Consider the following 56142-nt stretch of genomic DNA (forward strand, 5'->3'; position numbering starts at 1 on the left):
CCACGCTCAGGTCGCCGGACAGCCCGTCGACGCTGCGCAGAACATGGGAGGTGCGCTCCGATGAGCGTGTTGAATGCAGAACGCATCAAGCTGACGACCACGAAGTCTCCGATGTGGTGCAGCCTCATCGCGGTCGTCGTCAGTGTCGGGTTCGCGGCCATCATGGGCACGGCGTACAAGTCGCTGGTCTCGTCGGGCGACACGTCGATGGGCGAGTTCACGGTCGCGTACACGCAGGCCGGCGCTGCCCAGTTCGGCGCCATGCTGGTGATGATCATGGCGGCGCTCGCGGTCACCACCGAGTACCGCTTCGGTGTCATACGCACCACGTTCCAGGCGATCCCGAACCGGACGCAGGTGATCGGTGGCAAGGCGCTGCTGCTGGCGATCGTCGCCGCGGTACTGGGTCTGATCATCTCGCTGGTGTCGTTCTACCTGGGACAGGCGACCTCGGGCGTGAGCCTGTCGATCGGCTCGGGTGACAACGCCCGCGAACTGTTCGGCATCCCGATCTACTACGCACTGTTGGCGGTGCTCGCGGTCGGCGTGGGCACATTGATCCGTCAGTCGGCGGGTGCCATCTCGCTGCTGCTGCTGTGGCCGCTGGTGATCGAGAGCCTCGCGACCATGATCCCCAAGGTCGGCAAGTACATCGGCGAGTTCGGCCCGTTCAACAACATCTCCTACTTCCTCGGAAGCGGTGGCAACTTCGACTTCCACTGGGGTCCGTGGGGTGCACTGCTCTACTTCGCGGCGTTCGTCGCGATCGTGTTCGGCGCGGCCCTGTTCCTGGTGAACAAGCGCGACGCCTGACCGTTCCCGCCTACGATGAGGGTCCCGCACCGATACCGGTGCGGGACCCTCCTCGCGTTCAGCGGCACGGGGCTGCCGCGGCGGTTACGCTTCGCCGCATGCGAATGAGGGCGGCGTTCGTGACGGGCCTGGCCGGTGTGCTGATGCTGTCGGGGTGCAGCGATCCCGACGACCTGAGCCCTCCGATCGACGGCCCCGGGCTGGCGGCAGCGATCGACACCGACGCGGTGATCGGCGACCTCGAACAGCTCGAGATCATCGCCACCGAGAACGGCGGCAACCGCGCGGCCGGCACACCCGGCTACGACGCGAGCGTCGACTACGTGGTGGGGCAGCTCGAGCAGGCCGGATTAGATGTGGAGACACCGGAATTCGACGTCGACATCTTTCAGGTGACCACGCAGACACTGCAGGTGTCGGGCCGGGACGTGCCGGTGAAGGCGCTGACGTACTCGCCGGCCACCCCGCCCGGGGGACTGCAGGCCCGGCTGGTGCCGGTGCCGTCGGACGACACCCCGGGCTGTGAGGCCACCGACTACGACGGCCTCGATGTCACGGGCGCGGTGGCGCTGGTGGATCGCGGGTCGTGCCCGTTCGCGCAGAAGCAGCAGGTGGCGGCCGATCGGGGTGCGGCGGCGATCCTGGTGGTCAACAATGAGGACGGCCCGCTGACCGGTGGCACGTTGGGCGACAAGGACGCCGCGCGGATCCCCGCCGGTGGCATCGGCAAGGCCGACGGGGCGGCACTGCGTCAGGGCGGCGACGCGACGCTGACGATCGACGCCACCGTCGAATCCTCCAAGTCCCGCAACGTGATTGCGCAGACGAAGACCGGCGCCGACGACAACGTCGTCATGGTGGGGGCGCACCTGGACAGCGTCCGGGAGGGGCCGGGTGTCAACGACAACGGTTCGGGCGTCGCGGCGCTGCTCGAGACGGCGCGGCAGCTCGGCGCGACGCCGAACGTCGACAACGCGGTGCGGTTCGCGTTCTGGGGCGGTGAGGAGATCGGACTGCTCGGCTCGGAGGCGTACGTGAACGGTCTCGACGCCGCCGCACGCGGCGACATCGCGATGTACTTGAACTTCGACATGGTCGGCTCGCACAATGCCGGCTACCTCGCGTACGACGGCGACAACTCCGACAAGGCGGGCGAGGGCCCGGGGCCGGAGGGGTCGGCGGGCATCGAGCGCACGTTCGACGCGATCCTGCTGCAACTGGGCATCTCGCCGGACGGCACCGACTTCGACGGCCGCTCCGACTACGGGCCGTTCATCGCTGTCGGAATCCCGGCGGGCGGGTTGTTCACCGGCGCCGACGAGAACAAGACCACAGCTCAGGCCGAGAAGTGGGGCGGTGAGGCCGACACTATGTTCGACCCGAACTACCACACGTCACAGGACACGCTCGCGAACGTCGATCGTCGGGCGCTGGCCCTCAACGCCGAGGCCGTGGGGTACGGCGTCGGGCACTACGCACAGTCGATCGACGGTCCGAACGGGGTGCCGGCGGCCGGTGACGCGCGGACGGCGGCCCGTGCCGATGCCGGGAAGTAGGCGCCGAAAGCGGCGTCACGCGGCAGTTCTGCGAGATGACCGGCCCGCGATTATTCTTGCCGGGGTGAGTGACGACCCGCAGGGAGACGGCGCCACACCGGAACCGGTCGAGACCGATTCCGGCGCCGTGAGTGGGCATGCCAAGGTGACGGGCTCGGTCGCGAAATGGGTCCGTGACGCCGACCGGCAGCCCCAGCTGGTCGATGCCGTCCGGCGGATCCGGCAGGCGCTTCCCGGGGATCCCGCGTTCGGTGATCCGCTGTCGACGGCCGGTCCGGGCGGGGCCCGGGCGGCGGCCCGCATGATCGACACCGGGCCGGGTGCGTCCCGCGAGGTAAGCATGGCGGCACTCCAGGTGCTGCAGGCGATGCTCGAGAAGGCATGGGGCGGTCCGGCGAACGGCGAGGTCACGATCGTCTTCACGGATCTGGTGGGGTTCTCGAGCTGGTCGCTGGGCGCCGGTGACGGCGCCACCCTGGGTCTGCTGCGGGAAGTGGCGGCCACGGTGGAGCCGCCGATGATCGAACGCGGCGGCCAGGTGGTCAAGCGGCTCGGCGACGGGCTGATGGTGGTGTTCGACCATCCGGACAAGGCGATGGAGGCGGTGTTCGCGGCCCGCGCGGCGCTCGCGACGCTGGACCACCACGGTTACCGCCCGCGCATGCGCGTCGGCCTGCACACCGGGCTGCCGCAGCCCATCGGCGCGGACTGGTTCGGCGTGGACGTCAATGTCGCAGCCCGGATGATGGAGCTCGGCGGCAACGGGAACGTCGTGATGTCCGGCAACACCTACGACGCGATCGGGGAGGAGCGGCTCGCCGAGCTGGGCCTGGTGGCCAAGCGGTACCGCCGCGGTCTTCTGGCGGCGCCGCAGCGTGGGGTGCCGGAGGACCTGCGGGTGTTCGTGCTGCGACCGGCGCCCGCACCGCGGTGACGCCGCAGCCGGACGATTCCGACGAGTTCGGGAAACGGTTGCCGCCCCCGTCACCCGGCGCGCACACTGAGGACGTGGCCGAGTCCGAGCATCCACAGCGAACACCCTTCTACGGGGTGCTGATGATCATCGCGGCGTTAGCGGCGGCGATCGCGGTGAGCTATTACGGGCCCACGTGGTTCCGGATTACCGTCTACATCCTCGCGGTGCCGGTGGTGGCGGTCGGTTTCGTCATGACTTTGCGCGACTATTCGCGCTGATCAGGCGTTTTCTGGATCCAGTCGCCACAGCGGCGAGACCGGACCGTGTCCGGCGCCGAGGTCGTACGACGCCTCGAGGCACTTGGTGACCCACTCCTTGCCGAATGCGACCGCGTCGGGCATCGCGTAGCCGTTGGCGAGCGCGCACGCGACGGCCGCGGCGAGGGTGTCGCCGCCACCGTGGTCGTTGCCGGTGTCGATCCGCGGGCTGGTGAACTCGTGGAAGGTGTCGCCGTCGAACAGCAGGTCGGTGCTCGACGTCGACGAGCGCAGGTGCCCGCCCTTGACCATCGACCACTGCGCGCCGAGTGCGTGCAGGGCCTCGGCGGCGCGGCGGGCGCTGGCGTCGTCGACCACCTCGATGCCGGTGATGAGGCGCACCTCGTCGAGATTCGGTGTCACGAGCGACGCGATGGGGATGAGGGTGTTGCGGACGGCGTCGAGCGCCTCGGCGTGCAGCAGCGGATCGCCGTGCATGGACGCGCACACCGGGTCCACCACCAGCGGGATGGAGCCGTCGCGGCCGATGCCGACCTCGGCGCACACCTGCGCGACGGCCTCGATGATCGCGGTGGACGCGAGCATGCCGGTCTTGGCGGCGGAGACGCCGATGTCCTCGACGACGCAGCGCACCTGCGCGGCCACCGTCTCGGGCGGGATCTCGTGAAATCCGCTGACGCCCACCGAGTTCTGCACCGTGACCGCGGCGACCGCGACGCACGCGTGTACCCCGCACATCGCCATGGTGCGCGAATCGGCCTGGATGCCCGCGCCGCCGCCGGAGTCGGTGCCGGCGATGGTGAGGGCGCGGATCGGGGTCTGGCCGGTCGGCGTCAAGGGCAGGTAGTTCACGGCCTCGAGCCTACCCATGTGACCGGGTGCGACGGACGGTGGTGTGAGGGGCGCGGTGAAGCTCGAGTGCTGGGACGTCCACGACGTGACTCGTCCCGGTGCCGGAGGGATGCCGGCACCGGGACGAGGTCAGCGGTGGATCAAGATGATGCGGGTGGATCAGGGTTCGACCAGCTCCCAGCCGGCCACGTTGTAGACGGCGCTCGTGGTGGACAGGGAGTTGCCCGTACCAGCGGAGGGCAGACCCGCCCGCAGGTTGACGGCCCAGTTCAGCGAGCCGAGCGGTCCGCAACCGGTGGCGCCGGGAACGGCGAAGTCGGTGATGGTTTCGGCGGGGATTTGGGGTCGCTCGGGTCAGGCTCAAAAATGAACTGCAGTACAACTATTGGAGCGGATCGGCATACGTGTGTGCCCGGGCGAATCGGTCCGTGCCGGCCACGGCCAGGTCTGTCATGCCCGGATCGCCGGAGAAGTGGCCGGCCTCGTCCACGAGATGCAACTCGGCATCGGGCCACGCTGCGGCCAGCGCGCGGACGCTGTCCGCGGGGCAGCTGATATCGCGCATGCCGTGCACCAGGACGCCGGGGATGCCGTGCAGTCGGTGCGCGTCGCGCAGGATCTGCCCGTCGGGGAGGAAAGCCGCATTGCTCCAGTAGTGGGTGACCAGGCGCGCGAAGCACATTCGGAACGTCGGGTCGTCGTAGCGCGGATCGGCGCGGTGCTCGGGACGCACCCGCACATGGGCATCCTCCCACGCGCACCAGTCCCGTGCCGCCTGCTCGCGCACGGCCGGATCGGAGCTCTCGAGCAGCCGGCTGTAGGCGGCGGCGAGGTCGCTGTCACGCCACTCGGCGGGCACGCCGTCGCGATAGCGCGCCCACTGCTCCGGAAAGTGCACGCCTACACCGCGGGTGACCCATTCGACCTCCGTGTGCGAGGTGGTGGCGACGGCACCGAGGACGATCCCACGGACATGTCCGGGGTGACTCTGGGCGTACGTCAATCCCAGCGTCGAACCCCACGACCAGCCGAACACCAGCCAGCGGTCGATGCCGAGGTGTGTCCGCAACCGCTCGATATCGGCGATCAGATGCTGGGTCGTGTTGCCGTGCAGACTCGTTGCGGGGTCGCTCGCGTGCGGAAGACTGCGGCCGCAACCTCGCTGGTCGAACAACACGATCCGGTAGGCCGACGGATCGAAGAAGCGCCGCCACCCCGGTGCACATCCCGAACCGGGGCCGCCGTGCAGGACCACCGCCGGAATGCCGTCCGGATTGCCGCAGCACTCCCAGTAGATCCGGTTGCCGTCACCGACCTCGAGCATGCCGTGCACGTACGGTTCGATCCGTGGATACAGGGCCGTCATGCCTCTGAAGGTACAGGGCCACTGCGTGTTCGGGACTCCGTGTTTCTTCAGGCGCCGTAGAGGGCACGCTCGAGAGCCGTGGTCGCGAGTAGCAGTGCGGTCCGCGCGGCGTGGGTGTCGGCGAGGGCGTTGAGCATCATGAAGTCGTGGATCATCCCCTGGAACCGCACCGCGGTCACCGGGACGCCCGCGGCGCGTAGCTTGTTCGCGTACGCCTCGCCCTCGTCGCGCAGCACGTCGGCCTCGCCGTTGATCACCAGAGCCGGGGGCAGCCCCGCCAACTGCTCGGTGGTGGCCCGCAGCGGCGAGCAGGTGATCTCGGCCCGATGCGCCGGGTCGGTGGTGTACTGATCCCAGAACCAGCGCATCGCCTCCACGGTGAGGAAGTAGCCGTGCGCGAACTGGCGGTACGAGTCGGTGTCGAACTCGGCGTTGGTGACCGGATAGAACAGCACCTGGTGGCGGAACTGCGGGCCGCCGCGCTGCTTGGCCAGCAGCGTCAGCGCGATCGTCATGTTCCCACCCACGCTGTCGCCGGCCACCGCGATCCGCGTCGGATCCAGGTCGGCGTCCGTGCCGTGGTCCGCGATCCAGATCGAGGTGGCGTAGAGCTCCTCGATCGCCGTCGGATACTTCGCCTCCGGTGAGCGGGTGAAGCTCGGAAACGCCACGGCCGCATTGGATCCCACGGCCAGCTCGCGGATCAGCCGGTCGTAGATGTCGGCATCGCCGAACACCCACCCGGCCCCGTGGTTGTACTGGATCACCGGCAGCGGGCCGGCCGCGGCGCGCGGGCGCACGATCCGGATCGGGATCTGCCCGGACGGACCGCCGTCCACCACCCGGTCCTCGATCTCCACGGACGGCTTGGCGATGTCGCCGGACTGCACCTCGTCGAACTGGGCCCGGCCCTCCTCGACCGGGAGCTCGTACAGGAACGGGGGTTCGGCGGTGGCGTCGGCGAACTCCTGCGCGGCGGGTTCGAGGACCGGTTCGAGCGGCATCGGAACATCCCTTCCGGCGTGCAACGCGGTGTCCCTCGATTGTCTGCCCGGGCGCACCGGCGGCCAACGGCATTTGCCGGGAATCCGATCGCAAAACATTCGGTCAAACGCCTGACAGGTGGGCCCGGCCGCCTGTACTAATAGTGGCGTGGATCACATTATTGCACCGAAAGCGTCCCGAGGAGGTGTCGTGTTCGCGGATTCGCCCCGTGCCGACGTGACCGACAATGCCGACCAGAACCGTTTCGAGCTGTGGCTCAACGGGGATCTGGTGGGAATCGTCGGCTACTACGACACCTCGCCGGTCGCCAAGAAACGCGCCGGCGGACGCCGCGCCGTCTCCCCGGTCGTGTCGTTCATGCACACCGTCGTCGTGGAGGACTTCGGTCACCGCGGCCTCGCCGCCGTCATGGTCCGGCGCGCGCTCGACCAGGCGCGGAACTACGGCTGGCAGGTCCGGCCGGTGTGCACGTACGTGCAGAGGTTCGTCGAGGCCAACCCCGAGTATCGGGACCTCATGGTTCCGCTCGACTCGATCTCCCTCAACTGATCGACCTCCGGCCACGGCGCGGTCAAGGAACTGCATCGAACCGCCGCACTCGTCCCGAAACGGACCCGGTGCCGGCGGTTCGGCCGGTTTCATGGGGAACGTGAACACCGAATCCCCACGAACTGCGGGTGCCGTCGCCGACGCCGTCCGCATCGTCGACAGCCCGCCACACGAGCGCTACGAGCTGTGGGTGCGCGACGACCTCGTCGGCATCCTCGGCTATCACCGCGACAGTGCCGGGCCGTCCGGTGACGTGCTCACCCTGCTGCACACCGTCGTCCGAGAGGATCGAAGCGGTCGCGGCTGGGCGGCGGTACTGGTGCGGGCCGTGCTCGACCGGGCCCGCAGTGAGGGCACCCGGATCCGACCGGTGTGCACCTACGTCACGCGGTTCCTCGGCACCCACACCGAGTACCTGGACCTGCTCGACGAGCGGCCAGCCTGATCAGTCCAGGTCGACCACGACCGGCGCGTGATCGCTCGCGCCCTTGCCCTTGCGCTCGTCCCGATCGATGTGCGCGCCGGTGACCCGCGCCGCGAACGCCGGCGAACCCAGCACGTAGTCGATGCGCATGCCCTGACGCTTCGGGAACCGCAACTGCGTGTAATCCCAGTACGTGTAGACGCCCGGACCGGGCGCGTGCGGGCGCACCACATCCGCGAACCCGGCCTCGGCGAACGCGTCGAACGCGTCCCGCTCCGGCTGCGACGTGTGCGTCTTGCCCTCGAAGAACGCCGGGTCCCACACGTCCTCGTCGGTGGGCGCGACATTCCAGTCGCCGACCAGGGCGATCTGCGCGTCCGGGTTGCCGGCCAGCCAGCCTTCCGCGTCCGCGCGCAGCTTTGCCAGCCACTCCAGCTTGTAGACGTAGTGCGGATCCGTCAGCTCACGGCCGTTGGGCACGTACAGGCTCCACACCCGCACCCCGCCCACCGTCGCACCGATCGCGCGCGCCTCCTGCGCGGCCTCCGCCTCCGGATCCTTGTTGAACCCGGGCTGGTCCGCGAACCCGATCTGCACGTCCTCGAGCCCGATGCGCGACGCGATCGCCACGCCGTTCCACTGGCTCAACCCGACGTGCGCCACCTCGTAGCCGGCTTCGGTGAACCGTTCGTACGGGAACTGCTCGTCCTTGCACTTGGTTTCCTGCATCGCCAACACGTCGGTGTCGGTGCGGGCCAGCCAGTCCACGATCCGGTCGGTTCGGGCACGGACCGAGTTCACATTCCACGTCGCGAGTCGCACACCCGTGAGGGTAGTCAGCTGCCCCGACAGTCGTCGGACCCGGTCCCGGACCGGCGCACCGGCTTGGGGCCGAGGGCCTTCAGGCGCACCACATCGCCCCGATCCACCTCGACGACCCGGTCGTCGGCGGTGCGGACCACCACCGTCGGCTCGAGCTGCTCGAGGGTGCCGATCACGTCGGTGAGCGGGTGGGTGCCACCGGGTGGCAGGCGATACCGCACCACCACCCGGCCTCCGAGCGTCGGCTGACCCTGAGGAGGGTCAGTCCTCGTCATCGTCCTCGTCGTGACCGAACGGGTCGTCCACCGTGCCCGGCGTCCAGCTCAGGTCCGGCACACCCCAGCCCGCGCGCTTGATCGTCTTCTTCGCGGCCCGGGCGTTGCGGCCGATCAGCACGTCCACGTACAGGAAGCCGTCCAGGTGTCCGGTCTCGTGCTGCAGCATGCGCGCGAAGAAACCGTGGCCCTCGATCTCGATAGGGTTGCCCTCGGCGTCCGTGCCGGTGACCTTCGCCCAGTCGGCGCGGCCCGTCGGGAACTGCTCGCCGGGCACCGACAGACAGCCCTCGACGTCGTCGTCCTCGTCCGGCATGGTCTCCGGAATCTCCGACGTCTCGAGCACCGGGTTGATCACCTCGCCGCGGCGGCGGATCGCCTTGCCGGTCGCGTCGACGTCGGGGCAGTCGTAGACGAACAGGCGCAGCGGCACACCCACCTGGTTCGCGGCCAGGCCGACGCCGTTGGCGGCGTCCATCGTGTCGTACATGTCGCCGATGAGTTCGGCGAGTTCGGCCGGCGACTGGGTCACCGGCTTGGTCGGCTCGTGCAGTACCGGGTCGCCGACGATCCGGATCGGAAGAATTGCCATGGTCACCAAGGATAATGGGCGTGCGAATAGCGGCGCGCCCCGGCGGAACCCGGCCGCCGCCGCCGCGATCGTGGTTCAATGACCAGGAAGAACATCGGTGTAATTCGTGATCGGGGGGTCGTTCGGCCGAGCGCCCGAACACGACGTTCGGCCTGATCCGATCGGGCCCACCAGGGGGCACGAGGTTCGCCGAGGCCGGGCGAGACAGCAGTCGAGGAGTGAGATGGACGGCGCAGCAGCCCGGAACCAGTCTGAACGCAGCGACGGCGCGTCGAGCAACGAGGTCGGCGAGGACGGCCTCACCCGACGCGAGCACGACATTCTCTCCTTCGAGCGGCAGTGGTGGAAGTACGCCGGCGCCAAAGAAGAAGCCATCAAGGAGCTCTTCTCCATGTCGGCCACTCGCTACTACCAGGTGCTCAACGCGCTCGTCGATCGTCCCGAGGCTCTCGCGGCCGACCCGATGCTGGTCAAGCGCCTGCGTCGCCTGCGGGCCAGCCGACAGAAGGCCCGCGCCGCCCGCCGCCTGGGCTTCGACATCTCTACGTAAGCCGCCATTCAACCCCCGGTCGTCGTCACCTCGTTACGAGAACAGTCCGACGTGCCGATTAAGGTCGGAACAGTGACCACCCCGAACCCAGAGTCGTCAGGCCCCCCGCTGCGAGCCCTCGCGATGGTGCTGATCGCCCTCGCGATCCTCTTCGCCGGGCTGGGCGCCGCCTCCCTGGGTGGCTCGGACTCCGACGAGGCCGCACCCGAGACCGCGGCCACCACGACCTCTGCGCCCGCCGCGGCCCCCGCCGCCGCGCGCACCACCACCGCCGCGCCCGCCACCACCTCGGCGGCCGAGACCACGACGACGACGGCCACCAGTTCCGCGCCGTCCGGGTCCGCCACCACCTCCGCATCCGCCATCACGTCCGCCCGCGTCGACAAGTCGATTCCGGTGCGGGTGTTCAACAACAGCACCGTCTCCGGTCTCGCCGGCCAGACCGCGAGCGAACTCACGTCGAGCGGCTGGAACGTCTCCGAGACCGGCAACTACAGCTACGGCCTGATCCAGAACACCACCGTCTACTACGGCGACACCGCCGCCGAGAAGCAGGCCGCACAGGCCATCGCGGCGGAACTGGGCGTCACCGCGGAACCGCGTTTCGCCGGCATCTCCAGCGCCTCGCCCGGCGTGATCGTGATCGTCACCTCCAACTAGCCCGCGAAAACCCGCTGGTTATGATCATCGGCAGATTTCAACCATCTCGAAGGAGCGGTTCGATGGCCTCGCATTCCACCCGTCGCAAGTCCTGGCGCGTCGTGACCCCGTTGGTCGCGATCGCCGCTCTGGGGCTGACCGCGTGCTCCAACAACGAGGAGCCCACCGACGTCCCCGGCACCACCCCGCCGGTGTGGACCGGTTCCGCTGCCCCCAGCGGCTCGCACGCCGAGAGCGGCTCCGAGAACACCTCCGGCCCCGCCGTGTCCGACACCGTCTCGGTGCAGCTCAAGGACGCGAAGGGCACCTCGGTCGGCACCGCCACCCTCGCGGAGACCGCCGGCTACGTCGAGATCACCGTCAACGCGCAGGGCCTCGAGCCCGGCTTCCACGGCCTGCACGTGCACTCGGTCGGCAAGTGCGAGCCCAACTCCGTCGCCCCCACCGGCGGCGAGCCCGGCAACTTCCTGTCCGCCGGCGGCCACTTCCAGGTCGAGGGCCACACCGGGCACCCGGCCAGCGGCGATCTCACCTCCCTCGAGGTCCGCGAGGACGGCAAGGGCTACCTCGTCACCACCACCAACGCCTTCACTCTCGCGGACCTGAAGAACGGCGGCAAGGGCACCGCGCTGATGATCCACGCGGGCGCCGACAACTTCGCCAACATCCCGACCCGCTACACGCTGCCCGACAACGCTCCGGTGCCGGACCAGGCCACCCTGGCGACCGGCGACGCCGGCGGCCGCGTCGCCTGCGGCGTCATCGGCGGCTGATCACGTCCGACCGACGCGAGAACTGACAACGGCGGGGCCATCACGGCCCCGCCGTTTCGCGTCCTGCGGGCGCTCGGACGCTGTGGTTGGATCGGTGATGTGGGAGTCCCTTTCGCCGGTTCGCCGCGTCCGACCCTCGGGGTGGAATGGGAAATCGCGCTGGTCGACCGGACCACTCGCGATCTGTCCAACACCGCCGCAGCCGTCCTCGACGGCGTCGGTGAACTCGCCGAGAAACCTCGGGTCACCAAGGAGTTGCTGCGCAACACCGTCGAGTTCGTGACCGGTATCTGCGACAACGTCGGCGAGGCCATGGACGACCTGTCCGAGACCATGTCGCTGGTGCGCCGGGCCGCTGATCCGCTCGGGGTCGACCTGATGTGCGCAGGCACCCATCCGTTCGCACAGTGGTCCACGCAGTTGCTCACCCGCACCCCCCACTACGACGAGCTGATCGAACGCACGCAGTGGTGGGGCCGGCAGATGCTCATCTGGGGTGTGCACGTGCACGTCGGGATCTCGACGAAGGAGAAGGTTTTCCCCATTCTCAACGCGCTGCTGCTGAAATATCCTCACCTGCTTGCTCTTTCGTCGTCGTCGCCGATGTGGACCGGCGTCGACACCGGCTACGCCAGCAACCGCGCGCTGATGTTCCAGCAGCTGCCCACCGCCGGCCTGCCGTTCCAGTTCGACGACTGGACGCAGTTCGAGGGCTACGTCCACGACCAGCTCACCACCGGCGTCATCGAGAACCTCGGCGGCCTGCACTGGGACATCCGGCCCGCGCCGCGCTGGGGCACCATCGAGGTCCGCGTGTGCGACGGCGTCTCCTCCCGCACCGAACTGAGCGCCCTCGTCGCGCTCATCCACTGCCTCATCGTCGACCTCGACACCCGGCTCGAGGCGGGGGAGACGCTGCCGTCCATGCCGCCGTGGCACGTGCAGGAGAACAAGTGGCGCGCAGCCCGATACGGCCTCGACGCCGAAGTGATCCTCGGCGCCGACAACCGTGAACGGCTCGTCACCGACGACCTCGACGACCTGCTCGAGCAACTCACCCCCACCGCGGTGAGGCTCGGCTGTGCCGACGAACTGGCCCGCGTCGCCGACATCCCGCGCCGCGGGGCGTCGTACCAGCGGCAGCGCAAGGTGGCCGCCGCGACCGGTGGCGACCTGCGCGCCGTGGTCCGCTCGCTCGTCGAGGAACTGGACACGTAAGCGCGAATTCACCCGCCGTTTACTATGAACGGCGTGTTAGTGGACGGTGGCGCGCGGACGGAGCCGAGACGGCTCGACGGACGAACCCGAAGTCTCCTGCTCGGCGGCGTCGTTGCGGCAGGTCTCGCCATCCTGATCGCGCTGCAGATCTTCGCTTTGTCACGCGGCTTCGAGGGGCCGCTGACGAGCCTCTTCAACGATTTTGCGGGCACCCCCAAGTCGGCGTCCGTGCCGTGGGCCGGGCTCGCCCTCGCGATGGTGGGGCTGACCAACCGGCAGCGGGTGCTGGCGCTGTCGAGCGCCGTGGCTCTCGACGTCGTGATCGCCGCGATCCGCTACCTCGCCGGCGGGCCCCTCACCGTCGGCAACGGTGCGGTGATCGTGCTGACCGCGATCGGCGTGTACGCCGGCGCGAAGTGGCAGGGCGAACAGCGCCGCAGCGCTCTCATGGGCGTCGGCCTCGGCGCACTGCTGATCGTCGCCACCAAGTTCGGCGACGTGTGGCTGCACATCACCATCCTCGCCGGACCGCAGGTCCTCGACCAGTACGTCCAGCTCGCCGACCACGCCCTCGGCAACCCGTCCTGGGTGATGGGTGAGGTGGTCGACGCCCTCGGCTCCGTCGGCTACGGCGTCCTGCACTGGGTGTACATCGAACTGCCCGTCGCCGCGATCGTCGTCGCGCTGTACCAGCTGCGCAAGGGCTGGCCGTCACACCACCTGGTCCGGACGTTCCTGCTGATCGGACTCGTCGGGCCGGTCTTCTACATCCTGTTCCCCGTCGTCGGACCGATCTTCGCGTTCGGCGCCGACGGCAACGGCTTCCAGGTCGGCGATTTCTGGCCGTCCGTCGTCCCGTTCGACCTGACGCCGTCGGCGATGCCGTTCGACGACGCCACCCCGCGCAACTGCATGCCCAGCCTGCACACCGCGTGGGCGCTCGCCATCTTCCTGCACTCCCGGCAGGGCCCGTGGTGGCTGCGCTGGGGCGGCATGTTCTGGCTGCTGTGCACCCTCACCGCGACCCTCGGCTTCGGCTACCACTACGGCGTCGACCTCATCGCCGGCGCCGTCCTGACCCTCACCCTCGAATCCGCGCTGCGCGCCCCCGAACGCGGCTGGGGCTGGTTCCGGCTGCGGCTCGTCGCGTCCGGCGCCGTCCTGATTGCCGCCCTGCTGCTCAGCTACCGATTCCTGGCCGTGGAGATCGCGGAGTACCCGGCCGTCTCGGCGCCGCTGCTCCTCGGCGTCCCCGCGCTCTTCGCCTACGGCTACTGGCGCACGTTCTACCGGGACCTCTCCTCCCCGCGTTCTGCGCACTTGTCGCTGTCGGAGGACGGCCCGTCCGCGCGATAAGTGCGCAAAACGCGAGCTAGCGGAAGGTGCCCGGATCCTCGTCGCGGTTGATCAGCAGCCCGTCGCGCCCGCGCTGTTCGCGGTAGGCGACACGGCCGACACTGTGCGCGATCACCGGGGCCGTCAGCAGCGTGAACAGGCCGATGAGCACGAGCATCCAGATGTCGACGTTGCCGTGCAGCCGGATCACCGCGCCGACGAGCACCAGCACCAGGCCGACGACCTGCGGTTTGGTGGCCGCGTGCATGCGGGAGAGGGTGTCGGGGAATCGGACGATGCCGATCGCGGCGGTGAGCGCCAGGAACGATCCGGTGAGGATGCAGATCGCCGCGAGGACGTCGAGGAAGGTGTTCACGAGTCGTCACTCACCCGGAATCGGGCCACGCTGACCGAGCCGACGAAGCCGACCAGGGCGAGCGCGACGATGGCGGGCACGATCGTGGTGTCGCCGCTGTAGGCCGCCCACACCGACAGCCCGCAGATCGCGGTGGCGATGAGGGTGTCCATCGCGACCAGGCGGTCGAGGCTGCCGGGCCCGGCGAGCAGTCGGTAGGTGGTGAGCAACGCCGCCACCACCAGCATCACTCCGGCGATGATCATCACGGCTGTCATGCTCGATCCTCCCTGCCCTCTTCGTGGTACTCGTAGTCCCGCAGGTGCCACGGAGCCGGCTGCCATTCCGAATCACGCTCGAACGACGCGATGAACAACCGCTCGAGCTCCCGCACCGATCGGTAGAACTGGTCGACGGCCTTGGTGGTGCCGACGTCGAGCACGTGCACGTACACCGCGCGCCGGGCCTGGTCCACCTCGAGCACCATCGTGCCGGGGATCAGGTTGAGCACGTCGACGCACAGCGTCAGCACCAGGTCGGACTTGATGCCGAGCTTGCAGCGCAGCACGCCGGTCACCGGCGGCGGCCCCGGCCGGATCGCCAGCCATGCCACCTGCGCGCTCGACTGCGCGGCATAGAAGATGATCATCCAGACCAGCTTGATCATCGACAGCAGATGCACCCGGCCCTCGACGGGTACCCGGGGAAGCGGCAGCAGCCACATGATCAGCAGCCCCACCACGAGCCCGCCGAGCACGTTCGCGATGCTGAACGTGCCCCACAGCAGGATCCACACCACCGTCAGCCACGCGAGGACGCCGACGCGGAGTACGCGTTCGCGGGTCATCGGTCACCTCCCTCGCCCAGTACGGCGGTGATGTAGACATCCCGATTCTGCAGGTCCTGCGCCGCGCGGTCACTGATCCCGATCATCGGGCCGGCGAAGAGCGTCAGCGCCAGACCGACGCAGACCAGTCCGATCGTCGGCACCAGCATGAACACCGGCATCCGGCCCACGTCCTCGCGGTCGACGAACGCGATGTCCTCCTCGGACTCGTCGATCAGTGCCGACGGGCTCACGTCGGCGAGCTCGCCCTCGGGGGCGTCGGCGCGGGCCCGCCAGAACGCCTTGGTCCACACGCGGCCCACGACGTACAGCGTCAGGAGGCTGGTGACCGTGCCACCGGCGACCAGCAGCCACGACAGCACACTCGGGTGCGCGACACCGGCCTGCAGCAGCGCGATCTTGCCGATGAACCCGGAGAACGGCGGGATGCCGCCGAGGTTCAGCGCCGGCACCAGGAACACGATCGCGAGCACCGGGCTGGCGGCGGCGAGACCGCCGAGGCGGCGCAGCGACGACGACCCGGCCTGTCGTTCGATCAGACCCACCACCAGGAACAGCGTGGTCTGCACGATGATGTGGTGCGCCACGTAGTACACCGCCCCGGACAGACCCGACTGGGTGGACAGCGCGACACCGAAGATCATGTAACCGATGTGGCTGACCAGGGTGAACGAGAGCAGACGTTTGATGTCGCTCTGCGCGATGGCGCCGAGGATGCCGACGATCATCGTCAACAGGCCGCACACCATCAGGACCTTGTCGAGCTCGCCCTGCGGGAACAGCAGCGTGTGCGCGCGGATGATCGCGTACACACCGACCTTGGTGAGCAGGCCCGCGAACACCGCGGTGACCGGGGCCGGGGCGGTGGGGTAGGAGTCGGGCAGCCACGTCGACAGCGGGAACACCGCCGCCTTGATGCCGAACGCCACCAGCAGCACACCGAAGATCGCCATCCGGGTGCCGGCGGGGATGTCGTCGAACCGCAACGCCATCTGCGCGAGGTTGAGGGTGCCCGTCGCGGCGTACGCGAACGCGATACCGCACAGGAAGATCAGCGACGACACCATCGACACCATGACGTACGAGACGCCCGCCCGGACGCGGTCGGCGCTGGCACCGAGCGTCAGCAGCACGAAACTCGCGGCCAGCAGCACCTCGAATCCGACGTACAGATTGAACAGGTCGCCCGCGAGGAACGCGTTGCACACACCGGCCGTCAGCGCCAGGTACGTGGGCAGGAAGATCGACACCGGCTGGTGTTCGTGCCCGTCCCGGATGCCCTGACCGATCGAATAGATCATGACGGCGAGCAGCACGATCGACGACACCAGCAGCATCAGCGCCGACAACCGGTCCACGACCAGCGTGATACCGATCGGGGTGTCCCAGCCGCCCACCTGGATCGCGGTGGTGCCGTGCCGGTCGGCGAGATACAGCAGCATCGCCGAGACGCCGGTGACCGCGGTGAGCGCGGCCAGGGTGACCCAGCGCTGCGCGGTGGGCCGGCGGCCGAGGATGAGCGTGACCGCCGCGGCGATCATCGGGATGAGGACCGGCAGTGGGGCGAGGGTGCCGATGAGTGCGGGGGAGAGCGTCATCGCCGACCTCCCGGCGTCTCGGCGTCCACGGTCTCGGCGTCGCCGTCCCCTTCGAGAAGGTCCTCGAACGACTCGTAGTCCTCGGGATCCTCGAGCTGGTCGACGGGGATCGGGTTGCCTTCCGAGTCGAAGGCGTCGCCGCTCTTGCTGGGCGCGCCGGTGATCGGGTCGTCGGAGCGGTCGCGGTCCGGCGCCTCGGCCGGGGTGCGCCGCTTGGAGACCTTGGTGTCCTCGGGGTCGTCCTCGACCCGGTCCGCGGTATTGATCTTGAACGATCGGTAGGCGAGGGCCAGCACGAACGCGGCGATGCCCATCGTGATGACGATCGCGGTCAGGATCATCGCCTGCGCCAGCGGGTCGGCCATCTCCTCGTGCACCGACTCGCGACCCACGATCGGCGGGTTGCCGGAGCGTCCGCCGACCGTGAGGATCAGCAGGTTGACGGCGTTGCCGACCAGCAGCAGACCCAGCAGCATCCGCATGATGCTGCGTTCGATCAGCAGGTACACACCGGCGGCGGTCAGCACGCCGATGACGATCAGGGTGGCGAGGTCGGCGCTCATCGGGCGTTCACCTCGACCTGTGCGTCGAGTCGGGCTCCGAGGCTGCGGAGCACGTCGAGCACGAGACCCACCACGATCAGGTACACCCCCAGGTCGAAGAACAGTGCGGTGACGATTTTGATGTGGCCGAGCAGCGGCAGCGTCACCTCGAACACTGCCGACGACAGCGGCGGCGCGCCCAGGAACAGCGACGTCAGCGCGGTACCGGCGGCGAGCGCGAGGCCCAGGCCGAGGATCTTGCCGGCGTCGATGGGCACGGTCTCACCGAGTTCGTAGCGGCCGCCGGCGAGATAACGCAGCACCAGCGCCAGGCCCGCGGTCAGACCGCCCGCGAACCCGCCGCCGGGGGCGTTGTGGCCGGAGAAGAAGAAGTACACCGACAGCACCATGATCGTCGGGAAGATCAGGCGCGTGGTCACCTCGAGCACCAGCGAACGGTGTCGCGGATCGATGAGGTCGCCGCCGCGCAGCCACGTCGTCTCCGTGCTCGCCGACGCGGCGTCGAGCACGATGGACGGGGCGTCGGCGACCCGCGGTGCGGTACCGAACCGGCGGTGCCGGAACACCAGGCTCGCGACGCCGGTTGCCGCGACCAGCAGCACCGAGATCTCGCCCAGGGTGTCCCACGCGCGGATGTCGACGAGCAGCACGTTGACCACGTTGCGGCCGTTGCCGAGCAGGTACGCGGCGTCGGGCAGTTGGTGGTAGATCGGCACCGAATTCCGGGCGTTCATCGCGTACGCGGCGATGGTGGTGACCGCGGCGCCGACGCCCACCGCGAGGATCGCGCGCGGCAGCTTGAAGCCGATGGCCTGCCGCTCGTCCACCTCGGCGGGCAGCTTGCGCAGCACCAGCACGAAGATCACCAGGGTGAGGGTCTCGACGAGGAACTGGGTGAGCGCGAGGTCGGGGGCGCCGTGCAGCGCGAAGATGACGCCGCAGCCGTAGCCGCTGAGCCCGACGAGGATCACCGCGGCCAGGCGGTTGCGCAGCACGGTGGCGGCCAGCGCGGCCGCCATCATCATCAGGCCGACGGTGAGCTGCAGCGGCGATTCCCACAGCCGGATGTCCGCCCACACATCGGTGCGCAGGGCCAGCAGGATCACCGGCAGCAGCACCAGCGTCGCGAGGATCGTCGACTGCGTCAGCGGCAGCGAACCGCGCTGGGTGAAACCGGTCAGACGCATCGACAGCGTGTCCATGCCACGCAGGGTGGCGTCGTACACGCGGTCGGCGTTGCCGAGCGGCGGATGCTGGAACCGCAGCCGCGCGACGGCCCAGCGGTGCGCCACGAACAGCAGGGCACCGACCACGATCACGACACACGTCAGCAGCAGCGGCAGGTTGAAGCCGTGCCACAGCGCGAGGTGGTAGTCGGCGTGCGGGCCGGCGGGCAGCGTCGTCGAGTACGGCGTGAGCAGCTTCTCGAGCTGCGGCGACAGCGGACCGGCGGCCAGACCCGCGACCGCGAGCAGCGCGGGCGGCGCCAGGAACAGGGCGCCCGGGGCGTGCATGTTCGCGACCGCGGCGCTGGGCTTGCGCAGCCGCTTGCGACCGAACGCGCCCCACACGAACCGGATGCTGTACGCGACGGTGAGGATCGAGCCGAGCACCATCGCGACCACGATCGTGGTGCTTGCCCACGGCTCGAGCACGCTCGCGTCGAGGATCGATTCGAGGGCGGCTTCCTTGCCGACGAAGCCGAGGAACGGTGGCAGGCCGGCCATCGACGCCGCCGCCAGCGCCGCGATCGTCGCCAGCCACGGCGCGCTGGGGCCGAGCCGGGCGAGCTTGCGGATGTCGCGGGTGCCGGTGGTGTGGTCGATGATGCCGACCACCATGAACAGTGCGGCCTTGAACATCGCGTGCGCGACGACCATCGTCATGCCGGCCAGCGCGGCGTCGCGGGAGCCGACGCCGACGAGCACCATGAGGAAGCCGAGCTGGCTGACGGTGCCGAACGCGAGCACGAGTTTGAGGTCGAACGAGCGGAGCGCGCGCCAGCCGGCGAGCAGCATCGACGCCAGCCCGAGCGTGATGATCGTGACCCGCCACGGCGGCGAGTCCGCGTAGCCGGGGGCCAGGCGGGCCACCAGGTAGATGCCGGCCTTGACCATCGCGGCCGCGTGCAAGTACCCGCTGACCGGGGTGGGTGCGGCCATCGCACCGGGCAGCCAGAAGTGCAGCGGCACGATCGCCGACTTCGACAGCGCGCCGATCAGCACCAGCACGATCGCGACGCTCGCAAGCCAGCCGCTCGCCGGGTTCGCGACCACGTCGGACAGGTTGTAGCTGCCCACCTGCTGGCCGAGCATGATGATGCCGACCAGCATCGCCAGTCCGCCCGCCGTGGTCACCAGCAGCGCCTGGGTCGCCGCGCGGCGACTGGTGGCGCGCTCGGCGTAGTGGCCGACGAGCAGGAACGACAGGACCGTCGTCAGTTCCCAGAACGTGTAGAGGATCAGCATGTTGTCGCTGGTCACGAGGCCGAACATGGCGCCGGCGAAGGCGACCATCTCCGCGGCGAAGATGCCGAGGCGGGGTTCGTCGTCCTTGAAGTACCGCGCGCAGTAGACCAGGATCAGTGCGCCGACACCCAGGACCAGCACCGACATGATGGCGGCCAGCGAATCGAACCGCATGTCGATGTCCATGGACAGGCCGGGCGCCCACTGGATGTGCAGGGACTGCTCGGTGCCCCAGTTCGCGATGACCCAGCCGAGGCTCGCGAGCGGTACCAGCGCGAGCGGGAAGAACGCGTTGCGTCCTATTGATCGCACGACGAGCGGAGCCAGAACGGCGGCTATCGCGTGGGCGATCAATACGACTAGCAAATGGCACTCCGTCGGGTTGTCGGGCGGCGGGGTGACGAATCGGTAGAACCGAGAGTCGGGTAGACCGTTCGCTTAGCTAGCGAAGGGGACTACGGGGTCTATCTTACTAAGTGTCCAAATCGAAGTTTCAATCGGTACAAAGCGGACAAACCGTGGTAGATGGGTGGTCGAACCCAGACGGGGGTATGTTGCGACAGGTGTCCGACGAGAACCCCACCGTGATCCGAACCGCCGCTCTCGCGCATATCCGGGACCGCCGCATGCTGCAGGCCAGATCCGCCGGCAAGACCGCCTTCTACATGGCCGGCGGCAAGATCGACCCGGGTGAGACCCCGGAACAGGCCCTGCACCGGGAGGTCCGTGAGGAACTCGACGCGGGGATCGTGGACGGGACGCTCATTCGGTTGGGTGTGTTCGAGGCGGAGGCCTTCGGGCACCAGCCCGGTACCCGCCTGCACATGACGTGCTTCCTCGCCGACCTCGCCGACGAGCCGCAGGCCACCAGCGAGGTCGCCGAGATCCGCTGGTTCACGGAGGCCGAGTACGCCGCGATGCCCGAGACCGCGCCCGGTTCACGGCTCGTCTTCGCGCGGCTCCGGGAACTGGACCTGGTCGACTAGTCGCGCCCGGAGTCCCCGAATCGCGAGCGCGCAGAACACCACGACCAGCAGCAGCGCGACGCCGGCGCCGCGGTCGAAAGTGACGTTCGACGGCCACGGATCGCTGTCGACGAAAATCTCGATTGCCTCCGACGTGGACAACCCGTTGGGCATGTTGAACGGGACGTCCGGCAGCGGCTCGTAGCTTCCGCTGTAGACCACGAACGAGGTCGTGACGCCCACCAGCGTCGTGAACACCAGCGACAGCAGCGGCACGACCAGGCCCAGCGCGGCGACGGCTCCGCCGTCGGGCAGGGTCGAGCCGAGGGCGAGTCCGATCCCGACACCGAGGACCGCGAGTTCGACGAGGAACCACGCTCGGCTGTCGGTCGCCGTCGGGTCGACGGCGGTCCACAGCGGGATCACCGCGAGCAGGCATAGGCCGATCAGCGGCGACGGTCGGCGCAGCGCGATCGCGACGCCCGCGGCCACCGCCGTGACTCCGACGGCTACTGGCAGCCAGGGCTGCAGCCGGAGATGATCGTCGGCGAGGAGCGTCGTGACCATCGGTGCGGTCGCCGCGACGGCGGTGGCGGCGAGCAGGAACGGCGAGTCGAGGCGCCGCGCCCAGAACTCGGTGAGCGCGACGACCAGCACGAGGCACAGCCCGACGACGATCCACAGCCGGAACCGTGACCCGCTCTGGCCGTCGATCCACGCGCTGAGGAGGCGGTGCCCGACGGCGAGCGTCGACACCGCCGCGATCGCCTCGCGCACAGTCCCGGCGTCGGCGCGTGCGGGTGTGTCGGTGTCGACCGCCGCGCACACGGCCGCGAGGACGATCGCGGGAACCAGCACCCACCAGAACGGCTCGCCGAGCATCGACGTGCTCGGTGTCCAGTCGGAGTGCGCGGTGTGGGCGACGACGAACGTCGCGGCGACGGCGATCGTGAGGGCAAGCCGGGGGAGGGCCCGCGACCACGCCGCGGCCACGACGGCACCCAGCAGGACGCCGCCGGCCACGCACTTGGTGTAGTACAGCACCGTCAGCTGGTCGAGATCGCTCACGCCCGACACCGCCAGGCGCGCCGCGATCAGGACAGCCGTCGCCACGACCGCCGTGATCCACGGGGGTCGAGCCGAACCGGCGCGCTGGAGCGCCCCGTACGCGAGTACGGCGACGACGCAGCCGACGGCGACACCGGTCGGCAGGGCGGCGTTCCAGTCGTCCAACTGGCGCTCGGACGCACTGAACAGCGGTCCCCACTGGGGGCGGCTGATGAGGACGAACGTCCCCAGCACTCCCGCGAACGCGGTGGCGACGGCCGTCAGCGACAAGCGGGCGTTCGTGGTCATCGGCCCGACGTTACCTGCAGCTCAGCGGTTCTCGGTGCAGGCCTTCGGGTGCCCACCCGGTCCGGCGGCGACCGCCTCGTGGACTGACGCGCGGCGTCATTCCGCTCGGGAGGCGGGACGGGTGCGCAGCCTGCGGATCGCGACGGCGCAGTAGAGCACGACGATCAGGAGCGCGACTCCGGCGAGGTGGCTGACGGGCGCGTAGGGCTCGACGGCTCCGAACAGGCCGCCCTCGGTGTGCGGGGGCCGTTCGTGCGTGCCGCTGTAGATCGCGATCGCGCCGTCGGACTGTGCGACGTACGTGAACACCAGCGACAGGAGCGGCACCGCGAGACCGAGCGATGCGAGGGCACCGTCGTCGGGCAGGGTCGAGCCGAGGGCGAGGCCGATGCCGAGTCCGAGAACCGCAAGTCGTGCCAGGAGCCAGGCGCGGCCGTCGCCGACGTCCGGATCGATCGCGGTCGAGAGCGGGATCAGCGCGAGCAGCGCGAACCCGAGTGGGGGCGACGAACGTCGCACCGCGACCGCCAACCCGCCGGCCACCGCTGCGACGCCGACCGAGACCATCAGCCACGGCTCGAGCGTGAACTGTCGAGCAATCTGCGGTGTGACCAGCGCGGCGGCCGCGGCCACCGCGGTCGCCGCGAGCAGGAACGGGCTGTCGACGCGTCGTGCCCAGAATTCGGTGAGGGCCGTCACCAGCACGAGGCAGACACCGATGAAGACCCACACCAGCAGTTCGGAGTTGGTGGTCTGACCGTCGATCCATGCCCCGAGCGTTCGGTGGGCGAACGCGAGGGTGGTGGCGGCGGCGATCGCCTGGATCATGATCCGGTCGGTCCCGGCGGTCGTTATGTGGGCCGTATCGATCACCACGCACACCGCGGCGAGGACGAGCGCCGGGATGAGCAACCACCAGAACGGCGGACCCAGTGTCGACACGCTGGGTTCATTGGTGGCGTGCGCGGTGTGTGCGACGACGAGTGTCGAGGCGACCGCGGTGGCGAGGACGAATCGTGCGAAGGGGCGCATCCACACTGCGGCGACGGCCGCACCGAGCAGCAGCCCAGCGGCTACGCACTTGGCGTAGTGCAGGGTCGTCACCTCGACCAACCCGCGTACGCCCGGGACCGCGATCCGGGCCGCGATCAGCATGCTCGCTGCTACGACGGCCGCGGCCCAGGCCGGCCGCAGCGAATGCGCGCGTCGCAGGGCCACGTATGCCGGTACCGCGAGGGCCGCGCCGATCACGGATCCGGTGGGCAGGGCGTCGAGCCACCACTCCAGCTGGCGGCCGGTCACGTTGATCGTCCCGCGCCACTCGGGCGGGTTTGCGAGCACGAACGTGGCCAGGGTGCCCGCGAACCATGCGGCTACGGCGGGCACCCACACGCGGACGGTCGGGGCCACGCCTCGACGCTAGCCCCTCACCGGTTCTCCGCGTAGGCCTTGAGGTGCGCGACCTGATCGGGGTCCAGGGACGGCCGCACCTTCTCCCGCGCCGCCGCGACGTCGTCGGCGGTCACGTCGGCGGCATCGACACTGCGTCGCATGGCCGCGAGGGCGGCCTCGCGCAGTAGCGCCGCACAGTCGGCGGCCGAGTAGCCGTCGAGGTCCTGTGCCAGCGCGTCCAGGTCGACATCGTCCGCGAGCGGCACCGACTTGCCCGACGTCCGCAGAATCTCCTTGCGCGCGTCCGCGTCCGGCGGCGGCACGAACACCAGCCGCTCGAGCCGGCCGGGGCGAAGCAGGGCGGGGTCGATCAGGTCGGGACGGTTGGTGGCACCGAGCACCACGACGTCGCGGAGCGGTTCGACGCCGTCGAGTTCGGTGAGCAGCGCGGCCACGACCCGGTCGGAGACACCCGAGTCGGAACTCTGCCCGCGGCGTGGGGCGAGGGCGTCCACCTCGTCGAGGAAGATCAGCGACGGCGCCGAATCGCGTGCGCGCTGGAACAATTCGCGCACCGCCTTCTCCGACGAGCCCACCCACTTGTCCATCAGCTCGGCGCCCTTGACGGCGTGAACGCTGAGTTGACCCGAACTGGCAAGGGCGCGAACGAGATACGTCTTGCCGCAGCCGGGCGGCCCGTACAGCAGGACGCCGCGCGGCGGGTCGACGCCCAGGCGTGCGAACGAATCCGGGTGCTGCAGCGGCCACAGCACAGCCTCGGTGAGGGCCTGCTTGGTCTCGACCATGTCGCCGACGTCGTCGAGGGTGACGCTGCCGATCGCGAGTTCCTCGGTGCCCGAGCGCGACAGCGGCCGGATCACCTCGAGGGCGCCCACCAGGTCGTCCTGCGTCAGCCGGGGCTCGGCCTTGGCGCTGCTCGCCCGCGACGCCGCGCGCAGTGCCGCCTCCCGACACAGGGCGGCCAGATCCGCGACGACGAAACCTGGAGTGCGTGATGCTATCTCGGTGAGATCGAGATCGGCGGTGGGAACCTTGCGGAGCAGCAGTTCCAGCAGTTGCCGGCGCCCGGCACCGTCGGGCAGTGACAGCGACAGCTCGCGGTCGCACAGGTCCGGTCCGCGCAGTCGGTCGTCGAGGCTCTCGGGGTGTGCGGTGGTGGCGACGAACGCGACCGACTCGGTGTCGACGGCGCGGCGCAGTTGGTCGATGATCATCGTCGAGACCGGTTCGCGCACGGCGGGCAGCAGCGCATCGATGTCGGTGATGAGCAGCACGCCACCGGACCGGACGGTGTCGACTGCCGCCGTGACCTGCTGGAGCCGCGACTGCGCTTCGGCCGCACCGGCTCCCGGACCGTCGAGTTCCACGACCCGACGCGACGCCAGCACCGAGCGGGCCAACATCGACTTGCCGACCCCGGCCGGTCCGGTGACGAGGACCCCGAGGTGCGGTGAGGCGCCGAGGGTGTGGAGAAGTTCGGGCTCGTCGAGTGCGAGTCCCAGCCACTCGGTGAGCTTCGCGGCCTGGGCGTGGGCGCCCACCAGGTCCTCGACGGGGACCGTCGAGCCGGTCCGCGGTTCGGTGACGGTCGGCGCCGCGGTCGGCGTGCCCGAGACCGGCGCCGGTGTCGCGTCCGGCACCCCGGAGCCCCAGCTCACCGCCGAATTCGGTTGCACGCTCACCGGTCCGCCCGACGGGTCGACGCCGGTGACCGTCAGCAGCTCCGACGTCCACGTCACCGCGAACGTGCGCGACAGCGCCTGTGTCGCCGACGCGGTGCTGGTGCCGGGGCCCAGGTCGCGCGGCAGCAGCGACACGGCGTCACCCACGGTGAGGACCTTGCCGAGCAGCGCCTGTCGCAGTGTGGTGTCGGAGACGGAATGCTGCGCCATCGAGGAACCGCTGACGGTGACCGTCCGTGCGCCGTACACCGTGACGGGGGTGACCACCACCGTCGCGTTCTCGCGTAGCCCGACGTTGGAGAGCGTGACGTCGTCGAGTAACGCGGTGCCGGTGGGTGTTCCGGCCGGTGCTCGTCCCGCGACCGCGGCCGTGCGCCGGGCCCCGACGAGGGCGATCGCGTCCCACTCCCGCAGCCCCAGCGCCGCGAGGGCCTCGGGGTGCAGTCGCACCACACCGCGTCGGGCGTCCGCGGCGGACGTGTTGAGTCGGACCGTGAGCGTCAGTTCGGGGGAGGTCACGTCTGCCAGCCTAGTGCGGCCCGACGCGTCCCCTCCCTCCCCGCGATTTGCGCACTTATCGGTGCCGGCGGGGCCCCGGGAACACCGATAAGTGCGCGAATCGCGGGACGGCGGTTGTGGATAAGTCGGTGCGAGGACGGATTCGGGCCCGGTCGGTCCGGCAGGGTGTCCGAACATGAGGAGACCGGAACTGCCCGAGGTGTTCCTGGGTGTGGACGCGGTCCGCGACGGGGCACTGACGGCGATGGAGCTTCGCGGCCCGCGCGTGCGGCGGCTGTTTCGCGGCGTGTACTGCCCGAGCGTCGTCCGCGACAGCCACGAGCTCCGGTGCCGGGCGGCCGCGCTCACCGGGGAGGGGGCGCTGGTGCTGACCGGACGGTCCGCTGCGGTCGTGCGGGGCGTGCCGCTCGCCTCGACGTGGGACCCGGTGGAGGTGATCGCGCTGCCGGGGCACCGTGTCAACCGGCGTCCGGGGCTGCAGGTGCGCCGCGTCGCCATCGATCCGTCCGACCACGAACCGTGGGATCGCATCGCGATCGCCCGGCCCGAGCGGATGACGTTCGACGTCCTCGCGACCGGTGCGCTGGTCCGTGCGGTGGCGGACGCGGACCGGATCCTGGGCGCCGGGCTGACGTCCCGCACGGGCATGGAGCGCTACCTGGACGGCCGACGCGACCACGGCGTCGTCCGAGCGCGTGAGGCGCTGGCCCTCACCGACCCGCGCGCCGAGTCGCCCAAGGAATCGGAGTTGCGGGTCCGCCTGTGTCTGGCCGGTCTGACACCGACTCCGCAGGTGGAGATCCACGTCGACGGGCGGTTCGTCGCGCGTGTCGATCTCGGCTTCGAGGAGGAGCGGGTGGCCGTCGAGTACGACGGGCGCTGGCACGGTGAGAAGTTCGCCCTCGCCCGGGATCGCGACCGTCAGAACCGGCTGCGCGCGGCCGGATGGGAGATCGTGTTCGTCACCGCCGAGATGCTCGTGGATCCGGTCGCGGTCGTCGACCTCGTCGACGGCGCCCTGCGTCGTGCACGTCGGCGGCACTGACGGCCGACGTTTTGCGCACTTATCGGTCTTCCCGGGGCCTGCCCGAGACCGATAAGTGCGCAAAACGCGGAGGCGACTACCGCGGCCGGCGCAGGCCCAGGCGGGCGGCGGAGCGGCGGTTGCCGCCGGGGGCGCGGCGGATGGCGCGGCGCTCGGACGGCTTGATGTCCCAGGTTTCGGGGCGCGCGGCGACCCAGCGCTTGGACCGGACCGCGAAGGGGATGTGCACGAGGTAGACGGCGACGAGGACCATCAGCAGCATGTACGGGTAGGTGACCAGGGCGGCTGCGGCGAGGGCGACGAGCGCGAGCAGTCCGGCGGCCATGCGGCCCGGCACCGATACGGACTTCATCGCCAGGGTGGGGATGCGGCTGACGATCAGGGCCGCCGACAACAGGGTCCACACCGTGACGACACCGATCGACGACCACCAGCCGTCGCCCCACTGGATGTAGGCGGCGAGGGGGGTGAGGGCGATCAGCGCACCGGCCGGTGCGGGGACGCCGACGAAGAAGTCCTTCGTGTACGCGGGCACGGTGTCGTCGTCGAGCAGGGTGTTGAACCGTGCCAGGCGCAGCACGATGCTCACCGCGTACAGCAGCGCGATGATCCAGCCGAAGTTGTTGCCGTCGAGCAGTGTCACGTACAGCACCAGGGCGGGGGCGACGCCGAAGGAGATGGCGTCGGCCAGCGAGTCCAGTTCGGCGCCGATCTTGCTGGTGGCGTCGAGCATCCGGGCGATGCGTCCGTCGAGCGAGTCGAGGACGGCGGCCGCCCCGATCATCGCGAGCGCGGTGCCGAGTTCGCCGTCGAGCGCGAACTTCACCGCGGACAATCCGCTGCAGAGCGCGAGAATCGTGATCATGCTCGGCAGTAATCGGACCGCGTTCCGTCCGCTGGGGCGGGGCGGTCTCACGACAGTTGCGCGAGGACGGTCTCGGCGCCCACGGTGCGCTGGCCGCGCTCGACGAGCAGCGCGGTGCCGGCCGGGAAGTACGTGTCGACCCGCGAACCGAAACGGATGAGTCCGTACGTGTCGCCGATGGTGAGCTTGTCGCCTTCCTTGGCGTCGCACACGATGCGGCGGGCGAGCAGGCCGGCGATCTGCACGACGGCGACGTCGTGGCCGTCGGCGGTCTCGAGGAGCATGCTGTTGCGCTCGTTGACCTCGCTGGCGTCGGCCAGGTCCGCGGACAGGAACTGTCCGGGCTGGTGGACGACCTTCTTCACGAGTCCGGCGACGGGCGTGCGCTGGACGTGGACGTCGAGCACCGACAGGAAGATGCTGACGCGGGGCAGCGGCTGGTCACCCATGCCGAGTTCGGCGGGCGGAACCGCGCTGTCGACGAGCGCGACCTCACCGTCGGCGGGGGCGACGACGACACCGGGCCGGTTGGGCGGCACTCGGTGCGGGTGACGGAAGAACGTGGCGCACGCTGCCGCGGAGGCGAGGCCGGCGCGGCGCACCCACTTGCGGTTGCGTCCCACCGCTGCGACCGCGAGCGGGGCGAGCACGAACGGCAGGCCGGCGGGGTGCAGCGGCGGGACGGCAGCCTTGACGAGGCCGATGACGTGGCCGACGCCGGTGGGCTGGGGGGTACCAGGGGGTGTCGGTCGACGTGCCACGAGCTCCTCTTACCTGTTCGGGTGATGCGGCGTTCGCCGCACGTGCTGGTACAGGCTACGTGAGTGCCGCGAACCGGTGGGTCGCGATGTGCTAGCGGGGCCCGACGGCGATTGCCTCGGCCTCGCTCTTGATGCGCGCGAGCGTGGTGTTCATGCCGACGATCATGTCGGCCTCGAAGGCCTCCGCGCCGCCGAGGACGGTCTTGATCAGGAACTGCGACAGCTGGCTCGTGCCGGTGGGGGCTTCGCGGCGCTCGACGACGCGGGTGCCGGTCTCGGTGGCCTCGAGGGTGTACGACCAGATGGTGCGGTTCTCGGCGATCCGGAACGCGATGGCCTTGTTGGGCTCGAACCGGATGACCTTGGCGGTGGTGGGCCACACCAGGAAGCCCTTGCGGTTGAGGTTGAACGTCTTGGTGCCCTCGCGGACCTCGCCGGAGACGCGCATCTTGCGGCACTGCGGGCTCCACTCGCCCATGCGCTTCAGGTCGGAGACGATCGTCCACACGTCCTGCGGGGTGGCGGCGATCTCGATGGTTGCTTCGAGGGTGTTCGTCACGGTCCGGCTCTCCAGTTCGAATTAGGTGGTACAGGAGGTCACGCGTACCCGTGGATCCTAGGCCCTGACACCGGCGGTGTGTGCGGCAGGTCACTCACGGGCCTGGATTTCGCATCCCCGGCGCGGCCCGGCGCTCGGCCGATACCCTCGAATCCATGAGCCGTGTCGAGGGCGTCCTGTTCGACATCGACGGTGTGCTCGTCACCTCGTGGCAACCGGTGCCCGGTGCCGTCGAGGCGCTCGACGAGCTGCGTCGCCGCGGAGGTGTTCGTGCCTTCCTCACGAACACCACGTCGAGGACGTGCGACGAGATCGCGTCCGAGCTCGCGACCGCGGGGTTCGACGTGCGGCCCGACGAGATCGTGACCGCGGTCCGGCTCACGACGGAGTACCTGCGGTCGACCTATCCGGGTGCCCGCGTGATGCTGCTCAATCACGGCGACATCCGTGCCGACATGGAAGGCGTCGAGTTCGACGACGTCGATCCCGAGGTGATCGTCCTCGGCGGGGCCGGAGCCGAATTCACGCACGAGGCCCTCAGTCGGGTGCTGGACTTCATGGTCGCGGGCGTGCCGGTCGTGGCGATGCATCGCGCGCTGATGTGGTCGGAGTCCGACGGCCTGCGGCTGGACACGGGCGCGTATCTGCCGGGGCTGGAGGAGGCGTCGGGCTCGCGGATCGTGGCGGTCGGCAAGCCGTCGCTCACGGGCTTCCTCACCGCGGCGGAACTGATGGGTGCGGATCCGGCGGCGACGGTGATGGTCGGTGACGACTTCCGCGGCGACGTGCTGCCGGCGCAGCGGGTGGGCATGGCGGGGGTGTTGGTGCGGACGGGGAAGTTTCGGCAGCCGGTCCTCGATCTGGCGGTCGATCGGCCCGACCATGTGATCGATTCGGTGGCCGATCTGCCGGCGCTGCTGACCGAATTCGGGTGACGCGCCGACCTACTTCGGTTCGCTATCGAAATCCCTGGCATCCGGGACGTGAACGGGTACTGTCTCGGGCACGCCCGGCGGCACTCCCGGAGCCTGCCCGGCGCTCCCTTTTCCGTTCGTGAAGGAGTCTCGATGTCGACCGTTTCCCGCCTGCGTGCAATTTCCGATCTCGGTCGCCGGATGACCCGGGCTGCGGTGATCGCTGCAGCGGGAATCGGTGTGGCAGTGGGTGTTTCGATGATCGGCACGGGTACGGCTGCGGCGGCGCCGGTGGCATGCCTGTCGCCGGGCACGCCCAACGACATCCAGGTCTCGGACTACGCGAGCTGTGGCGCCCAGGCGTTCGAGCAGGGCGTGGCCCGCTCCGCCGCGATGGACAGCGGCACGGCGGTCTCCGTCGCGCAGGACCTCGGTTCGTCGAACAGCCTCGCGACCGGTTTCGGCACCGCGCTCAGCGCCTCGCGCGGCAACGGTCAGTCGCTTGCGCTGGCGATCGGCGGCGGCATCGCGCACTCGTGGGCCGACGACGGCTACGCGACCTTCGCGGTCGCCGGTTGGGGCTCGGGCGCGACGGCCGAACAGGGCGGCGTCAACTGCGTCGGACCGCTGTCGTTCGCGTGGAATCTGAAGACCGGCCAGACCTGCCTGGGGTAGACGCGGCGCAGGGGTGACGGGCGGGTGGTGTTCGCCGTCGGCGGAGACCTCCCCGCGACGTTGCACTCACCCCCCTCGAGTGCTAAGAATGCACTTGGCACTCGCGACTCGTGAGTGCCAGGTCGGGACGGTGAGACCGGGAACCTAGACACCCCTGGTCGTCCGTCGCGGGCACCGAGCCTGGCCGGAAGCGTAAATAGGGCGATCCGACGAGCGATCGTCCTGTGTGTCACCCCCAATCCGGAGGATCACTTCGCAATGGCCAAGATCATCGCGTTCGACGAAGAGGCACGTCGCGGCCTCGAGCGTGGCCTGAACAGCCTCGCTGACGCCGTCAAGGTGACGCTGGGACCCAAGGGTCGCAACGTCGTGCTCGAGAAGAAGTGGGGCGCCCCCACGATCACCAACGACGGTGTTTCCATCGCCAAGGAGATCGAGCTCGAGGACCCCTACGAGAAGATCGGCGCCGAGCTGGTCAAGGAGGTCGCCAAGAAGACCGACGACGTCGCTGGCGACGGCACCACCACCGCCACCGTCCTCGCTCAGGCGCTCGTCCGTGAGGGTCTGCGCAACGTCGCTGCCGGCGCCAACCCGCTGGGTCTGAAGCGCGGCATCGAGAAGGCCGTCGAGGCCGTCACCGCCAAGCTGCTCGACACCGCCAAGGAGGTCGAGACCAAGGAGCAGATCGCTGCCACCGCCGGTATCTCGGCTGGCGACTCCACCATCGGTGAGCTCATCGCCGAGGCCATGGACAAGGTCGGCAAGGAAGGCGTCATCACGGTCGAGGAGTCCAACTCCTTCGGCCTGCAGCTCGAGCTCACCGAGGGTATGCGCTTCGACAAGGGCTACATCTCGCTGTACTTCGCGACCGACGCCGAGCGTCAGGAAGCGGTCCTCGAGGATCCGTACATCCTGCTGGTCAGCTCCAAGATCTCCACGGTCAAGGACCTGCTGCCGCTGCTGGAGAAGGTCATCCAGGCCGGTAAGCCGCTGCTGATCATCGCCGAGGACGTCGAGGGCGAGGCCCTGTCGACCCTGGTCGTCAACAAGATCCGTGGCACCTTCAAGTCCGTCGCCGTCAAGGCTCCGGGCTTCGGTGACCGCCGCAAGGCGCAGCTCGCCGACATCGCCATCCTCACCGGTGGCGAGGTCGTCAGCGAAGAGGTCGGCCTGTCCCTGGAGACCGCCGGCATCGAGCTGCTGGGCCGCGCCCGCAAGGTCGTCGTCACCAAGGACGAGACCACCATCGTCGAGGGTGCCGGCGACGCCGACGCCATCGCCGGTCGCGTCAACCAGATCCGCGCCGAGATCGAGGCGTCGGATTCGGATTACGACCGCGAGAAGCTGCAGGAGCGCCTGGCCAAGCTGGCCGGTGGCGTTGCAGTCATCAAGGCCGGCGCTGCGACCGAGGTCGAGCTCAAGGAGCGCAAGCACCGCATCGAGGACGCCGTCCGCAACGCGAAGGCTGCTGTCGAGGAGGGCATCGTCGCCGGTGGTGGCGTGGCTCTGCTGCAGTCCGCTCCGGTCCTGGACGACCTGAAGCTGGAGGGCGACGAGGCCACCGGTGCCAACATCGTCAAGGTTGCCCTCGAGGCTCCGCTCAAGCAGATCGCGTTCAACGCCGGCCTCGAGCCCGGCGTCGTCGCGGAGAAGGTCCGCAACCTGCCCGCCGGCAGCGGCCTGAACGCCGCCACCGGTGAGTACGAGGACCTGCTCGCTGCGGGCATCAACGACCCGGTCAAGGTCACCCGCTCGGCGCTGCAGAACGCTGCGTCGATCGCGGCTCTGTTCCTGACCACCGAGGCTGTCGTCGCCGACAAGCCGGAGAAGGCCGCTGCTCCCATGGGCGACCCGACCGGTGGCATGGGCGGCATGGACTTCTGATCTGACGATCGGAAAGCCTGAGCTCAGGTAAGACGAAGAGGCCCGGGACACCTTCACGGTGTCCCGGGCTTCTCGCATTTCTCGATCACTCGCTCGGCATGAGCATCCACGCCGCGAGGTAGATCAGGGCGACGGTGCCGAACGAGATGAACGCGCCGACGACGGCGGCAACGCGGACGAGGTTGACGTCGATGCCGAAGTACTCGGCAACGCCGCCGCACACGCCGGAGAGCATGCGCTGGCTGCTGGAACGGACGAACTGTCGGGGCGAGTCGCTGTAGGTCATGACATCGAGTCTGGTTCGCGCAGGCGCCGGAAACCATCGGGATTCCCCCGGATCTGCACCCTGATCTTTGCTCTCGGGGTCACCCCCGGTGGGCCCGGATCGCGGCGATGACCGGTGCGAACGTGTCGGCGTGGGGTTCGTGGACGGTGAAGTGGGTGAAGCCGTAGCGGTCGCGGTTCGCCGCGACCTGCCGGGCCATCTCGTCGACGGTCCCCAGCAGGACGAACGGCGTCTCGAGGATGTCCTCCACCGCCATGACGTCACCGAACCTCCGGGCGAGTTCGGCTGCGGCCGAGGCCCGGTCGTCGGTCTCGATCACCGCCTGCACCAGGATCTGCCATTCGATCCGGGCAGCCCGGTCGCCGGCGCATCCACGCGCGTAGCGGACGCGCTCGTCGGTCTCGGCGGCGGTCGCGATCCGGAACGTGCCGGGTGGTTGCCCGGCGATCTGGAAGGCCCCGGCGACCCCGACGACGTCGGCCTGCTGCGCCGCCAGGCGCAAGACACGATCGCCGGTACCTCCGACGATCAGCGGTGGCCCGGAGCCGTCGAATCCGCGGCGCTGCACGGGCCGCAGCACGGGCATGCCGAAGTTCGCCCGCATCGCGGCCTGCTGCTCGAAGCCGTCGGACCGGAACCGGCGACGCAGTTCCTCGACCGTGCCGGCCAGCCGTTCGGTGCGGACTCCGAACGGCTCCCACGCGATGCCGGCCTCGTCGAACTCCCACTTCATGTGCCCGGCCCCGAGCCCCACCTCGAGCCGGCCACCGGTGAGGATGTCGGTGGTCGCGATCTCGCGTGCGAGCAACGTGGGATTCCAGAAGCCGACATTGAGCACGAGGGTGCCCACCCGGAGCCGGTCGGTGGCGGCAGCGGCGGCGACCAGGAGCGGGAACGGTGACGGCGCCCCCAGATGGTCCGCGGCGAAGATGGCGTCGTAGCCGTTGTGCTCGGCGCGCCGGCACGTGGCCACGAACTCGTCCCGTGAAGCGATGCCGAAGACGTTGTGCGAAAACCGAAACCCGGTCATCTCGTCAGGATGCCAGCGCGCGGTCGTTCGCGGGCCGGACCCGCGGGAGATCCGTTTGCCGGGCCCCGCGGGCCGAGGGGGCATAGGCTCGGACTCGTGGCGGAGACCGTGCCGATCCAGATGCCCGACGGGACGACGACGCCGGTGCGGCTGTTTCCCGGACCGGAGGGCGCGCCGGTGGTGGTGATCGTGCCGGGTCTCGGCATTCCCGGCGCGTTCTACGACCGGTTTGCGAATTCTCTGGTGGAGCAGGGCTTCTGCGCCGCGACGTGCGAGCTGCGGGGTCAGGGCGACAGTCGGCCGCGGCCGAGCGCGTCGAGCACGTTCGGTTACCAGGAATTGGTGGCGGTCGATCTGCCGGCGATGTTCGAGGTGGTGCGCGAGCGGTTCGACGAGAGCACGCCGTTCCTGTTGGGCCACAGCATGGGCGGGCAGCTCGGGGTGATGTATGCGGCGCGGATACGGGGACGCCTCGGCGGGCTGATCCTCGTGGCGTCCGGTTCGCCCTACTATCGGGGATTTCCCGGAACCCGGTCGCCGGGTGTGCTGCTGGGGTCGACGGCCATGTCCCTCACCGCGAGCGTGGCCGGGTTCTGGCCCGGCGACCGCTTGGACGTCGGCGGGTTCGGGCGGCAGTCGCGGGTGCTGATCTCGGACTGGTCACGCTTCGCGCGCACCGGACGAATCGAACCGTCGGGGTCGGATATCGACTACGAGGAACGTATCGGACGATTGAAGCTGCCGGTGCTGTCCATTTCGATCGAGGGTGACGAACTGGCGCCGCGCAGTTCCTCGAAGAACCTGTTGGACAAACTGTCCGGCTCCGACGTCACGACCTGGCACCAGCCGGAAGAACTGGGACATAACGGGTGGATTCGGACGCCGGACAGCACTTCCGAGCGGATCGCGCGGTGGATTCGGGATCACTCTTGATTTCACCCTCATATTTCATCCCGGGTATGTGTCAATGTGGTGCTGTTGCCGTGTCCCGACCGTTATATTGACCGCAGCGCTTTCGCTCCGGGGGCGCCACACCACAAGAACCGCAGGGAGTTTTCCATGGGCTCGACTGAGATCCTCACCGTCCTCAATGCCGTCACCTCGATCGTGAAGGCTCTGAACTCGCTCGGCACGGCCAGCTCCTCTGGCACCGGCGCCTCCGGCTCGCTCGACACCGCCTCGCTCAGCTCGCTCAGCGCCTGAGTTTCGCTCTCGAACGTCGAGAAGGCGGCGACGGTGCATACGCACCGTCGCCGCCTTCTTCGTGTTCGGAGTGTCGCGGCGGCTCAGACCCCGAGCGAGGCCGCGAGCGTCGGCCACGACTTGGGTAGTTCGTCGCGCCAGTACGCCCAGGTGTGGACTCCCACCGGGTTGTAGACGAAGGCGGCCGGGATCCCGAGGGAGCGCAGCCGGTCGTCGAGTTGGTGGGTACAGAAGTTGGTGACCGCCTCGATCGGTCCGCCCTGTGTGACGAGCGGGATCAGGTCGGGGTTGCCCAGGTTCTCGTTGGGGCCGGGCAGCCCGGTGGCCGTCGAGACGTACATCGTGGTGCCACGCAGCTTCTCGGCATTGATGACGACGTCGTGCTCGGCCCACTTCGGATCGGTGAACGGGCCCCACATGTTCGTGATGTCGCCGCCGTAGCTGGAGACGACGAGCCTCATCTGGGTCTGGCCGAGATCACCGGTGGTCTCGTAGCAACCGCTGTAGGCGGCCACTCCGCGGTACAGGCCGGGCGACCGCATCGCGAGCATCATCGCGGACTGCGCACCCATCGACAGTCCGGCGATGGACTGGATGCCGTTGCCGTCGAACCGATCGTCGATCAGTGGGGGAAGTTCCTCGGTCAGGAACGTCTCCCACTTGTAGTTGCCGAGGGCGGGGTCGGGCCGGTCCCAGTCGGTGAAGTAGCTGGCGCGGCCGCCGGTGGTCAGGACGACGTTCACCGGCTTGTCCTCGAAGAACTCGACCGCGTTGCCCTGTGTGGTCCAGTTGCTCGTTCCGGGTGCGGCGGACCGTCCGTCGAGCATGTACAGGGTGGGCCGGGACGCGGAGGTATCGCGGGGCAACAGCACCTGCACCTCCTGCTCGGACTGCATCGCCGGGGAGTACACGAACACCCGCACCCAGCGATCGGTGATGTTCTCGATGCGGGTGATGTAGGCGCCGTCGGACCGATCGGCGGACGCTGGATCTGTCTGCGCCGCAGCCGGATTCGGAATGCCTCCGGCCGTCGCAGTCGGCGCGACGCCCAGCAGTGCGCCCACGACCGTAGCGGTGACGAGGGCCCCTGCTCCCAGTTGCCGCAGCGACGGGCGGGTGATCGCGTCGGATCTCATGTGGCAGCTCACTTCCGGTTGTTCGATTCCGGGCGCATGGTAGCCGAGGAAGGGAAACGTTCGGAGGTCATCGGGCAAGCCTGTCCCACAGGAACGTGTACGTGAGGGCCGACTTGAATGCGGCCTGCGCGTTGTCGGCGGCGCCGCCGTGTCCGCCCTCGATGTTCTCGTAGTAGTGGACGTCGTGGCCCTCCGCCTCGAGTCGGGCCGTCATCTTGCGGGCGTGCCCGGGATGGACGCGGTCGTCGCGGGTGGAGGTGGCGATGAGGATCGGCGGGTACGACCGGTCGGCGTCGGTGTTCTGGTACGGCGAGTAGTCGGAGATGAAGGCCCAGTCGTCCGGGTTGTCGGGGTCGCCGTACTCGGCCATCCACGACGCGCCCGCGAGCAGCAGGTGGTAGCGCTTCATGTCCAGCAACGGCACCTGGCAGACGATGGCGCCGAACAGCTCCGGGTACTTGGTGAGCATGATGCCCATCAGTAGTCCGCCGTTGCTGCCGCCCTGCGCGCCGAGCCGGTCGGCGGTGGTGATGCCCCGAGCGACGAGGTCGCGGGCCACCGCGGCGAAGTCCTCGTGCACCTTGTGCCGGCCGTCGCGCACCGCCTGGGTGTGCCACTGCGGTCCGTACTCGCCGCCGCCGCGAATGTTCGCGACCACGTATGTCCCACCGCGCTGGAGCCACGCGGTGCCGTTGATGCCGCTGTAGCCGGGTGTCATGGAGTTCTCGAAGCCGCCGTAGCCGTACAGCAGTGTCGGTCCGGCGGGCGTCCCGTCGCGGCGCACCACGAAGTAGGGGATGCGGGTGCCGTCGGCGGACTCGGCGAAGTGCTGCGCGACAGTCAGTCCGGTGGGGTCGAAGAACGCGGGCGCCGACTTGAGGGCCTCGAGCGGGCCGCCGACGGTGCCGGAGAACAGGGTGGCGGGGGTGAGATAGCCGCTGGAGTTGAGGAAGAAGTCGTCACTCTCGCGCGGGTCGGTGTCGATGATCTCAGTGGACGTGAGCTCCGGGAGACCTTCGAGCGGGGTGTTCACCCAACCGCTCTCGCCCGGGGTGAGCACGTACACGTGCGACTGGACGTCGGAGAGCGTCACCATCAGCAGGTGGTGCCGCGTCCATGCGTACTGCTCGAGCGACGTGTGGTCGTCGGGCAGGAACAGCGTGGTGAGCTCACGCGAGCCGGCGAGATAGTCGTCGTACTTCGCGGCCAGTAGTGCGCCGGCCGGGTAGGTGACATCGCCGACGGTCCACTCGGAGCGGGTACGGATCAGCAGCCACTCCCGGTACGCCGAGATCCGCGCGTCCTCGGGGGTGTCGATGCGGACGAGGGTGTCGTCGCCGCGCACCTGGAAGCGCTGCGACGTGTAGAAGTCGATCGCCCGCTCGACGAAGCTGCGCTCGAATCCCGGCGTGCTGTCGTGCCACGCGGAGACCGCGACGTCGGACTGCTCACCCTCGAAGATCGTGACGGCGTCGGCCAGGGGGGTGCCGCGGTGCCACCGCTTCGCGAGGCGGGGGTAGCCGGAATCGGTGAGGGTTCCGTCACCGAAGTCGGTTCCGACGTAGACGCGCTCGGCGTCGATCCACCCGATGTCGGTCTTGGCCTCCTCCACCCGGAATCCGTCGGCGGTGTCGAAGGCGAGGGTGGTGAGGTCGAATTCGCGGACGACGACGGCGTCGGCGCCGCCGCGGGACAGACTGATCAGTGCCAGGTTCTGTTCGGGCCGCAGCACCTGCGCACCGGACCACACCCAGTTCTCACCCTCTCGCTCGGCGAGTTCGTCGACATCGACGAGGATCTCCCATTCCGTTGTGTCGCTGCGGTATCGGTCCATCGTCGTGCGGCGCCACAGGCCACGGACGTGTTCGGCGTCGCGCCAGAAGTTGTAGAGGTACTCGCCGCGTCGGCGGGAATACGGAATGCGCGCATCGGTGTCGAGAATTGATCGAATGTTTGATTCGAGTTGCTCGAATTCGGTGGTGCCGGAGAATTCGGCGACGGTCTTGTCGTTGTGTTCGCGGACCCACGAGAGTGCGTCGTCGCCGGTGACGTCCTCGAGCCACAGGTTGGGGTCGTCGGCCGGCTCGGGCGTGGAGGGGGAGTGCGTCATGGGTCCATTGTGATCGGTACTGCGACGTGCTCTGCGCGACGACGAGCGGTCGCTCCCGAAGTGCCTGCCACCGGCCTTGTCGGTGGACCGGTGGCGGGTCGGACGGCGGCTCGGAGCTGGTCGGATTACGACGTGACCGCAGCTGGCGGACGTCCTGGACCTGGCACGCCCGGGGGGTGACCGTGGGGGGTGAATTTTCAGACATCCTGGACGGCTGACCAGATGAGGTAACGAAAACGCGTACAGAACGATGCCTCCTAGTTTATCTTTCGATCACGGTCGAATAAAAGCGATCGTCTTCCCGGCCAGACGCCAGGAGGGGCGGCACACCACGGCCGCGCCACCGACGGAGTCGCAATGGGCGGGTTGTCTTGGGAGTTCGAACGTCCGGGGTAGCGGGGTCCTCCGGAGCCGGCGAAGTCCCAGCCCGGGCTGAACAAGATCACATGGCAATAACACCGCACGACCAAACTCCCTCGAAAGGCAGTGCAATGAACGCTGACGCCATCATCGCCGCTCTCATCGGCGTGATCGGAAACCTGATCAACTTCGGTAGCGTCACCGAGATCAGCTAGTTCGTCTCACCTGTCACAAATCCACCACGAAAGTAAGGAAACACAATGAACCTCGATGCAATCATCGCCGCCCTGATCGGTGTCATCGGCAACGTCGTCAACTTCGGTTCGGTCACCGAGCTCTCCTGATCCGGAACACGAAGTAGTAGGAAAGGCGACTGCAATGAATCTGGACGCAATCGACCTCGGCTCGCTGGCCGGGGCGGCAACGGGTTCCATGTCGGGCCTGCTCGACGTTCTCCTCAGCCTCAGCCGGGGCAGTGTCTTCGGCGGAAGCACGATCGGGGACCTCGGGAGCGCTATCTCGTTCAGCTGAGCATTCGCATCTTCGACCCCAGTCGCCACCGGCGGCTGGGGTCGCAGGTGTGTTCGGGGTCATCCCTGCAGATTGTGAACTTACTTCGGAGTAAGCACCATTCCGGGACACGGATTCGGGGCGGGACTAGGCTAGGGCCTCGTGACCTCACACTATGACGTCGTTGTCCTCGGAGCCGGTCCCGGTGGGTACGTCGCTGCTATCCGCGCGGCACAACTGGGCCTCAAGACCGCCATCATCGAAGAGAAGTACTGGGGCGGTGTCTGCCTGAACGTGGGCTGCATCCCGTCCAAGGCGCTCCTCCGCAACGCGGAGCTGGCACACATCTTCCATAACGATGCCAAGACCTTCGGCATCTCGGGAGACGTGACCTTCGACTTCGGCGCTGCGTTCGACCGCAGCCGCCAGGTCGCGGACGGCCGCGTCAAGGGCGTTCACTTCCTGATGAAGAAGAACAAGATCACCGAGTACGAGGGTCGCGGCAGCTTCACCGACGCCAAGACCATCGTGGTGAGCAAGGCCGACGGGTCCACCGACGCCGTCACCTTCGACAACGTCATCATCGCCACCGGCACCAAGACCCGGCTGCTGCCGGGCACCTCGCTCAGCGAGAACGTCGTCACCTACGAAGAGCAGATCCTCACCAAGGACCTGCCGGGCTCGATCCTCATCGTCGGTGCCGGCGCCATCGGCATGGAGTTCGCCTACGTCCTGCACAACTACGGCGTCAAGGTGACCATCGTCGAGTTCCTCGACCGGGCCCTGCCCAACGAGGACGAGGACGTCTCCAAGGAGATCGCCAAGCGCTACAAGAAGTACGGGATCGACATCAAGACCTCCACCGGGGTCCAGACGATCACCGACAACGGCGCCGCCGGCGTCACCGTCACCATGGCCAAGAACGGCAGCGACCAGGTCGAGACCGTCGTCGTCGACAAGGTACTGCAGGCCATCGGCTTCGCCCCGCAGATCGAGGGCTTCGGCCTCGAGAACACCGGCGTCCAGCTCGAGCGCGGTGCCATCGCGATCGACGAGCGCATGCGCACCAACGTCCCCGGCGTCTACGCCATCGGTGACGTCACCGCCAAGCTGCAGCTCGCGCACGTCGCCGAGGCGCAGGGCGTCGTCGCCGCCGAGACCATCGGCAACGCCGAGACGATGGAGCTGGGCGACTACCGGATGATGCCGCGCGCCACGTTCTGCCAGCCGCAGGTCGCCAGTTTCGGTCTCACCGAGGCGCAGGCCAAGGCCGAGGGCTACGACGTCAAGGTCGCCACCTTCCCGTTCACCGCGAACGGCAAGGCGCACGGCCTGGCCGATCCCAACGGCTTCGTCAAGCTGATCGCCGACAAGAAGTACGGCGAGCTGCTCGGCGGCCACCTCATCGGCCCCGACGTCTCCGAGCTGCTGCCCGAGCTGACCCTGGCCCAGAAGTGGGACCTCACGGTCAACGAGCTCGCGCGCAACGTGCACACGCACCCCACGCTCAGCGAGGCGCTGCAGGAGGCCATCCACGGCCTCGCCGGCCACATGATCAACTTCTGACGGTTCACCCGCCGCAGAAGCTAGTCCGCGAGAAGCCCGCACAGGATTGTGCGGGCTTTCTTGCCCTCCGGGATCGGGAGCAGCGGGTAGACGTGGATCATCTCCGGCTCCTCGTGGAAGTCCAGTGACAGCCCGGCGCTCGCAGCGAGCGGGGCGAAGCGTCGCGCGTCGACGTTGAGGATGTCGCGGGTGCCGGTGAACAGCGTGATCGGGCCGAGCCCGGTGAGGTCCCCGCCCAGCGGGCTCACCCACGGATGCTCGCGGTCGAGGTCGCCGCGGTAGGCGTCGGCGGCAACGGTGAGCCCGCTCGGATGCAGCCACGGGTCCCGCGGCGCCACCTCGAGGATCTCCGGGTGGGCGCCGGTGGCGTCGAGCCACGGGGAGATCAGCGCGGTGTGGGCGGGGAAATCCACGCCGCGGTCGCGCAGCGCGAGGGCCACCGCCAACGCGAGTCCGCCGCCCGCCGAGTCGCCGGCCACGATCACCGGCTCGCCCCGCGCCGCGAGCAGTTCGGCCAGGTCCGCCGACGCCGACACCACGTGCTCCGCTGTCCCCCGCGGCGCGAGCGGGTAGATCGGCACCGTCACCGACGCACCCGCGGACGCCAACTGTCCCACCAGTTTCCAGTGGTGCCGGGTGATCTCCCGGATGTAGGCGCCGCCGTGCAGATACAGCACCCGCGCCGACGGCGCCCGGCCGCGCGGCGCCACCGTGAACATCGGCCAGCCCGCCATCGAGGTGGAGGCGGCGACGTCGAGTGTGCGTCCCAGCGACGACGGGGGCGCGAACGGCTTCGGCTGGGCCTGCAGCGCCGCGATCTCCCGGCGGATGTCGTCGGCGCTCGGGCGACGTCGGCCCAGCAGCGCGATCGCCAGCGGCATGGCCCTGCTGGTCAGGCTGGGCATCGGCCACCCCTTGGTCTCGAGCTCAGTGTCGTCGAATCAGCGCGCGTCGTACCGATTCTGGGCCGCGGTGATGTCCGGCAAGTGCGATTCGAGCAGATCGATGAGGCCGGTGAGGCGTTCGGCGATCTGCTCGCCCAGGGGGGTGAGGCTGTATTCGACGTTCGGGGGGATGGTTTCGCGTACCTCCCGGTGCACCAGGCCGTCGCGCTCGAGCTGTTGCAGCGTCTGCGCCAGCATCCGTTCGCTCACCCCGTCCACCCGGCGGCGCAGGGCCCCGAACCGGTACGGACCCTCCGCGAGCGCGGCCAGCGCGAGCGTTCCCCACCGCCCGGTGACGTTGAGCAGTGCGCCGCGCGAATGGCAGCCGCGCGCGAAGACGTCGGCCTCGAGGGTCGGGTCGTCGAAGGGCTGGTCGGCGGTACTCACGACGTCGAGGTTACTACCAGCCCGAACATCAGTGCTGACGTAAACGCTTGCACTTACGAAAAATAAGTTCATCATGGTGGGTGAACGAATTATTGAAGGTTCAACCCTGGGAGTTCTCATGACCATTGCCGTCACAGGCGCCACCGGACACCTCGGCCGGCTGACCATCGACGCCCTTCTGCGCCGCAGCGTCCCGGCGTCCGACGTCGTCGCCGTCGTCCGTAATCCGGCCAAGGCCGCCGAACTCGCCGGACAGGGAGTGCAGGTCCGGACCGCCGACTACGCCGACCGTGCCGCGCTCGAGACCGCACTCGCCGGCGTCGACAAGCTGCTGCTGATCTCGGGCAGCGAGGTGGGCAGCCGCGTGCCTCAACACATCAACATCATCGACGCGGCGAAGGCCGCCGGTGTCGGCCTCGTCGCGTACACCTCCATCCCGGACGCGCCGAACAACACGCTCCAGCTGGCGCAGGAGCATCAGGTCACCGAGCGTCTGCTCGCCGAGTCGGGTCTGAACCACGTGCTGCTCCGCAACGGCTGGTACTGGGAGAACTACACCAACGATCTCGCCGGCACCGCCGAGCGCGGTGTCCTCGCCGGCAGCGCGGGAGACGGCCGGGTGGCGGGTGCCGCGCGTGCCGACTATGCCGACGCCGCCGCGGCCGTCCTCACGTCCGACGAGAACCAGGCCGGCAAGGTGTACGAGCTGGGCGGCGACGAGCACCTGACGTATCCCGAACTGGCCCGGGCCATCTCGGACGTCACCGGCAAGCCCGTCGAGTACCGGGACCTGCCTGTGGAGCAGTACCGGGGGATCCTCGAGTCGGCCGGGCTGCCCGCACCCGTCGCGGCGGTCCTCGCCGACGCCGACGCCGGCGTCGCGACCGGTGTCCTCGATGTCACCGGCGGCGACCTGCAGCGGCTCATCGGCCGCGCCTCCACCCCGCTCGAGACCGTGCTGCGCGCGGCGCTCTGAGCCGCCCGCTCAACGGCTGAAGCGTCCCTTCACGCGCCGGCGGCGTGTGAAGGGACCCTTCAGCTTCGGGGCGGGGAGGTCAGTGCATCCCGACGGCGCCCTCGGTGGGCAGGTCGCCCTTCTTGGCGCGCACCAGGATCACGACCAGCGGGCTGATGATCGCGATCAGCACAGCGGCCCAGCCGAAGGCGTGCGCGTAGCCCGACACCTCGGTGCCGAACACCCAGTCGATCACCTTGCCGACGAAGTCCTGCGCGGGCTGCGGCAGGGCCGCGATCTGCTCGGGCGTGAGCGGCGTCGCGTTCGACAGGTCCGTCGGGATCGCGTCGGCCGGGAAGCCGGGCGGCGGAGTGGGTGCCGGGTTGTCGGCCTGGAACGCACTCTTCGCCGACGCGTACACCGTGGTGAACAGGGCCGTGCCCAGCGCGCCACCCACCTGCAGCGTCGCGTTCGCCAGGGCGCTGGCGGCACCGGCGTCGTGGTTGGGGACGCCGAGCAGCGCCAGGTTCTGCATCGGCACCATCAGCAGGCCCAGGCCGAAGCCGAAGATCGCCAGACCGGGGAACACGTGGGTCCAGTACGAGGTGTGCACCTCGATCTGGGTGAGCATCAGCAGGCCGACAGCCGCGACCAGCGGGCCGACGGTCATCAGCGGCTTGGGGCCGATGCGGGTGGTGAGCTGAGCCGCAATGGTGGACGCGATGACGATGAAGACGGCCATCGGCAGCGAGCCGACACCTGCCATCACCGGGCTCAGACCCATCACGATCTGCAGGTAGAACGTGAGGTACAGCGTGCCGCCGAGGAGTGCAGACCCCACCAGCGCCGATCCGATGAACGCGGCGCCGCGGTCTCGGTGCCACGGAACACTCAGCGGCAGCAGCGGATTCGCGGTGCGCCGCTCGACCAGTACGAACGCGACGAGCGCGACCAGGCCGATGCCGATGAACAGCAGGGTCTGGGTCTCGAGCCAGCCGTGCTCGGCCTTGGTGAAGCCGTACACCAGCGAGCCCAGGCCGATCGCGACCAGGACGGTGCCCGGCAGGTCGTAGCTGGTGTCGCCGTGCGCCTTGGTCTCCTTGACGATCGGCAGCGTGACCGCGATCGCGAAGAGCACGACGGGCACGTTCACCAGCAGGCACCAGCGCCAGTCGACGTACTGGGTGAGCACGCCGCCGAGCAGCAGGCCGATCGCGGCGCCGCCGCCGGAGATGGCACCGAACACCGCGAACGCCTTGGCGCGTTCCTTCTCCCCGACGAACGTCGTGGTGAGGATCGCCAGCGCGGCCGGCGCGAGGAGAGCCGCGAAGACGCCCTGACCGGCGCGCGCGGCGAACAGCTGCATCCCGTTCTGCGCGAAACCGCCGACGGCCGACGCCACCGCGAAGCCGGCCATGCCGACCATGAACGAACGCTTGCGACCCCAGTAGTCGGCGATGCGTCCGCCCAGGAGCAGCAGCGCGCCGAACGCGAGCGCGTAGCCGGTGACGACCCACTGGCGGTCGAGGTTGCTGATGCCCAGTTCCTTCTGGGCGTCGGGCAGTGCGATGCTGACGATCGTGCCGTCGAGGACGACGGTCAGCTGCGCCAGCGCGACGATGCACAGCACGAGCCAACGGCGCTCGTGATTGGGGTTGTCAGTCGGATTGCTGCTGAGGGGTGCGTCGGGACTCGAGGTCACCTGGACGTCTTGGGACATGCGGTTCCTACCGGATCGGGGCACGGACGACTGTCACGGCCGAACGGGGCGACGTTACCGGCGTCCGCGGGCCCGCGGCAATCGAGTTCGCGACCATCGTCGGAATCATCACAACGAGAGGTCAGCGGCTTGCCGCGGCCGCGGATCTGTGAGCCCGACGGGAGTTTCGTCCGCCGGTCGCAGTCGCGATCGGTACCGTCGGCCACCATGAGCGAACAGCGTGAACGAATGCTGCGGGGAGACCTGTACCGGGACAACGACATCGACCTGGTCGAGAGCCGCAAGTCCTGTCAACGACTCCTCGATCGGTTCAACGCGACCCTGGCGGACGACGACGTGGTGCGTCGTGACCTGTTGGACGAGCTCCTCGGGGGACTGGGCGAGGGATCGTGGATCATGCCGCGGTTCCAGTGCGACTACGGGACCTACATCCGCATCGGATCGAACAGCTTCCTCAACTACGACGCGATTCTGATGGACTGCGCACCGATCACGATCGGCGACGACGTCTCGATCGGTCCCCGCGCGCAGCTCCTGACCGCGCTGCACCCGATGGCCGACCATGAGGCGCGTCGACAGCGTTGGGAGACCGCGGCACCCATCACGATCGGCAACAACGTCTGGATGGGAGGCGGTGTCATCGTGTGCCCCGGTGTGACGATCGGCGACAACACGGTGATCGGCGCCGGGAGTGTCGTGACCAAGGACGTGCCGGCACACGTCTTCGCCGCCGGGAACCCCTGTCGAGTCGTCCGGCCGCTGCCGTAGGGCGGACGCTAGTTCTGCAGTCGCAGATCGAGTGCGTCGAGCAACTGTGGCGGCACGGTCAGCTCCGGGGGCTCGTCGGCGACACCCTGCTGGGCCCGGAGGTTGGCGAACTCGTCGTTGAGCCGTTCCATCTTCACGTCGAGCCGGTGCGCGGTCTCGGCGGCCTCGGTGAGCTCGGCGAGCAGTTCGGCCGGCACCTCGCGGTTGAACTTGTAGTAGATCTTGTGCTCGAGGCTGGCCCAGAAATCCATCGCGATCGTCCGGATCTGAAGTTCGATCGGAACCGTCTGCACCCGGTCGCTCAGATACACCGGCACCTCGACGATGAGATGCAGGCTCTTGTAGCCGTTGGGCTTGGGGTTGGCGATGTAGTCCTCGACCTCGCGCACCTCGATGTCCGGCTGGCTCGTGATCATGTCGGCGATCCGGTAGGTGTCGGAGATGAAGCTGCACGTGATCCGCACCCCCGCGATGTCGAGGATGTTCGCGCGGACGTCGTCGAGGGTGAGCGGGCACTCGATGCGCTGCGCCTTGCGGATGATGCTCTCCGGCGTCTTGACGCGGGACGTGACGTGCTCGATGGGGTTGTATCGATTGATGTGGGTGAACTCGTCCTCGAGAACCTTGACCCTCGTCATCAGCTGAGCGATACCGAATCGGTACGACATCATGAAGCGGGAGAAATCGGTCCGTAGTTGCTCAGGGTCCACGGACACCAGTGTGCCACCGGTCGGGTGGTCAGAAGTCTGGTTGGATCCGCAGGGCGTCGATCGTGGTGGCCAGGCCGTCGTACTGCGTCACGAGCAGACAGAACTCGACGAGCCGGCGGTCGTCGAGGTGCGCGGCCAGCGCCGCCCAGGTCGGCTCGTCCAGGTTCTTGCTGGTCAGGAGCTGATCGGTGGCCGCGAGCATTGCTCGGTACCGCGGCGACCAGTCCGGGTCGGTGGGGCCGACGAGGATGCGGTCGAGGATCTGCGGGGTGATCCCGGCCTTGCGGCCGAGCCGGATGTGGTGATCCATCTCGTACCGGGACTTCCTCAGGTGTGCGACGCGCAGCACCACCAACTCGATCTCGAACCGCGACAGTTTGGTGCCGGGCAGCAGCATCAGGACACCCGAGTAGTGCAGCCAGCCGCGGAACAGCCCGCCGGTGCGGCCCAGGGTGCTGAAGAGCTTGGCGTCCTTCGTGCCGGAGCCGAGCGACAGGACTCGCCACACCGCCCAGTTGGCCGGCCCGAGTTCCCGGAACCGTCCCGGCGGTACCCGCGGTGCGGTGTTCTTGCCCGTCTTCTCGTCGTATGCGGTCACTCGGCCTCCCCGGCTCGGTCCGGTAGTTCGGTGGTCAGCCGTGCGTGCTCGGTGCGGGCCACGTCCAGGGCCTGCGCGATCCGCGGCTGGGGGCGCAGTTCGATCAATCTCTGGACGAGCATACGAAGCCGCATCGTCGTCGCCACCCAACGCGGCGCGTAGACGCGGCGGCGACGCCCGGCGATGCCGCGCTCGAACGCGTCGACCGCCACCGACAGAGGCACCACGCGGGTGAACGGACCCAGCTGTCCGACGCTGCGGGCGGCCTCGGTGCCGAACCCGATCGCCGTCATGTCGGTGTCGATCTCGGCGAGATACGCGACGCCGACCCGCATCCCGAGGTGTCGCGTCTCGATCCGCAGCGTGTTGCCGAGCGCCTCCACCGCCGCCTTCGAGGCCGCGTACGCGCCCATCATCGGCAGTTGCACGCCGGCGGCGGCGGACGCGACCAACAGGGCATACCCGCCGGGATGCGCGACGTGCGGGCCGGCGGCACGCACCGTGTTGTACGCGCCCAGCAGATTGACCTCGACGGTCCGGTCCATGACGGCGGGATCGCCGCCGAGCAGGGGGAGTTGCGCCGCGACACCGGCGTTGACGACGACGACGTCCAGTCCGCCCAGCTCGTCGACGAGCGCGGCGACGGACGCCTCCATCTGCTCGCGGTCGCGGACGTCGCAGACCCGCCACGGCGCCCCGCCGCACATGGTCGCGACCTGTTCGAGGAGTTCGGGTTCCAGGCCCAGGAGTGCGACGCGGGCGCCGCGCCCGTGCAGCCGCCGGGCCAGGGACGCCCCGATGCCGCGGGCCGCGCCGGTGATGAGCACCCGACGACCCGTCAGCTGCTCTTCCAGTCCCCGCCGCTCACCTGCGCTGATCATCGTGACCGCCCAACCCCACCCTCGGTTACTGCTCGGTAGGAAGAAGCTAACATCGCCGGTCGGATCTGTTCGGCAATACGACCGGCCGTGTACCATACCGGCGTCAAGCAAGCGTTCGATCGGTGTCGGATGAAGACTGCATCCGTGCCGCGAAGAGGGGAGACGTCAGGTGGCATCGACCCGACGGGAAGAGATTCTGTTCCACGCGGCGAAGCTGTTCAGCGAGCGTGGCGTCGCGGGAACCACCGTACGGGACATCGCCGACGAGGTCGGCATCCTCTCCGGCAGCCTCTACCACTACTTCGGCTCCAAGGATGCGATCGTCTTCGAGATCGTGATCGCGTTCGTCGACGACCTCAACGAACGCTACGAGGCGGCGATGGTTCCAGGCGAGACCGGACGTGAGCGCCTCGACCACATGGTCGCGGTCTCGTTCGAGGCCGCCGCCGACCACCCGTTCGCCACGGAGATCTACCAGAACGAGAGCGCGCTGTCGTCGCAGCCGGCGGACAGTCCGATCTCCACCGCGGTGCGCCGCGCCCACAACTACTGGGCCGAGGCCATCGCGTTCGGCGTGGAGTCCGGGGAGTTCCGCACCGACATCGACCCCCGGCATTTCCATCGCATGCTCCGCGAATCCGTGTGGTCCACGGTGCGATTCAACCGCGCCTCGCTGGCGCAGGATGCCGAGCGGTTGCGCCACGACCTGATCGCGGTGTTCCTCGACGGCTTCGCCGCCGGCGGGCCCGCCGGTTCGGCGTCGGCCAAGGCCGCCCCGGGCCCGGTCCGCTCGTCGGAGGTTGCGGAGCGGGCTGCGGTGGCCTCGGCGGGGGCTGCGGGCACCGCGGCCGCCGTCGATGCGGTGGATGCGGTGGATGCGGTGAACGTCTCGGAGCTGGCCGACCTGCAGCGCGACGTCGACGAGCTCAAGGAAGCGATCCGCGAACTGCGTCTGCTGCGGGGCAACTGACCTCGGTCTCCATCAGGGGGATCTCCCCGCATTGACTTCCGAATGTGACCCGGGGCATACTTCTGCCCCGAATCGTCAATCAAGCACTTGCTTGATTGACCAAACGCTTGAAGGTCTGGCGGGCGAGACGGGAGTCGGTTGTGAGAATCGGAAGGGTCGTCGCGTTGGCGGTGGCCGCCGCAGTGGGAACGCTGGGCGTGGCGGGGTGCGCGTCCGCGGGTGAGATGTCGCCCGACGAGATCGTGATCGGCCTCGACGAGGATTCGACGGGTCCGGGTGCGTCGTACAGCACCATCGCCGGCAGCACGGTCCGGCTCACCGTCGACCTCATCAATGCCGCAGGCGGCATCAACGGCAAGCCGGTCCGGCTGGTGGTCGAGAACGACGAGTCCAGCCCCACCAAGACGCCGTCGATCATCCGCAAGCTGGTCGACCAGGGCGCGAGCGCGGTGCTCCTCGCCACCGGCTCCGGCTCGGTGATCCAGGCCAAGTCGGTGCTGCAGCAGTCCGAGATCCCGGCCATCGCGCCCGTCGTCCTGTCCGACGCGTTCGCGAACGCGCCGGACAACGGCTACGCGTTCATGATCCCGAACTCCCTCAAGCAGTACGCCGAGGTGTACTGCGGCGCGTTCGAGAAGATGGGCTACAAGACGCTCGGCATCCTCGGCGACGCCAGCGCCTCGATCGACGGCATCATCAAGACGCTGCGGCCCGCGCTCGAGAAGTGCGCCGACGTCACCGCCGTCGAGAAGGCGCCGGTCGACGCCGCCGACCTCACCGCACAAGCCTCGCGCGTGACCGGGACCAAGCCCGACGCGATCCTCGTCGCCAGCATCGGCGGGCACTTCGAGATCCTCGCGCACAACACGCTCGCGAAGATCTATCCGCAGGCGCAGCGCTTCTCGCTCGCGTCGATCGGCAACCAGCCCAAGTCGTGGGCGCTGGCCGACCCCGGTGCGCTCACTGGCATGGTCTACATGGGCAGCCTCAGCGAGAACAACACGCGCACAGCCGCGTTCACCGAGCAGGTGCGCAGGGTCAAGGGCGCCGACTATCAGCTCACCGCGTACGACGCACAGGCGTACGACGCCGTGATGATGCTCGAGAGCGCGTTCGAGATCGCCGGCGACCACACCGACCGCAACAAGGTGCGCGACGCACTGCAGCAGGTGTCGGGGATCCCCGCGACGTTCGGCCAGGAGGGCCTGACGCTGTCGTACAGCCCCGACGACCACCTCGCGCCCGACAGCCTGTGCGGCCTGGTGCTCGTCGAGTTCGGGCCCGACAACAAGCCCGACGGGCCGTGGGCGTCCTACCAGCCTCCGTGTGGCTGACGAAGGAGACACAAGCATGACTGACGCACAACTCTGGCTCGCCGCTCTCGAGATCGGCGCGTTCTTCTCACTCATCGCCCTGGGTATGTATCTCGTGGTGGTGGGGGCGGACTTCTTCAACTTCGCGATGGGCCCGTACGCGATGGCCGCCGCCATGGCCTGTAGCTTCGTGGTGGTCGACTACGGTGTCCCGCTGTGGCTCGCGCTGCTGCTCGGCCTCGCAGTCGGCATGGCGCTGTCGGTGATCACCGAGAAGCTCGTGGTCCAGCAGGTCCAGAAGCGGTCCGGCCGAGGTGAACTGCCCGCACTGGTCGCTGTCACCGCGGTGCTGTTCGCGGTGCAGCAGATGGCCGGCACCATCTTCGGCCGCACCCCGCTGCCGGGGCAGAAGCTCTTCGACTTCCAGGCCGTCACCGTCGCCGGCGCCACCGTCGACGGCTCGTCGATCGTGCTGATCGCCGGCACCGCGATCGTGTTCGTCGCGGTCGGTGTGTGGCTGCAGACCTCGCAGACCGGACGGCTGCTGCGCGCGGTGGGCGACAACCCGGAGGCGGCTCGCGTGCTGGGGCTGCCGGTCAACCGGGTGCGTCTGGTGGCGTTCACCGTCGCGGGCCTGATCGCTGCGATCGCCGGACTGTTGTTCGCGTCCAAGGCCGGTGTGCAGTTCACCAGCGGTCTGTCGTGGACGCTGACGGCGTTCATCGCCCTGGTGATCGGCGGTACGGGCCGCAGTTGGGCGCCGCTGATCGGCGGCATGCTGCTGGGCTTCGTCCAGGTGTTCGCGCCGTACTACTTCGGTGCCAGCGCCGCACAGACCGCGATCCTGCTGATCGCGTTGGTGTTCTTCGCCTTCCGGCCGGAGGGCATGCTCTCGAGGAAGGTGCGCGTCTGATGCTGACCGACACGTCACGGAGGTCGGAATCGGCCGCGTCGGCCCGATCCGCGCGGACCAACCGCTCACTGAAGAACATTGCCGTCGAAGTGGGCATCACCCTCGCGGTGGTCGCCGGCGTCCTGCTGTGGATGGGCCCGAGCCTGTACCGGCAGGACCTCGTGTTCCTCGCCGCGACGTACTCGCTGATCGCACTGGGCATGTACATCCCGTTCGTGATGGCCGGCTCGCTGTCGATGGCCTACAGCGCGTACGCCGCGATCGGCGCGTACGCCGTCGCGCTGATCTCGGTGAAGACCGGGCTGTCGATGTGGTGGGGCTGGGTGATCGGGTCCCTGGTGGCCGCGGTGGTCGCGGTGATCCTGGCGCTCGCGACGCAGAAGCTGTCCGGCTTCTACCTCGCCGCCGTGACGCTGCTGTTCGGAATCGCGTTCGAGCACTGGCTGATCGACGGGCCCAGCTTCACCGGCGGCTCCGCCGGCATCTCGGGTGTCGAGGCGGTCACCCTGTTCGGCTGGCAGCCGCCGCGGTACACCCTGGTGGTGCTCGCGATCCTGTTCGTATGCGCGATCGCGGTGATCGTCGACCGACTTCGCAAGTCGGTGTGGGGTCTGACGCTGCGCGCGGCGCGCGACAACAAGAACGCCGGCCGCTCGTCCGGCGTCAATCCGGCACACCTGACGGTGATCGCGCTGGCGATCGGTGCCGCCATCGCGTCGACCGGCGGCTCGCTGTTCACCGTCTCGGTGCAGGCGGTCACGCCCGAGACGTTCACGCTGAGCATCGTGTTCCTCGCGATCTTCATGCCGATCATCGGCGGTCGCAACAGCGCGTGGGGTGCCCCGCTCGGTGCGCTGATCGTGGTGATCGTGACCCTCAACATGCCCGGCTACCAGGGCAGTGGCGAGCTGCTGCTGGCAATCGCGGTGCTGCTGATCCTCGTCATCGCCCCCGGCGGCGTGATCGGTTGGGTCTCCGCTGCATTCGGTCGTCTCACCGGTTCCACGAAGTCCGGCTCGGTCGAGGAAGGAAGTGATCGCTCATGACCGGCAGCGCGCTGCTCGAGGTCTCCGGGCTCACCAAGAACTACGGCGGCGTCCGCGCCGTCGACAACGTCTCGTTCACCGTCGCGCCCGGTGAGGTCGTCGGACTCGTCGGCCCCAACGGCGCCGGCAAGACCACACTGGTCGACTGCATCTTCGGCACGCAGAGGGCCGACGCCGGCACCGTCACGCTGGCAGGTCGGACGCTGACCGGTGCCAGTGAGAAGCGGGCGCGGCAGGGACTGTCGCGCACCTTCCAGCACCCGCAGTTGGCCCTGGAGTTGAGCGCGGTCGAGAACATCGTGCCCGCGCTGTACGGGCGGCGGATGCGCACGCCGCTGCACTCGCTGTGGTGGGCGCTCAAGGGTCCGTTCGAGAACTGGGACGCCACCGCCGACCGTGCCCGCGCCGTTGCGCACGAATACGCGATCGACGACACCACCAGTGCGTGCGGCGAACTGAGCCTGGGCGGCCAGCGTCTGGTCGAGGTGGCACGCGCGATGGCGACCGACCCGCAGGTCCTGCTGCTCGACGAGCCGTTCGCGGGTGCAGACCACACCGGTATCGCCGCGATCGCCGGCGCGGTGCGCAAGATCCAGGCGCAGGGCCGCGGCGTGGTGCTGGTCGACCACAACGTCGATCTCATCGCCGAACTCGCGACCACCGTCGTGCTGCTGGACTTCGGCTCGGTCGCCTTCCACGGCGCACCCGCCGAATGTCTCGCGAGCGACGCGATGCGTGAGGTGTACTTCGGGGCAGGAGAGGAAAACTCATGACCACGCTCGACGTGAAGGACCTGCGGGTCCGGTACGGGTCGGCCGTCGCGGTCGACGGCGTCTCGTTCACGGCCACGCCCGGCACGGTGACCGCGATCGTCGGACCCAACGGTGCCGGCAAGTCCAGCCTGTTCGGGGCCGTCTACGGCTCGGTGCGCGGGACCGGTGAGGTGGCGGTGGACGGTCGCCGGGTCGACTCGATGTCGGCGCTGCAGCGGGTGCGGGAGGGATTCGCGTACGTCCCGCAGGGCCGGCAGCTGTTCATGAAGATGTCGGTGCTCGAGAACCTCCAGGTGGGCGCCGACCTGCAGGGCCTGAAGAAGGACGCAATCGAGTCGGCGTTCGAGCGGTTCCCGGTGCTGCGCGAACGTGCGCGCAGCTACGCGGGTGTGCTCAGCGGCGGCGAGCAGCAGATGCTGGTGCTCGGCCGGGCACTGCTGTCGACGCCGAAGGTCCTGCTGCTCGACGAGATGATGACCGGTCTCGCTCCGAAGATCGTCGCCGAACTGCGTTCGCTCGTGGGCGATCTCGCAGCGGACGGCGTCACGGTGCTGGTCGCCGAGCCCGCGCTCGCCGCGCTCGAGTCGGTGGTGCAGCGCGGCTACGTGATGCAGCGCGGCCGGATCATCGACACCCGGTCCGATGCGGACTCGCTCGACGCCGCCTACAAGCAGTCGATGGGCCTCCTGGAAACGACGGTGGGAAAGTGAGTCCGATGGGGAACATCACCACGACACTCGACATCGCGGTCGGCGAATTCGCCACCGCTCCCGAGAAGTTCGCCGACCTCAGCGTCAGTGAGCTCGTGCGGCACTGGGCGCTCACCATCCCCGACCACCTCGCGTTCATCACACCCGACGCCCGCATCTCGTGGGCCAGCTACGACGCGACGGCCGACCGGATCGCGTCCGCGCTGGCGGCGCTGGCCGACCGTGACGGCGACGGCGAACCCGGCGCGGTCGCGCTGTACCTGCCCGACACCATGGTGTTCCACGCCGCGCTGTGCGCCGCGTACCGGACCGGCCGGATCGCCGTGGGCATCGGATCGCGTTCGGGGATCAAGGAAGTGGCGCACCTGACGACCCGCGCGGACTGCCGGGTCCTCGTCACCGCGCGCACGATGCGCGGCCAGGACATCGCCCCGCTCGTCGCCGAACTGCGCGAGCGCACCGGCGGGCCCGAGTATGTCGTCTACGTCGACGATCTGGGGTCGGTGGTGGTCGAGGACGCCGCCGGGCGCCCGATCGCGGTGGGCGAACGCCGGTTCGACGCCACCAGTCCGCGTTTCGGCATCCGGGACGTATCGATGCTCAACTCCACGTCCGGCACGACCGGTCTGCCCAAGCTGGTGACGCAGACCGAACACCGCTGGATCGCGTTCTCGGAGGTGGCGGGGCGCGCCGGCAACATCACCGGCGACGACGTCTTCTTCGGGGCGGTCCCGGCGCCGTTCGGATTCGGATTGTGGACGTCGCACTTCCTGCCGACGCTGCTCGGCGCACCCAATGTGGTGCTCGAGCGGTTCAACGCGGACACCATGATCGACCTGCTCGAGCGGGAACGGGTGACCGTCTTGAACTGTGTCAGTACGCAGTTCAAGATGCTGCTGCGCTCCGACCGCGGCCGCGAGGCGGACCTGAGCGCACTGCGGGCGATGTTCACCGGCGGTGAGGCGGTGCCGTACTCGGAGGCCCTGGCGTTCGAGGAGCGCACCGGGGCGGCGGTACTGCAGTTCTACGGCTCCAACGAGACCGGCGCGGTGAGCGTCACCACCGTCGACGACGACGCCGACACCCGCCTGCGCACCTGCGGGCACCTGCTGGACAACATGCAGGTGCGGGTGTTCGACGACGCCGGCGTCGAGGTGCTGGGCGCCGAGCGACGCGGCCAGCCCGGCGTGAACGGTCCGCTCATGTGCCACGGCTACTGGGACGACGACGCGGCCAACACCGAGCTGTACACCAGCGACGGCTGGATGCTGCTGGGCGACATCGTCGAGATCGATGCCACCGGACGGGTCCGGGTCGTGGGTCGCAAGGCAGACATCATCATCCGCGGCGGCAAGAACATTTCGGCGGTCGAGGTCGAGGAGTTCGTGCGCGCCCACCCGGCGATCGTGATGGTGGCCGTGGTCGGCGTGCACGACGCGCTGTTCGGCGAGAAGGTGTGTGCCGTGGTGGTCACCGCCGACGGCACCGCGCTCGCCGCGACCGAGCTGTCGTCCTGGCTCGCCGAGCAGGGCGTGACCCGCGAGTACATCCCCGAGCACGTCGTCACCGTCGACCGTCTCCCCTTGGCGCCCGGCGGAAAGGTCGCCAAGGGGGAGGTCAAGGTGCTGGCCGAGGAGCAGCTCAGCCGATGACGGCCAGCGGTGTCCCGGGCGCCACCTTGGCGCCCGGCACCGTGAGCACCTGCAGGACGGTGCCCGACCCGGGGCAGGGGACCGGCATCTCCAGCTTCATCGCTTCGAGGATCACCGCCGGCTGACCGGCCGAGACCTGCTGTCCGGGTGACAGTTCCACCCGCCACACGTTGCCGACCATCGGCGCCTCCACCACCACCGCACCCGGTGGGACGTCGACGGTGGCCGGTTCCGGCTCGGGCGCCGGCGCGGTCTCGGTCCGGTCGAACTCGCCGGCCGCGTGCCACGCACGCTTCTCCGTCTCGAAGGCCGCGCTCTGCCGCGCCTCGAACTGCGCGATCGAGTCGGCGTTCGCCTCCAGGAATCGCAGATGGTCGGCGAGCGCGAACGTGCCCTCGCTGATGTCGGCGTCGAACCGGCCCGCTCGCGACTCGGCCCGGGCCTCCGTGAGCTGTTCGGGTGTGACCGGCTCCCACACGATCCGGTCGAAGAACCGGAACAGCCACGGCTTGCCCGCCTCGAACGGAGCGCGCTGCCGGTAGCCCGACCAGATCGGGACGGTCCGCCCGATGAGCTGATAGCCGCCGGGCGACTCCATGCCGTACACGCACAGATACTTGCCGCCGATGCCCACCGCGTCCGACGGCGTCCACGTGCGGGCCGGGTTGTACTTGGTGGTCACCAGGCGGTGCCGTGGATCGAGCGGGACCGCCAGCGGGGCACCGAGATACACGTCGCCGAGGCCGAGTATCAGGTACTCGGCGTCGAACACGGCGTCGCGCACGGCGTCGACGCTGTCGAGTCCGTTGATCCGCCGGATGAACTCGGTGTTCGACGGCAACCACGGAGCGCTCTCACGCACCCCGCTGCGGTAGCGGTCGAGGGCCTCGGCGATGGAAGGGTCGTCGAACGACAACGGCAGTCGCACCATCCTGCTCGGGACCACCAGGTCGTGCGTCGCGGGCAGTTGCTCCTCGAGTTCCCGGAGCAGCCCGAGGACCCGGTACTGCGGCAGCACATCGGGATCGAAGTGCAGGTGCAGCGACCGCACGCCCGGGGTGACGTCGATCAGGCCCGACACCTTCAGCTGCGCCAGCGCCTCCGACAGCGCGTGCACCCGCATCCGCAGTCCCAGGTCGAGCGTCATC

58 protein-coding genes (1 of these 58 only partly in view) are annotated in these 56142 nt (G+C 69.0%); 29 read left to right on the top strand and 29 right to left on the bottom strand.

Annotation, left to right across the window (positions count from 1 at the left end):
- Window positions 1-60: 60 nt before the first annotated feature.
- The 4 genes from DEU38_RS02570 (at window position 61) to DEU38_RS02585 (ending at window position 3563) form a co-directional block, all read left to right on the top strand.
- Window positions 61-813 carry an ABC transporter permease gene (locus DEU38_RS02570; protein WP_114718587.1) on the top strand — a complete coding sequence of 251 codons (753 nt, stop codon included), beginning with the start codon at window positions 61-63 and terminating at the stop codon, window positions 811-813.
- 98 nt (window positions 814-911) lie between these two features.
- Window positions 912-2369, top strand: a complete 1458-nt coding sequence (locus DEU38_RS02575) for a M20/M25/M40 family metallo-hydrolase (RefSeq protein WP_114718588.1) — start codon at window positions 912-914, stop codon at window positions 2367-2369.
- Window positions 2370-2433: 64 nt separating this feature from the next.
- Complete coding sequence (locus DEU38_RS02580; RefSeq protein ID WP_174912839.1) at window positions 2434-3303, top strand: adenylate/guanylate cyclase domain-containing protein; 870 nt, start codon at window positions 2434-2436, stop codon at window positions 3301-3303.
- 74 nt (window positions 3304-3377) lie between these two features.
- On the top strand, window positions 3378-3563 hold the full coding sequence (locus DEU38_RS02585; protein WP_114718949.1) for a hypothetical protein: 186 nt from the start codon (window positions 3378-3380) through the stop codon (window positions 3561-3563).
- Here the strand turns inward: DEU38_RS02585 and thiD are convergent, their stop codons facing one another.
- The 3 genes from thiD to DEU38_RS02600 form a co-directional block, all read right to left on the bottom strand.
- Entirely contained in the window at window positions 3564-4415 is an 852-nt protein-coding gene (gene thiD / locus DEU38_RS02590) for a bifunctional hydroxymethylpyrimidine kinase/phosphomethylpyrimidine kinase (RefSeq protein ID WP_114718589.1), read from the bottom strand. It abuts the gene before it with no gap.
- A 382-nt stretch (window positions 4416-4797) separates the two neighbouring features.
- Window positions 4798-5781 (bottom strand): prolyl aminopeptidase, encoded by a 984-nt coding sequence (pip, locus tag DEU38_RS02595; RefSeq protein WP_181818654.1) that lies wholly within the window; start codon window positions 5779-5781, stop codon window positions 4798-4800.
- A gap of 47 nt (window positions 5782-5828) precedes the next feature.
- Window positions 5829-6785: an alpha/beta hydrolase gene (locus DEU38_RS02600; RefSeq protein WP_114718590.1), complete on the bottom strand. Its 957-nt coding sequence runs from the start codon at window positions 6783-6785 to the stop codon at window positions 5829-5831.
- A gap of 190 nt (window positions 6786-6975) precedes the next feature.
- On the opposite strand from DEU38_RS02600, the gene DEU38_RS02605 reads away from it, so the two are divergent.
- Both DEU38_RS02605 and DEU38_RS02610 read left to right on the top strand, forming a co-directional pair.
- Entirely contained in the window at window positions 6976-7335 is a 360-nt protein-coding gene (locus DEU38_RS02605; RefSeq protein ID WP_114718591.1) for a GNAT family N-acetyltransferase, read from the top strand.
- Between the two features lie 91 nt (window positions 7336-7426).
- Complete coding sequence (locus DEU38_RS02610; RefSeq protein ID WP_114718592.1) at window positions 7427-7780, top strand: GNAT family N-acetyltransferase; 354 nt, start codon at window positions 7427-7429, stop codon at window positions 7778-7780.
- Here the strand turns inward: DEU38_RS02610 and DEU38_RS02615 are convergent, their stop codons facing one another.
- From DEU38_RS02615 to DEU38_RS02625, 3 genes are read right to left on the bottom strand one after another with little or no spacing between them, the layout of a single operon-like run.
- Entirely contained in the window at window positions 7781-8581 is an 801-nt protein-coding gene (locus DEU38_RS02615; protein ID WP_114718593.1) for an exodeoxyribonuclease III, read from the bottom strand.
- A 14-nt stretch (window positions 8582-8595) separates the two neighbouring features.
- Window positions 8596-8856 carry a GNAT family acetyltransferase gene (locus DEU38_RS02620; protein ID WP_114718594.1) on the bottom strand — a complete coding sequence of 87 codons (261 nt, stop codon included), beginning with the start codon at window positions 8854-8856 and terminating at the stop codon, window positions 8596-8598.
- A complete protein-coding gene (locus DEU38_RS02625) occupies window positions 8843-9448 on the bottom strand; it encodes a peptide deformylase (RefSeq protein WP_114718595.1) in 606 nt (201 codons plus the stop codon). The genes DEU38_RS02620 and DEU38_RS02625 overlap by 14 nt, the downstream gene beginning before the upstream one ends.
- Before the next feature lie 223 nt (window positions 9449-9671).
- Here DEU38_RS02625 and DEU38_RS02630 point away from each other — a divergent pair, with 223 nt between their 5' ends.
- The 5 genes from DEU38_RS02630 to DEU38_RS02650 all read left to right on the top strand — a co-directional run bounded on the left by DEU38_RS02630 (window position 9672) and on the right by DEU38_RS02650 (window position 14005).
- Window positions 9672-9998 (top strand): DUF3263 domain-containing protein, encoded by a 327-nt coding sequence (locus tag DEU38_RS02630; protein WP_114718596.1) that lies wholly within the window; start codon window positions 9672-9674, stop codon window positions 9996-9998.
- Between the two features lie 72 nt (window positions 9999-10070).
- Window positions 10071-10658, top strand: coding sequence for a LytR C-terminal domain-containing protein (locus DEU38_RS02635; RefSeq protein ID WP_114718597.1), 588 nt, complete (start codon window positions 10071-10073; stop codon window positions 10656-10658).
- 62 nt (window positions 10659-10720) lie between these two features.
- Window positions 10721-11431 carry a superoxide dismutase[Cu-Zn] gene (gene sodC, locus DEU38_RS02640; protein WP_114718598.1) on the top strand — a complete coding sequence of 237 codons (711 nt, stop codon included), beginning with the start codon at window positions 10721-10723 and terminating at the stop codon, window positions 11429-11431.
- A 99-nt stretch (window positions 11432-11530) separates the two neighbouring features.
- Window positions 11531-12649 (top strand): glutamate--cysteine ligase, encoded by a 1119-nt coding sequence (locus DEU38_RS02645; protein ID WP_114718599.1) that lies wholly within the window; start codon window positions 11531-11533, stop codon window positions 12647-12649.
- Between the two features lie 24 nt (window positions 12650-12673).
- Entirely contained in the window at window positions 12674-14005 is a 1332-nt protein-coding gene (locus DEU38_RS02650) for a phosphatase PAP2 family protein (RefSeq protein ID WP_114718600.1), read from the top strand.
- Between the two features lie 16 nt (window positions 14006-14021).
- Here DEU38_RS02650 and mnhG read toward each other — a convergent pair whose 3' ends face one another.
- Genes mnhG through DEU38_RS02680 form a run of 6 tightly spaced genes read right to left on the bottom strand, consistent with a single transcriptional unit; the run spans window position 14022 to window position 20181 of the window.
- A complete protein-coding gene (gene mnhG, locus DEU38_RS02655) occupies window positions 14022-14360 on the bottom strand; it encodes a monovalent cation/H(+) antiporter subunit G (protein ID WP_114718601.1) in 339 nt (112 codons plus the stop codon).
- The gene (locus DEU38_RS02660) at window positions 14357-14617 is read right to left on the bottom strand and encodes a monovalent cation/H+ antiporter complex subunit F (RefSeq protein ID WP_114718602.1); all 261 of its coding nucleotides are present in this window, start codon (window positions 14615-14617) and stop codon (window positions 14357-14359) included. The genes mnhG and DEU38_RS02660 overlap by 4 nt, the downstream gene beginning before the upstream one ends.
- On the bottom strand, window positions 14614-15186 hold the full coding sequence (locus DEU38_RS02665) for a Na+/H+ antiporter subunit E (RefSeq protein WP_114718603.1): 573 nt from the start codon (window positions 15184-15186) through the stop codon (window positions 14614-14616). The genes DEU38_RS02660 and DEU38_RS02665 overlap by 4 nt, the downstream gene beginning before the upstream one ends.
- The gene (locus DEU38_RS02670) at window positions 15183-16784 is read right to left on the bottom strand and encodes a Na+/H+ antiporter subunit D (RefSeq protein ID WP_114718604.1); all 1602 of its coding nucleotides are present in this window, start codon (window positions 16782-16784) and stop codon (window positions 15183-15185) included. Before DEU38_RS02670 ends, DEU38_RS02665 begins: the two co-directional genes overlap by 4 nt.
- Window positions 16781-17347, bottom strand: a complete 567-nt coding sequence (locus tag DEU38_RS02675) for a Na(+)/H(+) antiporter subunit C (RefSeq protein ID WP_114718605.1) — start codon at window positions 17345-17347, stop codon at window positions 16781-16783. Before DEU38_RS02675 ends, DEU38_RS02670 begins: the two co-directional genes overlap by 4 nt.
- Complete coding sequence (locus DEU38_RS02680; protein WP_114718606.1) at window positions 17344-20181, bottom strand: Na+/H+ antiporter subunit A; 2838 nt, start codon at window positions 20179-20181, stop codon at window positions 17344-17346. The genes DEU38_RS02675 and DEU38_RS02680 overlap by 4 nt, the downstream gene beginning before the upstream one ends.
- A 185-nt stretch (window positions 20182-20366) precedes the next feature.
- On the opposite strand from DEU38_RS02680, the gene DEU38_RS02685 reads away from it, so the two are divergent.
- Entirely contained in the window at window positions 20367-20801 is a 435-nt protein-coding gene (locus DEU38_RS02685; RefSeq protein ID WP_181818655.1) for an NUDIX domain-containing protein, read from the top strand.
- Here DEU38_RS02685 and DEU38_RS02690 read toward each other — a convergent pair.
- The 3 genes from DEU38_RS02690 to DEU38_RS02700 form a co-directional block, all read right to left on the bottom strand.
- Window positions 20754-22136 carry a hypothetical protein gene (locus DEU38_RS02690; protein ID WP_114718607.1) on the bottom strand — a complete coding sequence of 461 codons (1383 nt, stop codon included), beginning with the start codon at window positions 22134-22136 and terminating at the stop codon, window positions 20754-20756. The two genes, DEU38_RS02685 and DEU38_RS02690, sit on opposite strands and share 48 nt — an antisense overlap.
- A gap of 96 nt (window positions 22137-22232) precedes the next feature.
- Entirely contained in the window at window positions 22233-23546 is a 1314-nt protein-coding gene (locus tag DEU38_RS02695) for a hypothetical protein (RefSeq protein WP_114718608.1), read from the bottom strand.
- Between the two features lie 17 nt (window positions 23547-23563).
- Window positions 23564-25750 carry an AAA family ATPase gene (locus DEU38_RS02700; RefSeq protein WP_114718609.1) on the bottom strand — a complete coding sequence of 729 codons (2187 nt, stop codon included), beginning with the start codon at window positions 25748-25750 and terminating at the stop codon, window positions 23564-23566.
- Between the two features lie 175 nt (window positions 25751-25925).
- Here DEU38_RS02700 and DEU38_RS02705 point away from each other — a divergent pair, with 175 nt between their 5' ends.
- Window positions 25926-26795 carry an endonuclease domain-containing protein gene (locus DEU38_RS02705; RefSeq protein ID WP_114718610.1) on the top strand — a complete coding sequence of 290 codons (870 nt, stop codon included), beginning with the start codon at window positions 25926-25928 and terminating at the stop codon, window positions 26793-26795.
- A gap of 76 nt (window positions 26796-26871) precedes the next feature.
- On the opposite strand, the gene DEU38_RS02710 is transcribed toward DEU38_RS02705, so the two are convergent.
- The 3 genes from DEU38_RS02710 to DEU38_RS02720 form a co-directional block, all read right to left on the bottom strand.
- Window positions 26872-27660, bottom strand: coding sequence for a phosphatidylcholine/phosphatidylserine synthase (locus DEU38_RS02710; protein WP_114718611.1), 789 nt, complete (start codon window positions 27658-27660; stop codon window positions 26872-26874).
- Between the two features lie 47 nt (window positions 27661-27707).
- Entirely contained in the window at window positions 27708-28421 is a 714-nt protein-coding gene (locus DEU38_RS02715; protein WP_114718612.1) for a phosphatidylserine decarboxylase, read from the bottom strand.
- Window positions 28422-28512: 91 nt separating this feature from the next.
- On the bottom strand, window positions 28513-28980 hold the full coding sequence (locus DEU38_RS02720) for an SRPBCC family protein (RefSeq protein WP_114718613.1): 468 nt from the start codon (window positions 28978-28980) through the stop codon (window positions 28513-28515).
- A gap of 155 nt (window positions 28981-29135) precedes the next feature.
- Between DEU38_RS02720 and DEU38_RS02725 the strand changes: the two genes are divergently transcribed.
- From DEU38_RS02725 to groL, 3 genes are all read left to right on the top strand, one after another.
- Window positions 29136-29915, top strand: a complete 780-nt coding sequence (locus DEU38_RS02725; RefSeq protein ID WP_114718614.1) for an HAD-IIA family hydrolase — start codon at window positions 29136-29138, stop codon at window positions 29913-29915.
- A gap of 132 nt (window positions 29916-30047) precedes the next feature.
- Complete coding sequence (locus DEU38_RS02730; protein ID WP_114718615.1) at window positions 30048-30569, top strand: DUF6764 family protein; 522 nt, start codon at window positions 30048-30050, stop codon at window positions 30567-30569.
- A 258-nt stretch (window positions 30570-30827) separates the two neighbouring features.
- Window positions 30828-32453 (top strand): chaperonin GroEL, encoded by a 1626-nt coding sequence (gene groL / locus DEU38_RS02735; RefSeq protein WP_114718616.1) that lies wholly within the window; start codon window positions 30828-30830, stop codon window positions 32451-32453.
- Window positions 32454-32538: 85 nt separating this feature from the next.
- Here groL and DEU38_RS02740 read toward each other — a convergent pair whose 3' ends face one another.
- On the bottom strand, window positions 32539-32739 hold the full coding sequence (locus DEU38_RS02740; RefSeq protein WP_114718617.1) for a PspC domain-containing protein: 201 nt from the start codon (window positions 32737-32739) through the stop codon (window positions 32539-32541).
- A 79-nt stretch (window positions 32740-32818) separates the two neighbouring features.
- The gene (locus DEU38_RS02745; protein WP_114718618.1) at window positions 32819-33769 is read right to left on the bottom strand and encodes an LLM class F420-dependent oxidoreductase; all 951 of its coding nucleotides are present in this window, start codon (window positions 33767-33769) and stop codon (window positions 32819-32821) included.
- A gap of 120 nt (window positions 33770-33889) precedes the next feature.
- On the opposite strand from DEU38_RS02745, the gene DEU38_RS02750 reads away from it, so the two are divergent.
- Window positions 33890-34702 (top strand): alpha/beta fold hydrolase, encoded by an 813-nt coding sequence (locus DEU38_RS02750; protein ID WP_114718952.1) that lies wholly within the window; start codon window positions 33890-33892, stop codon window positions 34700-34702.
- 126 nt (window positions 34703-34828) lie between these two features.
- The gene (locus tag DEU38_RS28250; RefSeq protein ID WP_174912773.1) at window positions 34829-34972 is read left to right on the top strand and encodes a hypothetical protein; all 144 of its coding nucleotides are present in this window, start codon (window positions 34829-34831) and stop codon (window positions 34970-34972) included.
- Window positions 34973-35055: 83 nt separating this feature from the next.
- Here DEU38_RS28250 and DEU38_RS02755 read toward each other — a convergent pair whose 3' ends face one another.
- Together DEU38_RS02755 and DEU38_RS02760 are read right to left on the bottom strand one after the other, a co-directional pair.
- Window positions 35056-36108 carry an alpha/beta hydrolase family protein gene (locus DEU38_RS02755; protein WP_114718619.1) on the bottom strand — a complete coding sequence of 351 codons (1053 nt, stop codon included), beginning with the start codon at window positions 36106-36108 and terminating at the stop codon, window positions 35056-35058.
- Between the two features lie 67 nt (window positions 36109-36175).
- Complete coding sequence (locus DEU38_RS02760; RefSeq protein ID WP_114718620.1) at window positions 36176-38218, bottom strand: prolyl oligopeptidase family protein; 2043 nt, start codon at window positions 38216-38218, stop codon at window positions 36176-36178.
- Window positions 38219-38956: 738 nt separating this feature from the next.
- Here DEU38_RS02760 and DEU38_RS28255 point away from each other — a divergent pair.
- Together DEU38_RS28255 and lpdA are read left to right on the top strand one after the other, a co-directional pair.
- Window positions 38957-39109, top strand: a complete 153-nt coding sequence (locus DEU38_RS28255; RefSeq protein ID WP_174912764.1) for a hypothetical protein — start codon at window positions 38957-38959, stop codon at window positions 39107-39109.
- Between the two features lie 141 nt (window positions 39110-39250).
- A complete protein-coding gene (gene lpdA, locus DEU38_RS02765; protein WP_114718621.1) occupies window positions 39251-40654 on the top strand; it encodes a dihydrolipoyl dehydrogenase in 1404 nt (467 codons plus the stop codon).
- Between the two features lie 20 nt (window positions 40655-40674).
- On the opposite strand, the gene DEU38_RS02770 is transcribed toward lpdA, so the two are convergent.
- Window positions 40675-41559, bottom strand: coding sequence for an alpha/beta hydrolase fold domain-containing protein (locus tag DEU38_RS02770; RefSeq protein WP_114718622.1), 885 nt, complete (start codon window positions 41557-41559; stop codon window positions 40675-40677).
- Window positions 41560-41595: 36 nt separating this feature from the next.
- A complete protein-coding gene (locus DEU38_RS02775) occupies window positions 41596-41985 on the bottom strand; it encodes a helix-turn-helix domain-containing protein (RefSeq protein ID WP_114718623.1) in 390 nt (129 codons plus the stop codon).
- Between the two features lie 118 nt (window positions 41986-42103).
- Between DEU38_RS02775 and DEU38_RS02780 the strand changes: the two genes are divergently transcribed.
- Window positions 42104-42961, top strand: coding sequence for an SDR family oxidoreductase (locus DEU38_RS02780; protein ID WP_114718624.1), 858 nt, complete (start codon window positions 42104-42106; stop codon window positions 42959-42961).
- 79 nt (window positions 42962-43040) lie between these two features.
- On the opposite strand, the gene DEU38_RS02785 is transcribed toward DEU38_RS02780, so the two are convergent.
- Window positions 43041-44660 carry an MFS transporter gene (locus DEU38_RS02785; RefSeq protein WP_114718625.1) on the bottom strand — a complete coding sequence of 540 codons (1620 nt, stop codon included), beginning with the start codon at window positions 44658-44660 and terminating at the stop codon, window positions 43041-43043.
- 207 nt (window positions 44661-44867) lie between these two features.
- Here DEU38_RS02785 and DEU38_RS02790 point away from each other — a divergent pair, with 207 nt between their 5' ends.
- Window positions 44868-45428: a sugar O-acetyltransferase gene (locus DEU38_RS02790; protein WP_114718626.1), complete on the top strand. Its 561-nt coding sequence runs from the start codon at window positions 44868-44870 to the stop codon at window positions 45426-45428.
- A gap of 8 nt (window positions 45429-45436) precedes the next feature.
- Here the strand turns inward: DEU38_RS02790 and DEU38_RS02795 are convergent, their stop codons facing one another.
- Genes DEU38_RS02795 through DEU38_RS02805 form a run of 3 tightly spaced genes read right to left on the bottom strand, consistent with a single transcriptional unit; the run spans window position 45437 to window position 47617 of the window.
- Complete coding sequence (locus tag DEU38_RS02795; RefSeq protein ID WP_114718953.1) at window positions 45437-46138, bottom strand: GTP pyrophosphokinase family protein; 702 nt, start codon at window positions 46136-46138, stop codon at window positions 45437-45439.
- Between the two features lie 28 nt (window positions 46139-46166).
- Complete coding sequence (locus DEU38_RS02800; RefSeq protein WP_114718627.1) at window positions 46167-46736, bottom strand: carboxymuconolactone decarboxylase family protein; 570 nt, start codon at window positions 46734-46736, stop codon at window positions 46167-46169.
- Window positions 46733-47617, bottom strand: coding sequence for an SDR family NAD(P)-dependent oxidoreductase (locus tag DEU38_RS02805; RefSeq protein ID WP_114718628.1), 885 nt, complete (start codon window positions 47615-47617; stop codon window positions 46733-46735). Before DEU38_RS02805 ends, DEU38_RS02800 begins: the two co-directional genes overlap by 4 nt.
- Before the next feature lie 169 nt (window positions 47618-47786).
- Here DEU38_RS02805 and DEU38_RS02810 point away from each other — a divergent pair, with 169 nt between their 5' ends.
- The 7 genes from DEU38_RS02810 to DEU38_RS02840 all read left to right on the top strand — a co-directional run bounded on the left by DEU38_RS02810 (window position 47787) and on the right by DEU38_RS02840 (window position 54994).
- On the top strand, window positions 47787-48587 hold the full coding sequence (locus DEU38_RS02810; RefSeq protein ID WP_114718629.1) for a TetR/AcrR family transcriptional regulator: 801 nt from the start codon (window positions 47787-47789) through the stop codon (window positions 48585-48587).
- 140 nt (window positions 48588-48727) lie between these two features.
- Complete coding sequence (locus DEU38_RS02815; protein WP_114718630.1) at window positions 48728-49921, top strand: ABC transporter substrate-binding protein; 1194 nt, start codon at window positions 48728-48730, stop codon at window positions 49919-49921.
- A 16-nt stretch (window positions 49922-49937) separates the two neighbouring features.
- A complete protein-coding gene (locus tag DEU38_RS02820) occupies window positions 49938-50813 on the top strand; it encodes a branched-chain amino acid ABC transporter permease (protein ID WP_114718631.1) in 876 nt (291 codons plus the stop codon).
- Window positions 50813-51859, top strand: coding sequence for a branched-chain amino acid ABC transporter permease (locus tag DEU38_RS02825; RefSeq protein WP_114718632.1), 1047 nt, complete (start codon window positions 50813-50815; stop codon window positions 51857-51859). The genes DEU38_RS02820 and DEU38_RS02825 overlap by 1 nt, the downstream gene beginning before the upstream one ends.
- Window positions 51856-52632 carry an ABC transporter ATP-binding protein gene (locus DEU38_RS02830; protein ID WP_114718633.1) on the top strand — a complete coding sequence of 259 codons (777 nt, stop codon included), beginning with the start codon at window positions 51856-51858 and terminating at the stop codon, window positions 52630-52632. Before DEU38_RS02825 ends, DEU38_RS02830 begins: the two co-directional genes overlap by 4 nt.
- Window positions 52629-53342 (top strand): ABC transporter ATP-binding protein, encoded by a 714-nt coding sequence (locus DEU38_RS02835; RefSeq protein WP_114718634.1) that lies wholly within the window; start codon window positions 52629-52631, stop codon window positions 53340-53342. Before DEU38_RS02830 ends, DEU38_RS02835 begins: the two co-directional genes overlap by 4 nt.
- A 5-nt stretch (window positions 53343-53347) precedes the next feature.
- Window positions 53348-54994 (top strand): class I adenylate-forming enzyme family protein, encoded by a 1647-nt coding sequence (locus tag DEU38_RS02840; RefSeq protein WP_114718954.1) that lies wholly within the window; start codon window positions 53348-53350, stop codon window positions 54992-54994.
- Here DEU38_RS02840 and uca read toward each other — a convergent pair.
- Window positions 54984-56142: the 3' end of an urea carboxylase gene (gene uca / locus DEU38_RS02845; RefSeq protein WP_114718635.1), read on the bottom strand. Its footprint extends 2429 nt past the window's final position; 1159 of the gene's 3588 nt are visible here — the last part of the coding sequence; its start codon lies off the right edge, out of view — the gene reads right to left on this strand; it ends in the stop codon at window positions 54984-54986. The genes DEU38_RS02840 and uca overlap by 11 nt on opposite strands.

Origin of the sequence: Rhodococcus sp. AG1013 (assembly GCF_003350365.1) — a bacterium.
GTDB lineage: Bacteria > Actinomycetota > Actinomycetes > Mycobacteriales > Mycobacteriaceae > Prescottella.

Coding starts and splice junctions, on each gene's coding strand:
- pip (WP_181818654.1), bottom strand. CDS start 5,781: ATGACGGCCCTGTATCCACGGATCGAACCGTACGTGCACGGCATGCTC.
- DEU38_RS02805 (WP_114718628.1), bottom strand. CDS start 47,617: ATGATCAGCGCAGGTGAGCGGCGGGGACTGGAAGAGCAGCTGACGGGT.
- DEU38_RS02675 (WP_114718605.1), bottom strand. CDS start 17,347: ATGAGCGCCGACCTCGCCACCCTGATCGTCATCGGCGTGCTGACCGCC.
- DEU38_RS02740 (WP_114718617.1), bottom strand. CDS start 32,739: ATGACCTACAGCGACTCGCCCCGACAGTTCGTCCGTTCCAGCAGCCAG.
- DEU38_RS02600 (WP_114718590.1), bottom strand. CDS start 6,785: ATGCCGCTCGAACCGGTCCTCGAACCCGCCGCGCAGGAGTTCGCCGAC.
- DEU38_RS02760 (WP_114718620.1), bottom strand. CDS start 38,218: ATGACGCACTCCCCCTCCACGCCCGAGCCGGCCGACGACCCCAACCTG.
- DEU38_RS02670 (WP_114718604.1), bottom strand. CDS start 16,784: ATGACGCTCTCCCCCGCACTCATCGGCACCCTCGCCCCACTGCCGGTC.
- DEU38_RS02755 (WP_114718619.1), bottom strand. CDS start 36,108: ATGAGATCCGACGCGATCACCCGCCCGTCGCTGCGGCAACTGGGAGCA.
- DEU38_RS02750 (WP_114718952.1), top strand. CDS start 33,890: ATGCCCGACGGGACGACGACGCCGGTGCGGCTGTTTCCCGGACCGGAG.
- DEU38_RS02575 (WP_114718588.1), top strand. CDS start 912: ATGCGAATGAGGGCGGCGTTCGTGACGGGCCTGGCCGGTGTGCTGATG.
- DEU38_RS02725 (WP_114718614.1), top strand. CDS start 29,136: ATGAGCCGTGTCGAGGGCGTCCTGTTCGACATCGACGGTGTGCTCGTC.
- DEU38_RS02770 (WP_114718622.1), bottom strand. CDS start 41,559: ATGCCCAGCCTGACCAGCAGGGCCATGCCGCTGGCGATCGCGCTGCTG.
- DEU38_RS02610 (WP_114718592.1), top strand. CDS start 7,427: ATGGGGAACGTGAACACCGAATCCCCACGAACTGCGGGTGCCGTCGCC.
- DEU38_RS02625 (WP_114718595.1), bottom strand. CDS start 9,448: ATGGCAATTCTTCCGATCCGGATCGTCGGCGACCCGGTACTGCACGAG.
- DEU38_RS02630 (WP_114718596.1), top strand. CDS start 9,672: ATGGACGGCGCAGCAGCCCGGAACCAGTCTGAACGCAGCGACGGCGCG.
- DEU38_RS02730 (WP_114718615.1), top strand. CDS start 30,048: ATGTCGACCGTTTCCCGCCTGCGTGCAATTTCCGATCTCGGTCGCCGG.
- DEU38_RS02705 (WP_114718610.1), top strand. CDS start 25,926: ATGAGGAGACCGGAACTGCCCGAGGTGTTCCTGGGTGTGGACGCGGTC.
- sodC (WP_114718598.1), top strand. CDS start 10,721: ATGGCCTCGCATTCCACCCGTCGCAAGTCCTGGCGCGTCGTGACCCCG.
- DEU38_RS02665 (WP_114718603.1), bottom strand. CDS start 15,186: ATGACCCGCGAACGCGTACTCCGCGTCGGCGTCCTCGCGTGGCTGACG.
- DEU38_RS02825 (WP_114718632.1), top strand. CDS start 50,813: ATGCTGACCGACACGTCACGGAGGTCGGAATCGGCCGCGTCGGCCCGA.
- DEU38_RS02745 (WP_114718618.1), bottom strand. CDS start 33,769: ATGACCGGGTTTCGGTTTTCGCACAACGTCTTCGGCATCGCTTCACGG.
- DEU38_RS02835 (WP_114718634.1), top strand. CDS start 52,629: ATGACCACGCTCGACGTGAAGGACCTGCGGGTCCGGTACGGGTCGGCC.
- DEU38_RS02785 (WP_114718625.1), bottom strand. CDS start 44,660: ATGTCCCAAGACGTCCAGGTGACCTCGAGTCCCGACGCACCCCTCAGC.
- DEU38_RS02690 (WP_114718607.1), bottom strand. CDS start 22,136: ATGACCACGAACGCCCGCTTGTCGCTGACGGCCGTCGCCACCGCGTTC.
- DEU38_RS28255 (WP_174912764.1), top strand. CDS start 38,957: ATGAATCTGGACGCAATCGACCTCGGCTCGCTGGCCGGGGCGGCAACG.
- DEU38_RS02660 (WP_114718602.1), bottom strand. CDS start 14,617: ATGACAGCCGTGATGATCATCGCCGGAGTGATGCTGGTGGTGGCGGCG.
- DEU38_RS02780 (WP_114718624.1), top strand. CDS start 42,104: ATGACCATTGCCGTCACAGGCGCCACCGGACACCTCGGCCGGCTGACC.
- DEU38_RS02840 (WP_114718954.1), top strand. CDS start 53,348: ATGGGGAACATCACCACGACACTCGACATCGCGGTCGGCGAATTCGCC.
- DEU38_RS28250 (WP_174912773.1), top strand. CDS start 34,829: ATGGGCTCGACTGAGATCCTCACCGTCCTCAATGCCGTCACCTCGATC.
- DEU38_RS02685 (WP_181818655.1), top strand. CDS start 20,367: ATGTTGCGACAGGTGTCCGACGAGAACCCCACCGTGATCCGAACCGCC.
- groL (WP_114718616.1), top strand. CDS start 30,828: ATGGCCAAGATCATCGCGTTCGACGAAGAGGCACGTCGCGGCCTCGAG.
- DEU38_RS02650 (WP_114718600.1), top strand. CDS start 12,674: ATGAACGGCGTGTTAGTGGACGGTGGCGCGCGGACGGAGCCGAGACGG.
- DEU38_RS02570 (WP_114718587.1), top strand. CDS start 61: ATGAGCGTGTTGAATGCAGAACGCATCAAGCTGACGACCACGAAGTCT.
- DEU38_RS02620 (WP_114718594.1), bottom strand. CDS start 8,856: ATGACGAGGACTGACCCTCCTCAGGGTCAGCCGACGCTCGGAGGCCGG.
- DEU38_RS02820 (WP_114718631.1), top strand. CDS start 49,938: ATGACTGACGCACAACTCTGGCTCGCCGCTCTCGAGATCGGCGCGTTC.
- DEU38_RS02830 (WP_114718633.1), top strand. CDS start 51,856: ATGACCGGCAGCGCGCTGCTCGAGGTCTCCGGGCTCACCAAGAACTAC.
- DEU38_RS02710 (WP_114718611.1), bottom strand. CDS start 27,660: ATGATCACGATTCTCGCGCTCTGCAGCGGATTGTCCGCGGTGAAGTTC.
- DEU38_RS02790 (WP_114718626.1), top strand. CDS start 44,868: ATGAGCGAACAGCGTGAACGAATGCTGCGGGGAGACCTGTACCGGGAC.